This is a genomic window from Hyphomicrobium sulfonivorans (assembly GCF_013306565.1).
Lineage (GTDB): Bacteria > Pseudomonadota > Alphaproteobacteria > Rhizobiales > Hyphomicrobiaceae > Hyphomicrobium_A > Hyphomicrobium_A sulfonivorans.
In genome coordinates, this window is sequence record NZ_PZPO01000004.1 from 457,316 (window position 1) to 514,986 (window position 57,671).

Here is a 57,671-nt window from a genome sequence, read left to right on the forward strand (position 1 = left end):
ATCTACGCGGCCGCACCATTGCCTTCGGTGGCCGTGCCCTCGATCCCGACGCGCCGGCCAAATACCTCAACTCGCCGGAAACGCCGCTTTTCCATAAGGGCCACAATCTTTTCAACGCCCACCGCGCCCGCGGACCCGCCCACGATAAAAGCCGCATCATCGCGGTCGAGGGCTACATGGACGTCATCGCGCTGGCCGAAGCTGGCTTCGATGAGACCGTTGCCCCGCTGGGAACTGCCCTCACCGACGATCAGCTCAAGCTGCTGTGGCGCATGGCTGAGGAGCCGGTGCTGTGCTTCGACGGCGACGCTGCCGGCCAGAAGGCGGCCTTCCGCGCCGTCGAGACAGCTCTGCCACTGCTGAAGCCCGGTCAAAGCATCCGCTTTGCCTTCCTGCCCGGTGGGCTCGATCCCGATGACCTGATCCGTCAGAAGGGTCCGGAAGCGTTTCTTGAGGAAATCTCCCGCACCCGCGCCCTGTTCGATGTGCTGTGGGAGCGCGAGACCAAAGGCCACGATATTTCGACGCCCGAGCAGCGCGCGGCACTTGAAGCGCGGCTCAATGCGCTCGTCGGCAAAATCGAGGACACAAACGTTCGCGCCCATTACGAGCGGGAGATGCGCGAGACACTGTGGGCCATGAACCGCACGGTGGTGCGCCAGATTGCCCGTGGTGAAGGCCCGCGCCGCAGTCCGGCTGGCGGCATGCGACGGAACAACACTGCGCCCGACTGGCGCCTGCGCGAGCGGGCACGGCTGGGGCAGATGCCACCGCGTGGAGGCAGCGCACCAAGGCCGGTTACCGCCAGCCCGGAATTGGCCATGCGGGCGGAACTCGCCCCGCCCCGGGAAGCGTTAATGCTGAAAACGCTGCTCAATCACCCATGGCTAATTGATGAGCACGCGGAGGAAATCGCGCAGATAACCTTTGCTTCCGATGCGATGGGGAAGTTGCGCGACGGCATCCTTGCTGTTCAAGCTGTACAGAATGAGCTTGACACCGCGGGTCTACGCTCCCAATTGAGCGTAACTGGTCTTGATAGGGTTGTTAACCTTGTCGAGCGATCAGTTACACATAGAAGCGATCGTTTCGCGGAGCCCGATGCCCCGCAGGCTGAGGTGGAAGATGGCTGGCGCCACGCCCTCGCACTGCATGAGCGGCAGGTCGGCTTGCAGAAGTCGCTCGAAGCAGCTGTCCAGGCTTACCACCGGGACGGCTCCGAGGACGCGCTTGCGCGCATCTGCGAGATCCAGGGCCTACTTGCGCGGGCAAGTGAAGAGGCCTTATCGGCAGATTAAAGCGTAATGGTGGCGCGACCCTTGCGAGCGAGAGAGCAGACAGCGGTCTCATGCTCCGATTTGGAGCAGCGGGCCGGAATTTACTGGGGAGCCTAAGGTGCGCCAGCGGGCTTTGCGCGAGCCTTTTTGAGCACCGTCGGGCGGGGATGCGGCGCATTGCCGCGCAATGGCATGAATGCGCGCCGATAGATCGGGATAAGAGCCCTTGAAACAAGCCCTGAAGATGAAAGCACCGGCCGGCGGATCGCGGACCAAAACGGCAACCGCGAACAAGAAGACCTCAGAGCAGGACAAGCAGGCGGCGGCGGAATCAACCGAGCGCGACAGCCCGTTGCTCGATCTATCTGATCAGGCTGTCAAGAAGCTGCTGAAGACTGCCAAGGCTCGCGGCTATGTCACCTATGATGAGCTGAACTCGGTACTGCCCTCTGAAGAGGTCTCCTCCGAGCAGATCGAAGACACGATGGCGATGCTTTCGGACATGGGCATCAACGTCGTCGATTCCGACGAAGCTGAAGAGGCCCAGGAAGGCGCAGACGACGACGGCGACAACGACGACGGCGGCAGCCGCGCGATCACGACCCAGTCAGCCGTCACCACCACGACCGGTCGCGCCGAGCCGACCGAGCGCACTGACGATCCCGTCCGCATGTACTTGCGCGAAATGGGTTCGGTCGAACTGCTCTCGCGTGAAGGCGAAATCGCGATTGCCAAGCGTATCGAAGCTGGCCGCGAGGCCATGATCGCTGGCCTGTGCGAAAGCCCCCTCACCTTCCAGGCCATCATCATCTGGCGCGACGAGCTGAACGAAGGCAAAATTCTGCTCCGCGACATCATCGATCTCGAAGCCACCTACGAAGGACCGGAAGCCAAGGCTCCGCCCGCCGCTGAAGGCGAAGGCGAGGACGGCGAAGGTGACGCCGAGAACGCGCCTGAAGGCGAGATGGACGACGACGAGGATTACGAGAACTCGCTGTCGCTTGCGGCCATGGAAGCCGAGCTGAAGCCGAAGGTTCTCGAAACCTTTGACCGCGTTGCCTCCGCCTACAAGAAGCTGCGCAAGCAGCACGACAAGAAGCTGGAACAGCAGCTTGCGGGCGAAGCCGGCTCCAAGAAGGACCAGAAGGCCTACGACAAGCACCGCGATGAAATCATTGCGGACGTGAAGAGCCTGTCGCTCAACAACAATCGTATCGAAAGCCTCGTTGAGCAGCTCTACGCCATCAACAAGAAGCTTATCGGTCAGGAAGGCCAGCTGATGCGTCTGGCTGAAAGCTGTGGTGTACCCCGCCAGGCTTTCATCGACGAATACTTCGGCAACGAACTCGATCAGACCTGGCTCGACCGGGTCAGCTCGCTTGGCCGCAAGTGGCAAACCTTCATCCGCAACGAGAAAGACCGCATCGAGCGGCTGCGCGGCGAGATCCACACGCTGGCGTCTGAAACCGGCCTCGAAATTCCCGAGTTCCGCCGCATCGTCAAGGCCGTACAGAAGGGCGAGCGCGAAGCCCGCCAGGCCAAGAAGGAAATGGTCGAGGCCAACCTGCGTCTCGTGATCTCGATCGCCAAGAAGTACACCAACCGCGGCCTGCAGTTCCTCGATCTGATCCAGGAAGGCAACATCGGCCTGATGAAGGCGGTCGATAAGTTCGAATACCGCCGCGGCTACAAGTTCTCGACCTACGCCACGTGGTGGATCCGTCAGGCGATCACCCGCTCGATCGCCGATCAGGCCCGCACCATCCGTATCCCGGTGCACATGATCGAAACGATCAACAAGATCGTTCGCACCTCGCGCCAGATGCTGCACGAAATCGGCCGCGAACCGACGCCGGAAGAACTGGCCGAAAAGCTCGCCATGCCGCTTGAGAAGGTGCGCAAGGTGCTGAAGATCGCCAAGGAGCCGATCTCGCTCGAAACGCCGATCGGCGACGAGGAAGACAGCCACCTGGGCGACTTCATCGAGGATCGCAACGCGGTTCTGCCTATCGATGCCGCGATCCAGTCGAACCTGCGCGAGACGACAACGCGGGTTCTGGCCTCGCTCACCCCGCGCGAAGAGCGCGTGTTGCGTATGCGATTCGGTATCGGCATGAACACCGACCACACGCTGGAAGAAGTTGGCCAGCAGTTCTCGGTAACCCGCGAGCGCATCCGTCAGATCGAGGCCAAGGCGCTGCGCAAGCTGAAGCACCCGTCCCGGTCGCGCAAGCTGCGTTCGTTCCTGGATAACTAAAAAGCCAGATCACGCCGGATTTACTGCGCCAAAGATGTGGCCGGAGGTTACACTCCGGCCATAACTACTTCTGGGAGCGAAACAAAAAATGTCTGCACCGATCACCAAACGCGCTGTTCTATCGTGCGCCGTTGCTGTCCTGGCGCTAGCTGGCGCGGTGGCGAACGCGGCAGAACCACCCAAGATCGACGTCGAAGCCCGCCTCGCCGAAATCGCGCAGAACGCCAAGGGCCGTCTCGGTGTCACCATCATCGATACGCAAACCGGCGAGCGCTACGGCCACCACTGGAACGAGCGCTTCCCCATGTGCAGCACCTTCAAGCTGCTGGCCGGCGCCTTTGTGCTCGACCGCGGCGACCATGACGAAGACAACATCGACCGCAAGATCAAGTTCACCGCCGACGACATCATCGACCATTCGCCTATCACCAAGGATCGCGTCGGTGGCGACGGCATGACGTTGCGCGAGCTTGCGCAGGCTGCGGTGACTCATAGCGACAACACTGCCGCCAATCTCGTGCTTGATAACGTCGGCGGACCGCAGGGGCTGACGGCGTATCTGCGTTCGCTGGGCGATGCCGCAACGCGCCTTGACCGCAAAGAGCCTGATCTTAACGAGGTGCCGAAGGGCGATCCGCGCGACGGTACAGTGCCCCGCGTCATCTCATCGACCGTCCATCGCATTCTGCTTGGCAACGTGCTGTCGAACACATCGCGCGATCAGTTGACGGAATGGCTGAAGGCCGGCACCACCGGCAAGGAACGCATCCAGGCTGGCCTTAAGGACGGTTGGACTGCCGCTGGCAAGACGGGCACCTGCGCGAACGGCTCGACCAACGAGCTGGCGATCATCTATCCGCCGAACCGCGATCCAATCATCGCCGCTGTTTTCCTCACTGATTCCGACGCTTCGCTGGACGACCGCAACAAGGTTCTGGCTGAAGTGGGCCGCACCATCTCGGACATGTACTAAGCCGCTCAGAAAATCGCGCGGCGAAAATCCAATCCGCCGTATGCCGCGATGACAAACACGCGCCGTCGAAGCCCGTAAAGCTTCGGCGGCTTTTTCGTGCCCACAACCGGATAGCTACGCATTCCGATTCTGCGGCGGCATCTCCATGCAATCACACCGAACCATTCGCCGCGCAGCGATGCTATCGTGCGCCGCATGTTCCGCACCGCCAGACGTACGCTCACATAGGTGGCGGCGCCCTCGCCATCGTCTACAGCTTGAGATCGCCATGCCCACTAAAGAACAAACTCCCCTGCGCATTTACCTCGCCGGCCCGGAGGTCTTCTTTCCCAACGCTGTGGAACAGGGCGAGATTAAAAAACGCATGTGCGCGGAGTTTGGCTTCGAAGGCGTCTACCCGCTCGACAACTGCATAGATGGCGCCGCCGCCCTAAGCCCGGCTGAGCTAGCGCGCCGCATCAGTCTTGGCAACGAGGCGTTGATGCGCACGTGCGATCTGATCATCGCTAATTGCACCCCGTTCCGCAGCGTATCGATGGACAGCGGCACCGCATTTGAAATCGGCTTCATGCGCGCACTGGAGCGCCCGGTGTTGGGCTATTCTAACAATGCCGCCGATTTCGCTGCACGCGTGCGCACCGTTCATTCCAACGGCCTGCACGGATGGGATAGCGAAAGCGCGGCCGCTGACATCGAAGATTTTGGACTGGCGGAAAACCTGATGATCGCGGTCGCAATTAGCGAAAGCGGCACACCGCTCGTAATGCGAGACGTTCCCGACAGCCGCGCGCTTTCGGACCTCGACGGTTTTTGCGCCTGCCTGGAATACCTGCGCCAACGCAGGCAAAAACTGCTTTCGCCCTCACAGACCCAATAGGCCACAACCGCAATCCGCAAACGGCGTCAGCGCCGCTCCCGACGTTCGCAAGCCGCATCAAGCACACCGGCAAACTTGCGGCCGAGCAAATCGAATTCATAATTGGCTTCGATGTGATTGCGATTGGCGACGCCCATCGCCTGGACAGCATCAGGCGGCATTGCCTCCAACCGTGCAATCGCTTCCGCCAACAACCGCGGCTGCCCTGCCGGCACCGTCAGTCCACCACCAGCGGCGTCTACGGGATTGTTGCTTGATTCACACGCAAAGATCACCGGCCGCCCGCAGGCCATGAAATCAAACAGCTTGTTAGAGCTGATGCCATACTTGAAGACCGGCGCGTCGATCAGGTTGAAGACAAACGCATCCGCATCCGCCGCAAGCTGCGCGATCTGCCGCTTCGGCACCGGATCTTCAAACGCAACATTTTCGAGACCCATGTCTTTGGCCATCGCCATCAGCGACGGTTTCAACGGGCCATCGCCGATAACGCGAAGATTGACCGGCCGCGCTGTGGACAGCGCTCGAACTTCCGCCATCGCCCTCAGCACATTGTCGAGCCCGTTGGCCGTGCCGTGCGCGCCGAAGTACATCAGGGTGAACGTATCGGCCGCTGGCTTGGGTTCCGGGCGCGGAAAGATCTCAAGCTCGATGCCGTTCGGCACCCACTCAATTTTCCGCCCATCGATCCCTAACGGCTCAATGTATTTGTGCGCGTGCGGAAGCAGCACGACGATCTTCTCTGCACGCTTGTAAAGGTATCGCTCCAGCCGCTGAAGCACATAGGTGACCGGATGGCGCTGAGGCAGACGCCCCATATCGACCAGGGTCTGCGGCCATAGATCTCGCACCTCGAACACGAATGGCACGCGGTAGCGCTGCGCCAGCCGCAAACCGGCCCAGGCCGCAAACGGATGCACGCTGGAGCCGACAACGACGTCGGGCGGGGTGAGATCCTTGGTGTTATCACGGGCGAGCGCCGCGCGCGTATAGCCAACCATGTTGCGGATTCGATCCGCACCATTGCCGGCATAGGCACTCGTCTTCAGCCACAGGAACGGCACGTCGTCGAAATGATCGAGTCGCGCCGTCTCATGCGGAGCTAACCGGTCACGATTGGTGCCATGCTCCGTGCTGGCGGCGATGATGCTCGCCGTCCAGCCATAGTTGCGCATTCCGCGCGCAAGGGAAAAGTGGCGCGTTCCGCCGGGGCCGCCCGGCTCCTGCGCGTAGTGATTGAGGAACCAGACGGATTTCAAAGGGCTGTTCCAGTTTTTTTCCTGTCCAAAGCTTCTAGCCGAGTCACTGCAGCCGGGTCATCAAAAAGCTCCGCACCATCAGAACGCTGACCGCATACACCAGAACACCGGCTGCAATGGCAAACAGCGCGCTACCACCGAGCGCTGTCACGGCTGTAATGGTCGCAGCGACGAGCAAAACCAAAAGCACCACAGCCAACCAGCGCCCGGACGCGCGCGACACCGAAAAGCCGCACAGCATCATGGCAAAGAACATCCACGCGTAGGCATACGCCAAATGTAGCAGCGAGAAAAACCAGTAAAAGAGCTCGACATCCCGTAAGTAGCTGACCGTAAACAAGACACCGGCAACCATCAGTCCTGCAGAACAGAAACTGAGAATAAATGCCACCCGTTGTGCACCGATGTTGTCATAGATGCGGTCGTACCCCGCAACCAAAGCCATCATTACGCATGGCAGCACCATAACTTCCGCCATTTTCCCGGCCAACCGCCACTGTTCGCCCAAAAAGAAGACCGCCAGATCTTCGCCAAAGCACATGACGATGCTGCATGGCAGCGCAAACAGCAGACCAAATCCAAGATATACCTTGGCCAATGGCCGCTCCCACTCACGTAGCCGATCCAGGCTACGCGCCATCTTGGAAAAAACCACCTGGCCGAAAGCTGTTGGCAGCAGTGCTAGCGGCTGAAAAATCATTCGGATGGCGAACGAAAAAGAACCTGCAGCCTGGGGTGAAATGGCCGAGCCCAGAATAATCGCTGGGGCGCCGACATAGGCAGCTCCGGCGAGCGAGTTAGGCATCTGATACACCGCAAATCGATAATGGCGGCGCACAAGCGGCCAGAAGCTGCCAAACCGCGTCAACGACGCAAGCACAGACTGAAAGCTAACGTCTTTGCGAAGACCAAGCCAAAGCACCGCAATGCCAGCAATCTGCCCCACTGTATAACCGAACATCAATGTGGGCGCAGTGGGAGCCAAAAGCCCTCCCAAGACCTGTACCGCAACAGTGACAGCGGCAAGCGATGTAGCGGCGATGGCGAACTGGTTGAACATCCCAGCGCGGACACACCATTGCCCCAGCAAAACATACTGCCCAGCAAAAAAAACTGAAAACGGCAGCAGTAAAAAGCTGTCGCTGGAGAAACTGCTGGGGGAGATGCCGGAGGGGAGCGGAAGATAAACCCAAGCCGCCAGAATAAGGCTGGCAGCCGTCAGTATATATGTCGACAGACCATACAGGTCGTAGACTGCTGCTTCCGATTGCTCCACAACCATCGCAAGTTCAAATCGCAGCGTTGCCACCGAAACGGCTAAGGTTTGAAAGGCGATAAAGATCGCGTAAATGCCGTATTCTTGCAGGCCATAAATCTGCGCGACCGCCAGTGTCCCGGCTAGATTAAGCAATTGTGCAAAGGCGGCACCACCGACCAGCATGGCTGCCGATCGCAATATCTCAATTATATTGGGAACCACGCCTAAGTCCTTGCCGTCATCCTAGCATCTTGTGGAGCACGTACTTTCGCTAGGCAGCCATCAATTGACGTATGTCTCCAACGGGAGACATACTCCGTAACACCTCAGTAAAGCTGTGATTCAGATACATGCTGCACTGGCTGCCACTATAGTTCCGTGGGACACCGCGCGGTGTCAACGCGCGATTTCCGTTATCACCTAACCTCTGCACCCTGGCGGTCGTCATACGGCGTGCAGCGAAACAACCAACCGACCGAGGGCAGGCTGGCCTTTGAAAATCGCTCACCTGACTTCTGTGCACAGCCGATACGACACGCGGATTTTTTTGAAGCAGTGTCGGACCCTCGCAGCGGCTGGTCACGACGTTTCCCTGGTCGTTGCCGATGGCAAGGGCGATGAGCACCTGGAAGGCGTTCACATCATCGATGTCGGCGCACCCAGCGGACGTGTTCATCGCTGCATCATCAGCGCGCATCGCGTTGTCAGCACGGCAATCCGGATCGGCGCCGACGTATGTCATCTGCATGACCCGGAGCTATTGACCAGCGCCGCCCGATTGCGCCGACTGGGCAAGGCCGTCATCTATGATGCACACGAGGATCTGCCAGAGGATATTATCGGTAAAACCTACATCCACGCATCTCTGCGTCGACCCCTGGCAGCTGTTGCATCGCGCACCCAAAATCGCGTTTGCAGCAAGATCGAGTGCGTCGTAGCCGCCACACCTCACATCCAGGAGAAGTTTCTCCACGCCGGCATCAAGGCTATCGCCGTTCGCAACTACCCGATCCTGGATGAGCTAAATCCAGATGTGCAACGGCGCGCAAACTCCAACACCGTTTGCTACGTCGGCGGGATTGCATCCAATCGGGGCATTCAGGAAATAGTGGCGGCGCTGCCACTATCTACGACCGATGTCCGCCTCGCACTGGCCGGCTCTATCAATGAACGCGGATTGCGCGCTCATCTCGAAGCTTCGCCGGGCTGGCGGTATGTGGACGATCTGGGGTTTCTCTCGCGCGATGGCGTCAAGGGTGTTCTTGAACGATCGGTGGCGGGCTTGGTCACACTGCATCCGACAACAGCTTTTGTTGATTCGCTGCCGATCAAAATGTTCGAGTACATGTCGGCATCGCTGCCGGTCATTGCCTCTAACTTCCCGTTGTGGCGGCAGATCATTGAAGGCAACGACTGTGGGATATGCGTCGATCCAACCGATCCGGCATCCATAGCCCGCGCAATCGACCGTTTGATGACTGACCGGGATCTGGCCCAGCGCATGGGCGAGAACGGACGCAGAGCGGTGATCGCCCAGTACAGCTGGGAAGCTGAATCGAATCAGCTTATCAAATTTTATCAGGATATTTCCCAGCGACGTACATCGTCCGTGCCGCACTAACATCGACCAGACATGTATGCCCCGTACCTAAGAGTGCCTGTGGGAAGTATTGGATAACTTCACCTGCGATCTGATCCAATCCACACATTTTAGATCGCGCAGAACTATCCCCAGGAAATGCCTGCGTATGCATGACGATACGATCGTCACTTGCGTCCATTCCACTATAAGTAACCGCGTTTACAGCCTCTCTGGACTGAGTTTATTCCGCCAGCAGACAATTTAGGGGCGGCGAATGGAAGTTATAAAGAAGTCGATTTTTACGCACTCTCCGCTTGTCTTGATGCTGGTGGTGACCGCTTGGTTGACGTTGGGTGCTGCAGCGACGGGACATTTGGTTGCTGTACTCGGTCTGCTGATCTTCGGGGCAGTTCTTGCCGGCACATACGCTGCTTTAAATACATTCCCGGTACACATAGCGCGTCCCCGCTCGTTGATTGATGGCAATCTCGCGGATGCACTTGTCTGGCTGGTTGGGCTCGCTGCCATTGCCATTTCTCTGATGCACCATATCTGGTTTGATGGCTTCACTTTGTTCAGCGCTGGCCAGGCCGAGAATAACGTCGGCGCCGCTCTGGTACGTCAGAACGCGACTGCGTCACTCCCAACTTGGATGATGTATGCCAGCCAGATCACCTCACGATGCCTCTTCCCCATCGCGGCCGTAATAGCTTTGTGGCGCGGGAAACATGCTCTCGCCATATGCATTCTCGCATTCGGCCTGCTGTACTCCGCATGCCTTATGCAGAAGAGCGGCCCCATTCTGCTGCTACTGCCAACGATCCTGCTGCTGATCCATAAGCGGCGTTATATTTTTGCGGGCATCGCTACCACAACGGCTGTCGTTACGGTTCTCGCTCTGGGGTTTCTGGCCAATCCGACTTTGACCAGAACAAAACAATCTGTTGCTGTCGTGGATACCGGATCAATCGTTACCGGCTCGATCGCTACCGAGCCTGTCGATACTCGATCAGTCGTTACCGAAACCGTCGTTGCTGAAACAGCCGCTGCCGAATCTCACAGGCCGCCGCTCAACACCGCGGGTCGGCTGAGCAAGCTGGGCAACAGCTTGCTTTTTCGCGTGGCGATTGTTCCCGGAGAAGTCGCATCCGAATGGTTCAGCGTATTCCCGGAGAAGCGCAGTTTCGGATACGGCTGCGGTTATCGTTTTCTGGCGCCGTTAGTTGATTGCGAATTCCAGAATTACGCGCGACTCATCTACGACGACTTTTATAAGGTCGAGGTCTCCAAAGGCCTTCAGGGGACGGTGAATGCAGCTTCGATGATGACCGCCTATGCCAATTTCGGTTGGCCGGGTCTGGTGGGCAGTGCCGTGTTGCACGCGTTGATCGCATGGGTGCTGATGATGATGTTCGCGCGTACGCCGGAACTCCTGCTGCCTATCAATGCCACCTACATCTTCCTGCTGAGTTCAGGTGACCTGTTCACGATGTTGCTGTCGGGAGGCTGGGGGCTGGCCATACTTCTGGGCGCGTATGTGTATCCGCCCACAGCCCCACGCGAGGCCGCCATTGCCGCGCGTTAGTCACCGTGGCTCACAAGGCGCGCATGCAATGCACCGAATTGTTCTACCCGCCTCCATCTACGCCACTCCAGCCAGAGCCGACCTGCAGGGCTTACGCAGCATCACATCGCTCTGAGACGGTTCGCTGCGACACTATGGAGGCCGTTCTCGGAACTGCTGTCGCAGCTGGACAGGACTGCGGCAATCCAGGATTAGAACTGCTAGGAAGGCTGCGGCGCCAGCAGACTGGCCCAGTGCCTCCCGCACCATCCCAATTATCACCACCGCCTTGGGTGCGGCGGCCAAATAGGCTAATTCTCAGCCGGGCAACATCGCACCGAACCATTCAGGAGAACCATCACCATGGCCATGGACGCCGGAGAGATTGAGCGCCTCATCAAGGCCCGCTTCCCCGACGCACAGGTCGAGATCCGCGATCTCGCGGGCGACGGCGACCATTACGCTGCCCATGTTGTAACAGCCGAATTCAAGGGCAAATCGCGCGTGCAGCAGCACCAGCTGGTCTATGAGGCGTTGGGCGGTCGCATGGGCGGCGAGCTTCACGCCCTGGCCCTCACCACGGGCACACCCTAGCTTTTGTTTTCAGCCCGGCGACTGCCTTTAGGGCAGCCGGCCGCCGGGCTGGAACTTGGGGGCCGGTGTACTCCGGCGAGGCACTCCGGGCAGCCGCCAAGCGCTGAGCCACCCCGCCCTGTGCACTATTCATGCCCCGCTCGGATCTCATTTTCCGGCCTAGCGGCCGGCGCCCCGCTGGGGAGTCGTCAGGCCGAAACAAAAGAGCCTGGCGGCCGGCTTCCCGGAGGGAAGAGCTAAAAAACGCTCCTCCCGGCTCAAATCGCATCTACCCAGCCCGGCGGCCGGCTCTGCGCAGCAGAGTCGCCGGGCTCAATCAACATTGACTTCCCCGCGCCAATCCACACATTGCGCTTTAGAAGCGGCGCGCTGATGTTGGTCAATCGCCGCACCGAACTCGATCAAATGGAATTGTCACGATGAGCACCCCCCAGCAGGACGTTGAAGACTGGATCCGCAAGACGATCGCCGCGAACGACGTCGTGCTGTTCATGAAGGGCAACAAGAACATGCCCCAGTGCGGTTTCTCGGCTCAGGTGGACCACATCCTGCGCGCGCTGAACGTCGACTTCAAGGACGTCAACGTGATGCAGGACATGTCGATCCGCGAGGGCATCAAGACGTTCTCGAACTGGCCGACGATCCCGCAGCTCTACGTGAAGGGCGAGTTTATCGGCGGTTGCGATATCGTCCGTGAGATGCTGCAGGCGGGCGAACTGACGGCGTTGTTCGACGACAAGGGCGTCGCCTACGACGCAAGCAAGCTGACGGCTTAGAGATTTCACTTTTGCGCTTGGCGACTGCGCGCTGCACAGGCGGCCGCCATGCGCGCAACACGTCGGATCGAACAAGAAGGGCGCCCACGTGGCCCCTTCTTGTTTTCGGTCAGCAGGATGTGTGCTCCACATTTGTTCCACGACTGAATAATCACCTCGTGAGCCCGCCATTCACGCGCATTAATCCAAACAACTCCGCACACAAACGGGAACAAGTCCCGCCGCGTGACTGCGCAGTATCACTGCACACATCATCCTTCAGACGACTGCAAAACTGTCGTTGACAACGCGTTGGCCAATCATATCCATGGCCCGTTTTGCGTAGAAATCGGCGCCAGGAGACGCATATGAAGCGTACGACCGCCACGCTTGTGGCAGCTATTGCCGGAACACTAATCGCAGCAGGAATGACCAGTGCAATCCCCGCGTTCGCAGCGGACGACGACAAGCACTGGTACTTTGACGTCGAAAACGACTCTAACGGTACGGTGAACGAGTTCCGCACGCAGGAAGACGGCGAGTGGAGCGAGAACTGGCTGTCGAACCGCCTTGAGCCCGGCGACAAGATCAAGCTCGACTTCGAGACGGATGAAGGCCAGTGCGAGGTGCGCACGCAAATTCATCTCACCGATGGAACGTATTTCGATGCGCCCGTCGACTACTGCAAGGCCAAGACCCTCGTCATTCAGAACAACACGCTGCGCTGGAAATAGCGTTCTTTGCGCTTGGCGACTGCGCTCCGCACAGCCGGCCGCCAAGCGCGGGAATGGGCGAGTTCAGCGCTCTCAGACGCAAAAGCCAGAATATCGATGATCTACGGCTCCGACAGCGTAATATCTCATCTCGCAGCCTTTGAACGTACGGGAGCGATACTCGCGCAGAAGAAGGCGGCGAATGCCTTTGCGATTTTAGTGCTTGCGATGCGGAGGGACTCCGGATCGATCAAAGCCACGGCAACCGAAGACGAACTCATGACAATTCTATTCGGCACGCGCAAATTTGAAGGTTAAGCACCACACCTTCGATTTTGTAGTAGCTAGCTGCGTTGCACTCGTTTGCGGCCCCACTTTTGCCGCCTGTGAGCCTTTGAGTAAGCTACCGCCGCCTTGAAGCCGCCGCCCGGCAAAGGGCGCGCGACGAAGCGGGCGTGGCAGCGGCACGGAAAACTGACGAGGGAACGGCAAAAATGCGCATCGGTGGCCGGCGCTTCCTGTTGAGCTTGGCCATCATCGGCGCCGCCGTATGCCTCGCCCTCGGCATGACGCTGCCAATCCTGCGGCTCACCAAGTTCATCTTCTGGACCAGCGAATATTCGCTGCTTTCCACCGTCGGCGTGCTGGTGCAGCAGGGGCAGACGTTCCTTGCCACCGTGGTGTTCGTATTCTCGATCCTGTTCCCGGTGGTGAAGCTGCTTTATCTGCTGCTGATCTCCACCCTGCCCGCCGCCGAACTGCGCCGCCATTCCCGCCGTCTGAAAGCCATCGAGTGGGTCGGCAAATGGTCGATGCACGATGTGCTGGTGCTGGCGCTGACGATCTTCTTCCTGAAAAGTCAGGGCATCTACGACGCCGCCAGCCTGCCCGCCGTCTACTTTTTCACCGCCGGCGTCGCGCTGATGATCCTGTCCTATGCGTGGTTGAAAACCGACGTCAGCTATGCCGCCGGACAACCGCCGCCGCTGGAAATGCCGCGCCAGCTTTCGGCCATGCGCAACTTCCTGCTCAGCTTCCTCATCATCCTGGCGACGGTATTCTTCGCCCTCGGCATCATCCTGCCGGTGATCCGCTTCACCACCGTCTATGTGTGGACCAACGAGCACTCGATCGCGACCATCATCTGGGCGCTGTATGAGAACAGCGAATACTTCCTGTGCGCGGTGGTGTTCGCGGTGTCGATCTTCTTCCCGTTCCTGAAGCTGTTCTATCTGCTGACGTTGGTGACATCGCCGGATCTTTCGCCGGAGTTCCGCCGCCGCTCATTCTCGACCATGGAATGGCTGGGCCGCTATTCGATGACTGACGTGATGGTGCTGGCGCTGATGATCTTCTACGTCAATTCGTCCGGCTACACGGAAGCGGTGGTGATGCCGGGCGTCTACTTCTTTGCGGCCTCCGCCATCATCACCATGCTGGCCTATGGCTGGGCCAACACCGTGCCGCCGCGCGGCAGGGCAACGGATGCGGCTGCTGCGCTAGCAGCGGCCGATGCCTCACCGGGCGATCCAGTTGCCACGCCATCAAGCGGCGCGCGTCCATCCGGTTCCGCTTCGCCTGAGATTGCATCAGCGCACGCGATACAGCCCGCAACCACAGCGCCCACAAATGCTGCCGGTCAGGTCGTTACACTGCCCACCAACCCCGGACGCCGCTATCACCCAACCACCGAACCGGCGGAATAACAACGAAACTTGAACTGCGTTCAATTCGGTACCGTTCTTTGACATCGGAATTTGTAATTCGTACCAATGGGTTGCAGCGAAGAGTGTTCCCCGCATGCGCGGGGCTGAACCCGAAGAGATGCTGCCGTGATTTCGAGGGGTGATGTGTTCCCCGCACGCGCGGGGCTGAACCGTACGGTCAGCAGTTCGCCGTGCCGACCGAGCCGTGTTCCCCGCACGCGCGGGGCTGAACCCTCTTTCGCCTCGATAGCGCGCAACAGCGTCTGGTGTTCCCCGCACGCGCGGGGCTGAACCGAGCCCCACGCGGGGGCGGTGTGGGGCTACTTGGTGTTCCCCGCACGCCCGGGGCTGAACCGCACGAGGGCGGCACGCCGGTCTGGAGTTCGGCGTGTTCCTCGCATGCGCGGGGCTGAACCGCATCGAAGCGCAGGAGGCGCACGCAGCATGAAGTGTTCCCCGCACGCGCGGGGCTGAACCGTTCATCGTCACCGATTACGCAGCCGCTCTCGCGTGTTCCCCGCACGCGCGGGGCTGAACCGCTCGGCTTACCTGTCATTGCGGCGAATGAAACGTGTTCCCCGCACACGCGGGGTTGAACCGATTCCACTCAGACGTGGAGCGGTCGGGGTCACGTGTTCCCCGCACGCGCGGGGCTATCTCCCGGTGCGAGCTGACGCACCGACCACAGGCTGCCCCTCTCGCGAATCTCAGCTACATTCGCAACCGGCGTCGCCTGCGCCTCCCCCCTCCAATCGGGAAAGCACACTGCATGCAGGGCATTTTGCAAAATCGCGAACCGACCTGTCGGGCCTTGCATAAGGAGGGATTGCTCGAACTGCCCGCTACAGGAGGTTTTCGACGTGTCCCTCTCCGCTCCGATCTACGTGCTCAAGCGCAAGGCAAAGCAGCTCAGTCGCGCCAGCAACATCCCGCTTCACGACGCGCTCGATAGAATAGCCGTCCAGGAAGGCTTCACGCGCTGGAGCCTGCTTGCAGCGCATGCAGCGTCGGTCACTACGGCGGCAAAGCTGTTTGCGCGTCTGACAGCCGGAGATCTGCTGCTCATCGGCGCCCGCCCCGGCCAGGGCAAGACGTTGCTGAGCCTGCAACTCGCCGTCGAAGCCATGCAAGCGGGCAGGCGTAGCGCTTATTTCACGCTTGAGTACGGCGAGCGCGAAGTTGCCTCCCGGTTCAACGCGCTTGGCGTCACGTCCGAAGCCTATCGCAATCTTTTCACTCTCGACTGTTCCGACGCCATCAGTGCTGACCACATCATCCTACGTCTGATGGATGCGCCAGCGGGCACGCTTGTCGTCGTCGATTATCTGCAGATTCTGGATCAGGATCGCTCAAAGCCACCGCTTGCCGCACAAGTGCAGGCGTTGCGTACGTTCGCACGCGAGCGCGGATTGCTGTTTGTATTCGTCTCGCAGATCGATCGCTCTTTCGATCCCGACGTGAAGCCGTGTCCGGACGTCGGTGACGTTCGCCTTCCCAACCCGCTCGACCTGTCGCTGTTTTCCAAGACGTGCTTCCTGCACGGCGACACGGTTTGCTTCACCTAGCGCTGGCGACTCCGCTGCACCCATCCGCGTTGGCGGCCGGCTTCGCGTCGCTCTTCCGCGTTGGCGGCCGGCTCCGCGCAGGCGGAGTCGCCAATGCGCAGAAAAAAGCAAACAAAAAAGGCCCCCGAAACCGGGGGCCTTTTGAAATCTGTTTGCGCGTAGTGCGCACCGATTAACGCGAGTAGAACGCACCCGTTAGCGCGAGTAGAACTCGACCACCAGGTTCGGTTCCATGTGCACCGGATACGGCACATCCGACAGGGTCGGAACGCGCACGTACTTGGCGGTCATACGGCCGTGATCGACTTCCAGATAATCCGGCGTGTCGCGCTCGGCGCTCTTGACGGCTTCCAGAACCATCGGCAGCTGACGCGACTTCTCGCGCACTTCAACAACGTCGCCAACCTTGACGCGATAGCTCGAAACCGTCACGCGGCGGCCGTTGACCAGCACGTGGCCATGGCTGACGAACTGGCGGGCGGCGAACACGGTCGGCACGAACTTGGCGCGATAGACAACGGCATCCAGACGGCGCTCCAGCAGGCCGATGATGAGCTCGGAAGTCGAACCCTTCATGCGCGAAGCTTCAACGTAGATCTTGTGGAACTGGCGCTCGTTGAGGTTCGCGTAGTAGCCCTTCAGCTTCTGCTTCGCCTTGAGCTGCTGACCGTAGTCGGACAGCTTCTGCATGCGACGCTCGCCATGCTGGCCAGGACGCGACTCACGGCGGTTGATCGGGCTCTTCGGACGGCCCCAGATGTTCTCGCCAAGGCGGCGATCGATCTTGTACTTGGCGCGAATGCGCTTGGTCATGTAACAGCACTCCAGCGGGTTGCTTGATGTGGCTTGGAGCGCCCCCTCCTCTGCACTCACGGCCTCCGATCAGGAAGCCTTAGAGCGCCGACAGGCAGCCCCGAAAGGCCGCCACAGGTGCGCAATGAAAAACACGGGCCCGATAGTCTGGCCCGCGTCAACCGGCTTGATACAGACAGGCGACGGCCCCGTCAACCGTCTGCGCCGGAAAAGACAAAGAGAAAAGGCAAGAGAATCAGGGCCGGCAGCAGGATATCGCCGCCGTTAGCTAAGCGGCGCGCCCCCAGGACGCGCCGTATTACTAATTATTCAGCGGTGGTCTTGGGAACGACCGTGGTAGAGCCCGTCGCCGCAGCACTGCCGCCGGTGGCCGGCTTGTCGCTGGATGCCAAGGCCGGGCCAGACTTCACATAGGCCGCGATCATTTCCTTGACCTTTTCCTTCTGCTCAGCGGAGCAGGTCTGGTTGTTCTTCTGGGCTTCTTCAGCGACCACGACTTCCTTGTCGGTGCCCTCGCCTTCACCCTTCTCGACCAGCTTGATGCGGCCCGTCAGCAGCATAACAACGGTGAGGTGAAGCTGGTTGATGTAGACGATCTGCTGCGGCGACCAGCGCTTGGAATCCAGGTGGCGGCGCATCAGCGAATTGTGATTATCGCCCTGCTCCTTGGCCAGACCGCAGGCCTGCGCATGGGCCGACAGACGGCCGGCGCGGATCACTTCGCGCGCAACCTCAAGCGGAACCTGCACTTCATCGCGCTTGGACTTGTCGATCAGGATCGTCTCACCGTTCGGCTTGGTGAAGCGCTCCGGTGTGAGGGTCCAGGAATACTCCATGAACGTGCGCGTGGCCTTCTCGCTCAATTCCTGAGCGCTGGCGGGGGCCGACAACATTGCGGGAGCAACGGCTGCCATGCATACCAAACCCCTCCCCGCCCATTTCATGATCCGCATCTCAAAAACCGTCCCTGCTTATCTTGTTTACTTTTGGCCGCCGCCAATATGCGGTCGGCAGCAGTAATCCGCCCACTCTAGGCGCATCGCTCATCTCAAAACTTGGCCTAATAATGGCGGTCAGTTTGACCCCCTGCGGGCATCTCCCTTGCCTTTCGACAGAGTTGCAACAATGCCACGCAACGTGCGCACCTCCTGCTCGGTGGCCCCCATGCGGGTAAACATCGTGCGGATATTACGCTCGACCGTCGCACGTTTATGCGGCGGATTGAAGAACCCCATCCGCTCCAATTCCCGCTCTAAATGGGCAAAAAAGCCGAACAGTTCGTCCTTTGTGGCTGCACGGTCGCGACCGAGGTTGAGCCCCGTCTCCAGCGGCTTCTCATAGGTTGTAACGCGTCCCAAACTCTGGGCGCCGCTGCCCCGCATCCACTCATAGCCGAGGATCAGCACCGCCTGCGCGAGGTTGAGAGAGGCGAAACGAGAATTTACCGGAATCATAATAAGTGCGTCAGCGTTTGCTACTTCCGATGTCTCAAGCCCGGATCGCTCGCGCCCAAATAGAATTCCGCAGCGTTCTCCAGCCGCGATTCGGCGGCGCATCTCCTCGATGGCTTCCAGCGGCGTCATCACCGGCTTGCGCAGGTCGCGCTGCCGCGCCGTCGTGGCGGCCAGCCAGTTGACGTCGGCGATGGCGCTGTCGAGCCCGTCATGGCTCACCGCATCGTCGATGATGTAGTTGGCGCCCGATGCTGCCACGCGCGCCTTTTCGTTGGGCCAGCCATCGCGCGGCGCCACCAGCCGCAGATCATCGAGGCCGAAGTTCGCCATCGCGCGCGCCACCATGCCGACGTTATCGGCAAGTTGTGGCTCCATCAGAATGACCGAAGGCGTTTCACCCGCACCGGCAAAAGCACTGCCCTGCACGTTGGCACGCCGGATGCCGTGGCGCAGCTTGCGCAGCACGCGCCGGGCCCAGAACCAGTATTCCTCGCCGGCCCAGCTCCGTTCCAGCGTCTCAAGGTTTGGCGTATGCAGGACACGCTCACCTTGCCCCACCAGCTTGACCGCGCCATCACCGACCACAATCTCGGCCTGCCGCGCGATGAACGTGTCGAGGCTGTCGATGCCTTCCGATTCGGTACGCCGGCGGCAGCCGGGACAGGTTGCGCCATCCGTCTCACAGCGCAATTCGGCGCAATAGGTCAGCAGCGGCTCCAGCGTGTCGCGGTCGAGCCCCGGCATGCCGAGCTCAGCCAGCCCTACGTCGATCGTGCGTTCATGGCAGACCTGCACGACATCGCTCAACGGCCGCCCGCTATCGCCGACCATTGGCACAGGGTGGCCTTGCGGGCCGTTCGTGATAGTAACCGTGGGACTCAAAGGGACGCCTTTGTTCTCTTGTTGCGGCGCAGCACTAACGATATGGTGCCGCGCTTAATTCCCAGCCCCGCACTCTATTCGAGGCCCCTATGCAGAAGATCAAGGTAACTGGAACCGTCGTCGAACTCGACGGCGACGAGATGACCCGCATCATCTGGAAGCTTATCAAAGACAAGCTCATCCATCCCTACCTCGACCTGCCGCTCGAATACTACGACCTCTCGATCCAGAATCGCGACGCGACCAACGATCAGGTCACGGTCGACGCCGCCAACGCCATCAAGAAGCACGGCGTGGGCGTGAAGTGCGCGACCATCACGCCTGATGAGGCGCGCGTCAAAGAGTTCAACCTGAAGGAAATGTGGAAAAGCCCCAACGGCACCATCCGCAACATCCTTGGCGGCGTCATTTTCCGCGAACCGATCATCTGCGGCAACGTCCCGCGCCTCGTGCCCGGCTGGACGCAGCCCATCGTTATTGGCCGTCACGCATTCGGCGATCAGTATCGCGCCACCGATTTCCGCTTCCCCGGCAAGGGCACGCTGACGATCAAGTTTGTCGGCGAAGATGGCGAGACGATCGAGCGCGAAGTCTACAAGTCGCCGGGCTCGGGCGTCGCGATGGCGATGTTCAATCTCGACGATTCCATTCGCGAGTTCGCGCGCGCCACGTTCAACTACGCGCTGAACCGCAACTATCCGGCCTATCTCTCGACCAAGAACACGATCCTCAAATCCTACGACGGCCGCTTCAAGGATCTGTTCCAGGAGGTGTTCGACGCCGAGTTCAAGGCCGAGTTCGACAAGCGCAAGCTGTGGTACGAGCACCGCCTCATCGACGACATGGTCGCCTCGGCGCTCAAGTGGTCCGGCGGCTACGTGTGGGCATGCAAGAACTACGACGGCGACGTGCAGTCCGACATCGTCGCGCAGGGCTTCGGCTCGCTCGGCCTGATGACCAGCGTGCTGATGACTCCCGACGGCAAGACCGTCGAAGCAGAAGCCGCGCACGGCACCGTCACCCGGCATTATCGCGAGCACGAGAAGGGCAAGGAAACTTCGACCAACTCCATCGCGTCGATCTTCGCCTGGTCGCGCGCCCTCGCCCATCGCGCCAAGCTGGATGACAACGCGGAGCTGGCAAAGTTCGCCGCCTCGCTTGAGAAAGTGTGCATCCGCACCGTCGAGTCCGGTTACATGACCAAGGATCTCGCGCTGCTGGTCGGCGACCGCCAGAACTGGCTTTCAACCACCGGCTTCCTCGACAAGGTCGACGAGATTTTGAAGGTTGAGATGGGCGTTACCGCCTGATCGACGCCCGGCACATCGCGCGATCAACTAAATAAAAAAAGCGGTCCGAACCATTGGCGTTCGGACCGCTTTTTTTTATTTGCATCGGCGGCTCCCTGCGGGGAGCCAGTCGCCGGTGCCGCGCAGGGGTGTCGCCGACATCATCCTAGAATCGCCAGCGGCCGGCTCTGCGAAGCAAGATTCTGCCGCCCCTATCGGCCGGGTCTTCAGTGATCTCAACGGATCAAAGAGGTTCACCCACTCAGGGTTTATGCACTCGATGAGACGCAGACACAGATCTTGCGCACATGCCCGATCATCTCTGGACGAAGATCATTCAGCAACCGATGAACCGTCTGAACTGCCGTGGATCCCGACCTGCGTAGGAAAGACGTTGTGCGGAAGACCGTGTAGCAGTGGGTTAGCACGCACCAATCAGCACTCGGCGGCCGGCTCCGCGAAGCGGAGTCGCCGAGTGCCAAAAAAGCGTCACCACCTTACGCCGAGGCGAGCACAGCCTCGATCGCCTCCAGCGCAGCGCCGGCCTTGGCGCCATCCGGGCCACCGGCCTGCGCCATGTCCGGACGGCCGCCACCGCCCTTGCCGCCCAGCGCTTCTGCTCCGGCCTTGACCAGATCGACAGCGCTCAGCGACGCGGTGAGATCGGCCGTAACGCCAACCGCAAGTCCGGCCTTGCCGTCTTCCGTGACGCCAACGATAGCGACGACACCTGAACCGACCTGCTTCTTGCCCTCATCGATCAGCCCGCGCAGATCCTTCGGATTGAGCCCCTGCACCGTGCGCGCCAGCAGCTTCACCTTGCCGACATCGCGCACCGCATCACCAGCCCCCTGCGCGCCACCACTGCCACCGCTCAACGCAAGCTGCTTCTTGGCTTCCGCCAATTGACGCTCAAGCTGCTTGCGCTCATCGACCAGCGCCTTCACGCGCTCGGCCACATCTTCCGGCCGCACGTGCAGCGCCGACGCAATTTCGCGCACGCGCGCTTCATGCTCGGACAGATAACCGCGCGCGGCATCGGCCGTCAGCGCCTCGATGCGGCGAACGCCCGCCGCGCTGCCGCTTTCGGCAACGATCTTGACGAGGCCGATGTCGCCGGTGCGCTTCACATGCGTGCCGCCGCACAGCTCCACCGACCACGCCTTGTTGGCGTTCGGGCCGGCATCGCCCATCGCGACCACGCGGACTTCATCACCGTACTTCTCGCCGAACAGCGCCATCGCGCCGGACTGCATGGCATCTTCCAGCGCCGTCAGCCGCGTTTCAACGGGTGAGTTCTGCAGCACGATGGCGTTGGCGCGCGCTTCCACTTCAGCGAGTTCTGCTTCGGCCATCGGCTTGGTGTGCGAGAAGTCAAACCGCAGCCGACCCGGCGAAACCATCGATCCCTTCTGCGCCACATGCGATCCCAGCACCTGACGCAACGCTTCATGCAGAAGGTGCGTCGCAGAGTGATTGGCGCGTGTGGCCGAGCGCTTGTCGTGATCGACCGTCAGATCGACCGTCTCACCGGTCTTGAAGCTGCCCGCTTCCATCTTGCCGATATGCACGAACACGCCGCCGGCCTTTTTGAGCGTATCGGTGACGCGGAACAGCGCGCCCTGCGGACCGGCGATGACGCCAACGTCGCCGACCTGACCGCCGGATTCGCCATAGAACGGCGTCTGGTTGACGATGACCGCACCTTCGTCGCCTGCGCCTAGCGCAGCAGCGGCCTTGCCGTCCTTCACTAGCGCAACGATCTCGCCCGCAGCCTGCTCAGTGTCATAGCCGAGGAACTCGGTGGCGCCGGTCTTCTCGGCGATCTCGAACCAGATCGATTCCGTTGCCGCCTCGCCCGAGCCCTTCCACGCCTTGCGCGCTTCAGCCTTCTGGCGCTGCATCGCGGTTTCAAAGCCCTTCGTGTCGACGCTGATCGAGCGGGCGCGCAGAGCGTCCTCGGTCAGGTCGAGCGGGAAGCCGAAAGTGTCGTAGAGCTTGAACGCGGTTTCGCCCGAAAGCACGTCGCCCGCGTTGAGTTCGGACGTCGCGTCGCCGAGCAGCCCGAGGCCCTTCTCAAGCGTTCTCTTGAAGCGCTTTTCTTCCAGCAGCAACGTTTCGGCAATCAGCGGCTGAGCACGCTGCAGCTCATGATAGGTGTCGCCCATCTCATGCACGAGCGAGGGCACCAGACGATGCATCAACGGTTCCTGCGCGCCGAGCAGGTGCGCGTGACGCATGGCGCGGCGCATGATGCGGCGGAGCACGTAGCCGCGGCCTTCATTTGACGGCAGCACGCCATCGGCAATGAGAAAGCTCGATGCGCGCAGGTGATCGGCGATCACGCGGTGCGAAGCGCGATTCTCACCCGTCGCGGGCACACCGGTTGCCTGCACCGAAGCGGCGATCAGCGCCTTGAACAGATCGATGTCGTAGTTGTCGGTGACGCCCTGCAACACCGCAGCAACGCGCTCCAGACCCATGCCGGTATCGACCGACTGCTTCGGCAGCGGGATGCGCTCGCCGCCCGGCAGTTGCTCGAACTGCATGAAGACGAGGTTCCAGATTTCGACGAAACGGTCGCCGTCCTGATCGGGCGAGCCGGGCGGGCCGCCGAAAATGTGCTCGCCGTGGTCGTAGAAAATTTCCGAGCACGGGCCGCACGGACCGGTGTCGCCCATCTGCCAGAAGTTATCGTTGGTGGGGATGCGGATGATCTTCTCATCGGCAAAGCCCGTCACCTTCTTCCAGATGTCGAAGGCTTCGTCGTCGGTGTGATAGACGGTGATGGTCAGGCGCTTGGGATCAAGCGCGAAGTCCTTCGTCAGCAGCTCCCACGCCAGCGGGATCGCATCGGCCTTGAAGTAATCGCCGAACGAGAAGTTGCCGAGCATCTCGAAAAACGTGTGATGGCGCGCGGTATAGCCGACATTATCGAGGTCGTTGTGCTTGCCGCCCGCGCGCACGCACTTCTGCGACGACGCCGCGCGCACATAGGGGCGCGTCTCCTGGCCGGTGAACACGTTCTTGAACTGCACCATGCCCGCGTTGGTGAACATCAACGTCGGATCGTTGCGCGGCACCAGCGGCGACGAGGGCACCGCCTCATGGCCGTTGCGGGTGAAGAAGTCGAGAAACGCGCGGCGGATGTCGTTGGCGGAGGCCATGGGTCGCTTTCGAAATTGAGCTTGCAGCGTGCGCCCCCAGCGTCTGCGACGGGGCGCCGATATTCCGGCCTATCCGTCGCGGATCGGAAGGCTCAATGTCAAGCGGCTAAGCTGCGGTCCGGGATGTCGCACCCACAATCGAGGTGGCCATTCCCAACCTTCAGTACCACTGAGGGCGCTCGGCATCTGCTACGGGGCACCGATGCCCTCATGGCACGAGCAGGCGCCGACGAGGTTCGCGCACCCTCAGCGCCCGGCACCATGCCGACACGCCGAACCGAGATTGCGCCTTCCTCCCCTTCTGCACCCGACCGCTGCACCCTGTGATCCGACTGGAAGCCGCCGGCGGGCGTCGGCAATCAACGCGAAGCCCAGCACGGTGCTCCAAGGAACCGGCACAAAAACGGCCCGGATGGGAAACGGCTCTTACCCCATTTGCAGGACGGACTTACCGCTTACCCCGACCGGGCTTTGCGGGGCTGTCGTCCTCGTCCGGCAGCACGCCATCCTCATCGGGCTCTTCCCCTTCGGCGTCAGGCTCTTCCTCGGCGAGCAGTTGTTCCTCGATCAGGCCTGCATTGGCGCGAACCGCCTTTTCAATCGCGTTGGCCACCTTCGGGTTATCCTTGAGGAAGGTCTTGGCATTCTCGCGCCCCTGACCGATCCGCTCCCCGTCGAAAGAGATCCAGGCGCCGGATTTTTCAACCACCTCGGCCTTCACGCCCAGGTCGATCAGTTCGCCGACCTTGGAAATGCCCTGGCCGTACATGATGTCGAACTCGACCTGCTTGAAGGGCGGCGCCACCTTATTCTTCACCACCTTAACGCGGGTCTGGCTGCCCACCACTTCATCGCGTTCCTTGATCTGGCCGATGCGGCGGATATCGAGGCGAACCGAGGAATAGAACTTCAGCGCATTACCGCCGGTAGTCGTTTCGGGATTGCCGAACATGACGCCGATCTTCATGCGGATCTGGTTGATGAAGATCACCATGCAGCCGGTCTTGGAGATGGAGCCGGTGAGCTTACGCAGCGCCTTGCTCATCAGGCGCGCCTGCATGCCCGGCTGCATGTCGGCCATCTCGCCTTCCAGCTCGGCCTTGGGCGTCAGCGCAGCGACGGAGTCAATGACAAGCACGTCAATCGCGCTGGATCGCACCAGCGTATCGGCGATTTCCAGCGCCTGCTCGCCCGAATCGGGCTGCGAAATCAGCAGATCCTCGACCTTCACGCCCAGCTTGCGCGCATAGACCGGATCAAGTGCGTGCTCAGCATCGACAAAGGCGCACATGCCGCCGCGCTTCTGGCTTTCAGCAATCACGTGCAGCGCCAGCGTGGTCTTGCCCGACGATTCCGGCCCGTAGATCTCAACGATGCGGCCCTTGGGTAGACCGCCGATGCCGAGCGCAATATCGAGCCCCAGCGAGCCGGTTGAAATGGCTTCGACATCAATCGAATGGTCGTTTGCGCCCAGGCGCATGATCGACCCTTTGCCGTGCAGCTTCTCAATTTGTGAGAGCGCAGCTTCGAGCGCTTTCTTCTTGTCCATCCCACCCCCGTCGACGGCCCCGATCTGGCCGGCTTGTCATCCCGTGCGGACCTATATGGCAACACCGCCCCGCACTCAATTTCGACTCAAACGTACCGCTTTTGTTCTCACTTGTCGAGAGTGGTATATCCCGCCACGAGATTTCCCGTCCCAGGCTGGGCCACGCATGCGGATAGCCGGCAACACCAACCTATAGTGGCATCCAACCAACATGCCGCATGGCCACACCGTCGGCGCCGACTGACAGCTAGCCACTTGTTCTGCCTGTGCTGCGTTGCCAAATGGCCGCAAACGGGACAGCGCAGGCGCGCTAGAATGCATGCAGGCTGATATGCCGATTCGGGAGCCGCTGGCGGCGGAACCGGACACGGCAAGGGACAGGGCGTGACGAAGGACGACATCGCCGTTGACGCTACCGCGCCGCAAACGCCGGGCCATGAGCCGACGTCTGCGGCGGCGATGTCCCATGTCGAAAAGCCATCGGCAGCAGTTGGCAGCGACGATGCTGCCAAAGACGGAGCATCCCAAACGGCAAAGGTCGCCGCCGCCATCCTCGCGGAGAGCACCGCACCGAAGCTGGACGCACCCCAACCGACCGAGACGTTAGAGCCGCCGCGTCAGATGGACAGGCCCACGGATGCGGCCGATGCCAATCGGACGACAGCGGATGAGCCTGAGAAGGCAACAGCCACCGAACCACCCGCCGATACGACCCTCATCGGTGCACTCAATGCCGACGAGCGGCTGCGCGCGGATCAGGTCCGCAGCGAACGCACGCTGTGGCTCAGCGCGCTGTTCGTTACGCTCCTTTATGTGTCGCTGTTTGCGGCCCAGTTTCTGAACCTCGGCGGCCTTGCCGGCATCGAGCAGGAACTGGCCGAACAGCAGCGTCAGCGCGAACGGATGGGTCAGGGCGCTGAATCGATCAGCGTCGAGCTGGTGCCGGAACCCGATTTCAACGCCAAAACTGAAAAATGGAACGACGGCGCCAATCAGCCGCCGCTGCCGGTGCCGCCGCAACCGCAGCAACAGCCCACGCCGCCAACACCGCCCATCGAACAGGCGCAGCCGGTAGAAACGCCACCTGAACAGCAGCCGCCGACCGAGGAGCAGCCGGAGGAAAAGGCCGAGAAGGAACCTGAGCAGGAAAAGGAGCCTGAACGGGAAGAGGAGAAGGAACGCGAGGCCGAAAACAAGCAGGAAGAGCCGCGCGAGGCGCAGCGCGAAGAACCCTCGCTGTCGTCTCTTGAGGCAATGCTGGACGCGGCCGCAAACGACCTGTCGGAGCAGGTCACGGCCTATTACGATCGCAAGCCACGCCGTCCCCGCCCGCAGCCGCAACAACAGGCGATGCATTCGGGCGGCGGCATGCAGGTGCGCGGCACCGGTGCCGGCGGCAAATCCGACGCCTTCAACAAAGCCGTGATCGACGCGCTGATGAAAACGCGGCCCGGTCCGTTCGCCATGTGGGGACGTGTGCTGGTCACCTTCCAGATCACCCAGCAGGGAGATCTGCTTTACGTGCGCGTGCTCCATTCCAGCGGCAACAAGGCGCTGGACGATGCGGCGGTCAATGCAATTCACCGCGCCAAGTTCATCAAGCCGCCTGCCGGGCTTTCACCGGACGCGCGCACCTACATCATCGACTACATCTTCGGCTGACGGCGGCCCCTACGCCCGCGCACCAACGCCGCCAGAACAGCGCAGCACACCGGGCAGCACACGCATGCGCAACGCTAGGCTGATGTTGGCCCGTGTCGCCAATGCCACAACCAATTGATCGCGAATCAGACAGAGTGGGGAAACCGGTGGGTATCCTGTTGAAGGACTCTTGAAATGCGCTCAGCTGCCTTTGCGTGCGGACTGTCGATTCTGATGGCCTGCTCCGCGCATGCCGACGGCGTAAGCACAGCCATTTCATCGGCCAAACCCGGCCCATCGGGCTGGCAATTCAATTTCACACCCTACGGCTGGCTGACATGGGTGGACGGCAACGCGACGGTTCGCGGCCGCGACTTTTCCGTGCAGCAGAACCCCGGTCAGGTGTTGAGCGATCTCGAAGGCGTCTGGATGAGCTACATGGAGGCCAAGCGCGGCGCCATCACGCTCTTCTCCGACGTCATCTATGCCGATATCGGCAACAGCAGCTCGTTCGCCCGCTCGCACACATTCACGCCCCACATCAATGGCTCAGTCGGTGGCGCAGTGCGCAGCGACTACAGCTTCTGGATCGTGGAAGCAGGCTTCATGTACGAGACCAACCGTTACAAGTGGGGCAACTCCTCCGCTGAGACGGACACCACGCTCGATCTGCTCATGGGCCTGCGTTACTGGCATCAGGATCTTGACGTAAATCTCTCGCTTGCCGGCAACGCAAACATTGATGGACTGGTTGTATCGGGCGCCGGTGCGTGGGCCCGGTCCGGCAGTGTCAGCTGGGTCGACCTGTTCATGGGCGCGCGCCTGACGCACACGCCGACGCCAGGCCATGAACTGGCGCTGCGAGGTGATTTCGGCGGCTTCGGCTGGGGCAGCCAGTTCACCTGGCAACTCATCGGCACATATAGCGCCTATCTGGGAAGTCACTCCGGCATCGATTTCAACAGCTACGTTGGCTACAAGGCGCTGTCGGTTGATTACGATCAGGGCGTCGGCCATCGCCGCTATGAGTTCGACGTGATCCAGCACGGTCCCGTCATCGGTCTCACCGGCAAATTCTGAGCCTGCCCCTTGTAAGATCGCAACTCTATTTATATTTTTTATCGCCTAATGATCGAAGTCCAGTCTTAGATATTTTGCGCTTCCTGGATCGTTCAGATCCAGCAATGGATTCAGCTGACCGACTGCCATTATTCGACGCATCTTCATTAGAGTTCGCTAGCATTATATTTCGTTTAGTAGATATCATTTGAAACAAGTAATCAGTTGCTGCCACGCGTGGAATCTCAAATCGGGCCAGTTTGCCGAGCTCAGCCACTAGAGCTCGCTCGTCTTTTCTTGCCAACCGCACTCTATTGAATAGTTTATCGGCCTCACGATGATCGATGACGAATGAATGCGAAGGATAATCGTCGGAAAGAGATTTCAGCGCGTTTACTTTAAGATTTTTCCATTTTAAATCCAATCGCATACCATAATCCGTAGCGATCTTCATAGATCTAGCCCGAGCGCCAATCTCCTCTGGATCAATGTTTCCAAAGATCGGTCCATACAGCTTAGTAACGAATTCAGCAGCTGCATGCGTCGCCGAGGCGAATGACAGCAGGCCATTGTTTGCCCGCATATACTCATTGACTATTTCAAAAAACTTATCTAGCGCGCGCTTCTCCAAAGTATCGAGCGATTCTTTTATAACCAACCCCGATTGCATGCTGTCAAAGCGATCTACCTTAGTTAGCTGTATATCGAGCGGGCCCAATTCCCCATATGGCATAAAAACTACTTCATTTGCAGCAATTGCAATTAAGGTTCCCGCACTTTTACATTTCCCCGGAACCAACACAGAGAAGTCTTCGTATTTATCTTGGAAATATCGTCCAATCTTATATGCGACATCCGGGCTGCCGCCCATCGTCACAAGGACAAGCACCGCTTTCTTGTGACCGATGGAAGAGAAAATTATTTCAGCACATTCATAGTCACGATGATGTGCCATACTGCCATTATAGAAATAGACATCTGCATTTAATCGATCCGCCAACGGCTTAACTGCTTCAGCGAGGGGGTCTGGTAGAGATTTCATGAATTCGACCATTTAGAAAAAATAGCCAACTAAATATCAATATTTAATCTGGCACCGCTGCAGTATGCGCAGAGCTTGTGGAGTGAAATCAATGCACGCTACGGCTGTGGGGAAAAATTGAAGTGAGACTGTGGATTTTTAGCTACACTTAGTGGGCGCCCTTCACCGGCACCCAGCCCGGATGATCGAATTCGGTCGGATATTTCTCCAGCACCGCATCAATCTGCATCATGCCGTCCGCCGGATCGGCGCCGGGCTGCTTGCCTTCAACTTCATCGGCGCCGGCTTCAATCTCGGTCAAGCGCTCGCTCAGCCGATCCAGCGCTTCGCCGGAAAGCTTGGTTTGCTTGCGGATCTTGGCGGCCTCGGCGTGCACCTTGCCAGCGAAATCCACCCCCTGCTCCGGCGTCATGCTGCGATGAACAGCCAGCCCATGGTTGGCCTTCACCAGATCGCGGATAGCATCCATACCATCGCGTACCGGCTCATCGGTCGGCAGCGGCGCGATCGCAAAACCGGCGCGGGGTACGATCTTCTGCGTCTGCTGCTCTTGGGCAACGGCTAGCGGCGCCGTCGAAAGAAGCGCGGCGAGCGCCAGGAAAGCAATCCGTCGGGATCTCTGCATGGCATCCAACATAGCACGCCGGAGCCTGTCGTTTCCGATGGAATCGGCAGTCGGCTCCCGCTCATTGGCTGATCGTGCGTCTTATCGGAAATCCGGTCCAGCCTTTTCCCGGCAGCGCGCTGACCATGGTCAGCTTCGGACCCTACCAGTCCGAAGCGTGGCTCATGGGCCATATCATTAGGTTCGCGACAGCTCTTCCTTCACCTTCGCCGCCAACTGCGGCAGCGAGAACGGCTTGGGGAGGAAGGCAAAATCCTCATCGCCCAGCGCCGACTTGAAGGCTTCGTTGGGATATCCCGAAACAAAGATGATCTTCAGTTCGGGGTTGTCCTTGCGCAGTTCCTTCAGCAGCGTCGGGCCGTCCATCTCGGGCATCACAACGTCCGACACCACAATGTCGATCTTGCCCTTGTTGCGCGCCATCACCTCAAGCGCTTCCACACCGCTGCCAGCCTCGAGCACCTTGTAGCCCTGGCGCTTCAGCGCCCGCGCCGCGAAGTTGCGAACAACCTCTTCGTCTTCCACCAGCAGCACACGGCCGGTGCCGGTAAGATCGGTCGCCTTGGGTTCAGGCTTTGAACGCTGCAGCGTCTTCGGAGCGGTATCTTCGTCGGCGTGATAGCGGGGCAGGTAGATGCGGAACGTGGTGCCCTTGCCCGCTTCGCTGTCCGGATAGATGTAGCCACCCGACTGCTTGACCATGCCGTAGACGGAGGCGAGACCCAGGCCCGTGCCCTTGCCAACCGGCTTGGTGGTGAAGAACGGCTCGAAGATCTTCTCCATCACTTCGCGGCTCATACCCTCGCCGGTGTCCGCCACTTCAATGAGCACATACTCGCCGGGCTTGAACTCGCGCAGCTCGAATTTCTGCGTCTCACGCTCGGACACATTGCGCGCGCTGATGGTGATGGTGCCGCCGTTCGGCATCGCGTCCTTGGCGTTGCCCGCAAGGTTGTAGAGCGCCTGCTCGAACTCGTGCCGGTCGACCATCACGTTCCAAAGATCGGGAGCAGATTCGATCTTCAGATCGCACTTTTCGCTGACGATACCCTTGAGCAGGTTGACCTGATCCGTCAGCACTGCACCCAGATTGATGATCTCGTTCTGCAGCGTCTGCTGACGGGCAAGCGCCAGCAGCTTGCGCACCAGTTCGGCCGCGCGGTTCGCGCTCGCCTTGATGCTGGTGATGTCCTTGTAGGCAACATCCTTCGGCCGATGCTGCGCCAGCAGCATGTCGGAGAAGCCAAGGATGGCCGTCAGCATGTTGTTGAAGTCGTGCGCGATGCCACCGGCCAGCTTGCCGACAACTTCCATCTTCTGGCTCTGGGCGTAGCGTGCTTCCAGCGCCTTCTGCTCCGTCGCGTCGACGACGTACAGCAATGCCGCTTCACGCGCGCCGCCATCGGCAAACGGACTCATGAACACGCGGGTCACGTGATCGTTCTTCGGCCCGGCGCTGATCTCGACCGGCGTGTTGTAAATCCGCCCGGAGATAACGCGCTTCAGACCCTCATCGACCGCAGTGCGGGTTTCAGCGTTTGTGGCGCGGGTCAGTGCATCGAGCGCCAGCGTGCCGGTTGCCGCGGCGCCATCCAGCACCATGCGGCAGAACGCGGAGTTGGCGGAGACGATGCGTCCATCCGAGCCGATCATGGCGATGCCAAACGGCGCGGAGCGGAAGAAGCGCGCAAAACGGGCACCGGCCGCAGCTTCGTCCTCAAATTCCGCCGCGCCTTCACCGGCCAGATTCACCGCCGCAATCGTAAGGCATTCATTGTCCGGAGCTGCGCGCGCCACGAGGCGGACCGGCATCAGGTGGCCGTCCTCGCGCACCAGATCGATATCAAGCGGGCGTGGTTCCTCTGCCGCCGCCGAGTTTGCGGTCAGCCGGGCCACCAGCGCCGCGCCATCACCGGCGGTGATGTCAGCCAGCGTCAGGCCGTTGTCTTCAACCGCGCGCTGCGAACGGCCGATCCACCGCGCCAGCGTACCGTTTACGTGCACCAGCTTGCCATCGGCGGCCACCGACGCAAGGCCAACCGGGGCATCGTCAAAGCCAGCCAGTTCGTCTTCAACGCGGGCAACGCGCTGCGCTTCGCGCGCACGGTCGGCGCTGACATCGGTGATGCGCCAGAGAACCGCGCGCTGTCCGCCGTCACGCGCAACCGGGCTGACGGCAAGCTGCAGGGTGCGCAGCTCATGATCGGCGGACGCAATCGTTTCGGCGCTGAGATCCAGCGCGAATTCTTCGCTCAGCGCCTCACCGCGTTCAGCCGCGCGCGTCAGGCGGAACAGCGCCGCGCTTGCAATTGCGTTGCCTGCCAGCTTCTGTTGCAGAGCCAGCCGACCGTCGCGCTCGCCAGCGCCGACGAAGCGATCGAATGCAGGATTGACGTACAGCGGCTCGCCATCATCGCCCGTCACCATCAGGCCCACGGCGGAGCTGTCGGTTGCAGCCTTCACCACATCGGCAACGGCGGTCGGCTGCCCGATGCGGATATATCCGGCGCTATAGGCGAGAAGGAAGAAAAGCCCGAGGGCGGCAAGCGCGACCAGCATGCCCGCGAGCACAGGTGCACCCAGACCGCCAGCGACAACACCCACCGCGAGCAGACCGCCGGCGGCGATCGCACCAATGGTTGTCAGATTGCCGCCCAGTCCCTGCATCGTATTGATGGCGTCGAAGGGCGCGGACGGCAGCTCGATGGCGTCGTGCTCACGCATACGAAGGGAGGCTACCTGATTCTGAGTGGGGGTGGCGTGGGGCGCCTGCATGGCCGCTATACTCTGATACGCATTACACACAAAAAAGCTTCGCGCTGATCACCGAAGGGCCTTGAAAAGCCCTGATTTATTGCTTTGGCAACGTCTCGGATCACTGCGCTTGCCCGGTAAAGAGTTCGATCATTAGGGTTAAGATCGCATGAACCGGCTGCCAAAAGCGCCAGATTTGGAAACAGCACTTCAAATTCTGTCAACGATCTAACCGCGTTATGCGCATCGGATGAGAAATGACTGAACTTCTTTTGCGCGTCCTCGCGTTTGCCCTTCTCGCCGCTGGCGTTGTCGCCGCCGCATGGGTGGTGCGCAAAACCCGCAACCCGCGCTTCTCAGCGCTGTTTGCCGCCAAGCCCACACGCCGCATTGAGATCGTGGAGCAGGCCATCGTTGACCCCAAGCGTCGCCTGATACTCATCCGCCGCGACGGAATAGAACACCTGATAATGACCGGTGGGCCGGTGGACATCGTGATCGAAAGCGGTATCGATGGACCCCAGCCGGGCAGTTCCAGCCTCGCCATCGAACGGGCATCGCAGTCGACGCGCCCGCCCCACCTCCTCGGAGAAGCTGCCGAGTGACCATCCTCCCCCATGTCGTTCATTTCCCGGTCGAGAGAGCTTTGATGCCCTGCCCGCTAGCGAAGCCAGCTCGATCTCAAACGGGCTATCTGCCGTTCGTGCTGTCGTTGGGCATGCTCCTGCTGGCGCTGGCCGCCGGCGTGACCGCACCCTCCGCGCAGGCGCAGACATCCCCTGCCGCCGCAACGAATGCCAACCAGCAGCAGCCCCTCGCTGCACCGACCACACCTGCGTCACCCGCCCAGCCAGCTCAGCAGCCGGAAGCCGCTCCGCCTGCCATCGCCCCTACTCCGGGCGCCGCCCCCGCAGCACCACAGCAGGCCGCGCCAACCGCAAGCCCAGCGGCTCCCGCCGCAGCGTCTCAGGCTCCGGTTGCATCCGATCCAGCGCAGCAGCCGCCACAGGCCCCGGCGCAACCTCAGACACAACCTCAGGCTGGCCCATCTAACGGCCAGCAACAGCCTGCTCCCGGTCCTGGTGGCGAAGCCAACCCTGCCGCAGCCGGCCAGGCTGGGCCGGCACCCGCGCCTACGCAACCGGCGACGCCTGCCGCTGCGCCCGCGGCAGCGCCTGTGCCGGCTCCTGCCGCCGAAGTCGCGCCCCCCCCATCGGTCGAAGAACTTCTGAAGCCTGTTAACGCGCTTTCCGGTGCGATCGATGCCGCTGAGAAAAATCTCGAACAGTCGCCCGGCACCCAGAAAGAACTGGCGACGCTGCGCACGGGCATCGAGAAACTTGAAACCAAGGCGCGTACCTCCGCCGATGCGCTCAAGCCGCGCCTGGAGGAAGTGCGGTCGCAGATCGACAAGCTCGGCAAGGCTCCCGGCGCTGAAGATCCGCCCGAAGCGCCGGACGTTGCCGCCGAGCGCCAGCGTCTCAACGGACTGGCCGCGCAGATCGACGGCGCCATCAAGAAAGCCGCGCTGATCGAGGAGCGCGCCCGCCAGCTCATCAGCCGCGTGCAGAACGCGCGTGCCGGCATCTTCACGCGCTTCCTGTTCAGCCAGACCGACACGCCGCTGCAATGGCGTGTATGGCAACAGGCCGGCAAGCAGCTCCACCTTGCACAACGGCAGCTGGGCTACATCTTCGGCAACTGGTGGGAAGCGGCCAAACTCAGCGCGCTGCCGCTTCTCGGCATCATTGCCGCTGCGGGCGCGCTGTTCGCCGGCCTCTATTTTCTGGCTACGCACACGATCCGTCGCCGCCTCGACCGCGGCGGCAGCTCCAATCCGTCGCTGCCTGAACGCGCAGCCATGGCTTCCTGGGTAACGCTGGCCTATGCGCTGCCACCCATGGCGGCGCTGGCGCTGCTATATGCCGGCCTCGACGAACTGGGACTGCTGTACTGGCAGGTTGCGCGCATCGCGCAGGCGACCGTGCTGCCCATCGTTATCGTCATCGGCGTGCTGTCTCTCGCCCGCGCGCTGCTGCAGCCAAACCGGCCGCGCTGGCGGCTGTTCAACATTTCCGACACCAGCGCCCGCACCGTAAACCTGGCCATTCTGGGCATCGTCAGCGTGTTCGCGCTGGACCATCTGGCCAGCAGCCTGGTGCGGATTCTCTCGCTGCCGCTATCTACCAGCATCGTTTCGGCGTTTATCGCCAGCCTGCTGTACGCGGTGTTCCTGCTGGTCATTGTGCGCACGCCACTCGGCCCACCGAGCAACGCGCCCGGCGCGCCCATCGCCCGCTGGCAACCGATCTGGCTGAAGGTACTGCTGATCGCGCTGGCGGTCGTCCTTATCGGCACGGCGATGCTGGGCTTCGTTTCGCTGGGACGCTACATCACCACGCAGCTTCTCACCACCGGCGCCGGGATACTGCTGACCGGCGTGCTGTATATCGCCATACGATGGCTGGCGCCGGCGCCAAGCGGCGACACGCGCGGCATGAACGAATACATCGGCCAGCGGCTCAATCTGGACGATTTCGGGCGCGGTCAACTCGCACGCATTCAACGTGGCGTGCTCATCATTCTGCTGTTTGGCGCTGCGCTGCCGCTGTTGATGCTCTCGTGGGGCTTCACCGGCGCGGAAATCACAAGCTGGGCCCGCGCGGCCGTGTTCGGTTTCGAAGCCGGCGGATTGCGAATTTCTCTGGCGCGTATTCTGGCGGCCGTGGCCCTGTTCGCCGGCCTGCTGGCGCTAACCCGCATCGTGCAGCGCTGGCTTGCCAAGGAAGCGCTCTCTGAAGGCCGGATCGAAGCGGGGCTGGCCAATTCCATTTACACCGGCGCTGGCTACATTGGTTTTGCCGTCGCGGCGCTGGCGGCAATTTCCTATGCCGGCTTCGATATCACCAGCCTCGCCATCGTCGCCGGTGCGCTCTCTGTCGGTATCGGTTTCGGCCTCCAGTCCATCGTCAACAACTTCGTCTCGGGCCTCATCCTGCTGGTCGAGCGACCGATCAAAGTTGGCGATTGGGTGAAGCTGAAAGAAGGTCAGGGCTACGTGCGCCGCATTGCCGTGCGCGCCACCGAAATCGAAACATTCGATCGCGCCAGCCTCATCGTTCCCAACTCGCAGCTGATCTCGCAGACGGTCGACAACCTCACCCACCGCAACCTGCTTGGCCGGTTGTCGATCAACGTGCGGGTTTCGTACTTCGCCGATCCTGATCACGTTATGCGCGTGTTGCAGCATGTCGCCGAGAAGAGCACGCTTATCCTGCGCCACCCGCCGCCGTTCGTCGTGCTGGAGAACCTGGGCGATAACGGCATGGACTTCAGCCTGCGTGTCTATCTGGCTGACATCAACAAGTCGCTTAGCGCACAGACAGAGCTGCGCGCAGAAATCGTCAAGTCGCTGCGCGCAGAGGGCATCAACATTCCGTTTGCGTCCGCGCTGGCCGGTCATGCCACCATCGACACGCCTGCGGGCCGTACCTTCATCGAGATCGGCGTCGCGCACGACAGCGATCCCGATGAAGTTCTCAAGGCGCTGCGGGAAGCTGCGGTACGCGGCGATGAGGAGTGCAACGACATTCACATCGCCTTCGAAGACATCGGCGAAAACGCACTTATCTTCTCGCTGTCGGTGCCGGTGGCGGAAGGCGTACACGCGGGCGCGGTGCGCAGCGAATTGCGTACGCAGGCCGTCAAATGTCTGCGCGAGCGTGGCATCTCATTGGCCAGCCCGCAGCGTTCGATCCGCCTGCGCGATCTCGACGACCTGCGTTCCGCGATGGCACGGCGCAATGCCGAAAATGCGATGGGCTTTGGCACCGACAAGCCCGATCGCGATTAAGGGAACAGCCCTCGGCTTCGGCGCCAGGCGTGCAGACAACAGTGAAGCACTGACAATCGGGATCAAACGGACATCATGCGCATCGTTCTGGTATTCGCTTTCGCCATGATGGCCGCAATTCCGGCTGCGGGCGCCGCTGAGGTAACGATCCCCGAGCGCTATCACGGTTCATGGCAACCGACAGAGATGGGAAAGCCTGCCGGCTGCGCTGCCAACGACGCCGACATTCGTATTCGCATCAACACGAACACGGTGGACCTGCACGAAGGTCAGTGCATCCTGCACGAGGCAGCGGCGCAGGATGATGGTTCGGTGCAAGTTCGCAGCGATTGCGGGCAGGAAGATTCGGCCTGGACTGCGGACGAGCAGTGGTCGCTCGCGCCGGATGGCAGCGAAAGCTATCTCGTCATTGCAGGCCGCTCGGCATCAACGGGCGATTACCGTTACGTCTATGGTCGCTGCGCCGGATAAGCGCGCGGCCGCCGCGCCTGCACCACTTCCGCAGCTCGCGCGCAGAAGCTCACCGCCTTGTATGCGGCACCCTCAGGCCTGCTGTCCCCTAAGTCGCGCTTCGGCGCGAGCCCGGCCAATCAACGGCAACAGCGCCTTTAGTTCCGGACCATCGTTGCGCCCCGTCAACGCCATGCGCAACGGATGGAACAATCCGCGCCCCTTGCGTCCACTGGCGGCCTTCACCTTGGCGATCCAGTCATCCCAGGTTGTATCGCACCACGGTTCAGCGGGCAGCAGTCCGGCAGCGATGTCGGTCAGCTCCCGGTCTTCGATCACCGGATCGACCCTGTCGGCCACAACGCGCCACCAGATCGCGGCGTCGGCAAGCACACTGATGTTGCCGCGCACGGCCAGCCAGAACGCCGCGTCACCGCCCACACCAAGATCTGCCAGCTGGGCGGCAACCTCATCGTAGGGCGTTGCGTGCAGCAGCCGCGCGTTGAGGCTTTTCAACTCTTCCGGATCGAAGCGTGCGGGAGCAGTGGAAATCTTTGAGAATGCAAACCGCGCAGCCAGATCATCGATGTCCGCCACCGCCTCGATCGCATCGGATGTGCCGATCAACGCCGTATAGCTGGATACCGCCATCGGCTCGATGCCGTCTTCGCGCAGACTTTCGATCGACAGCGCACCAAGCCGTTTGGACAACGCAGCTCCGTCCGCGCCGACCAGCAGGCTGTGATGCCCGAACGCCGGCGGTACCGCTCCCAGCGCCTCGAACAACTGCAACTGCACACCCGTGTTGGTGACGTGATCTTCGCCACGGATGATGTGCGTAATCCCGAACTCGGCGTCATCAATAACGCTGGTGAAGGTGTAGAGGAAGCTGCCATCGGCGCGGATCACCACCGGATCGGACAATGAACCGACATCAACGGTCTGGTCGCCGCGAATAAGATCGTTCCACGATACGATTGTGGGTAGCGGCGTCAGGCTGCCATTTTCACTGTTATCCAGCCGAAAGCGCCAGTGCGGCCGCCGCCCCTCAGCCTCAAGGGTGGCTCGCTCCTCGGGTGTTATCTTCAAGCCCGCGCGATCATAAATCGGCGGCATGCCGCGCGCCCGCTGACGCTTGCGCTTGCGGTCAAGTTCGTCCTCAGTCTCGTAACAGGCGTAAAGCCTGCCCTGCGCCTTCAGCGCCTCAGCCGCCGCCGCATAGCGATCCGTGCGGTCGGACTGTCGCTTCTCCTCGTCCCAGCGCAGGCCGAGCCAGTTGAGATCGACCCTGATGCCGTCAGCAAATTCCGCTGTGGAGCGCTGCAGGTCGGTGTCGTCCATGCGCAGCATGAACGTGCCGCCGGAGTTGCGGGCGAACAGCCAGTTGAGCAAGGCGGTGCGCACATTGCCAACATGCAGGCGCCCGGTGGGGCTCGGCGCGAAGCGGACTTTGACGGACATGGCGGATTACAATCGATGAGGTTGGGGCGACGAGGTTGCCGACTACGAGGTTGCAGGGCGAAGCCGATCATAGCATTGGCGCCCCTATAGTGGTGTCGAAAGCATCCGTCAAAAGAAGGCTGTTTTTCTCCAAACAGCGCGGTCCGCCCCATGCGAAGTGTAGCCAGAACGCGGCCCAGAAAGCGGCAAGGCCGGAGCTAATGAGCCCCGGCCCACTTCAAGACGTTACGGAAGCACTGCTGGCACGCAGCTTACCGCATCGGCTCCTTAAACGCGCTTACCAGTCGACCTGCGCACGGGCACCGAAGCCCTTGATCGTTGCACCATCGTTGACGTTGGTGGCACCAACGTTGCCGCCGGTGATGTCAGACTGGTTGTAGTTGAACATCAGGCGCGCATGGTTGTTCAGATGCCAGTTCACGCCCAGCTGCCAGGTGTTCTGGTTGCCGCACATCGTGCAGGTGGCAATCAGGCTGGCATTGTCGTTGAGGTCGATGACGTCATAGCGTGCAAGCAACTGCCAAGCACCGTGGCCACCCTCAAACACCGGGTTGAGAACCTTCACGCGCTGGAACGCACCGTCCTTGTACGGACGCGTCTCACCGGTCAGGAACCAGCTACCTTCAATATACCAGCCGCGATAGGTAGAATCGACGCCGTTAAACAGCGGCGATACATCGGCGTGCAGCTGCGTGTATTCACCCTGGATCGACCACGGGCCATGCACGTAGGCCGCTTCAATGCCCCAGAAGTTATCCTGATCGAAGATCTGCGGCGTTGAAACGAAGCGGTTGGCAAGATGCAGGTCTGCACCGCGAGCGCGGTAGCGGAAGAACTGATCGTTGTTGGGGTTGATGTTCGTGCGGTTCTCAGTGGCACCTTCACGATAACGCCAGCTACCACCGAAGTGCAGCACGCGGCCTTCTTCGTTGATCGGCGCGAAGGTCAAACGGGCGGAACCCGTCTTCACGTCACGCATGAAGGTTTCTTCGGTGCCGGTGGTCGGTCCGAACAGACCGGCCGACAGCGTGTAATGCTTGTCCGTCAGCAGCAGGCCGATACCGATCTGGCGGTCAATACCGAACGCTTCGACGAACGAGGCGCGCTCCAGGAACTCGATGTAGTTCGAGCTCGTCAGATGCTCAAGCGAGTTGAAGGTCTTGAAGTTACCTACCTGGATAGCGAAGTGCTTGCCCCAGCCGGTATACTTGAAATAGGCGTCCTTCATCGAAACGGCGTCGTTGGCGAAGTCCGCTTCGAGGATGTAGTCGACGTCACCCCACACCGTGCCTTGAACGCCAAGGCGTGCACGGCGCAGTTCCATAGCGCTGACGCTGGGGCTGCCGGTGATCGCGCGATCCTGATTGATCGCGTTGTAATCGGTCTGCAAACGACCGCGCACCTTCATCTTGAAGTTGCCGTCCTTGCTGGAAAGCTCCGGAGCGCCGTTCCACTTCACCTTCAGGTCGTTGTCTTTCTTAGCGGCCTTCTTCGCCTCAGCCACCTCACGCTGCAGTTCGCGGATCTGCGCCTGCATCGTTTCAAGATCAGCTTCCACGCGGTGGATGCCATCTGCCTGTGCGCCAATGCTGGTTGACATCAGCGCTGCGAAAACGCCGCCAACAAATACATTCCGTCCGGAATTAGATTTCCAGTTCACCTTCGCTCTCCATATGTGCCCGTTGTCGGGCATTCGCCTTGAGTGCGCGGAGAGGACGTGACTCATAATACAGCTATGTGTCAGTGGACCGTGGCGGAGCGTGCTCTTTTTGCAATGCGAATCAATTGGTTGCCCTACAGCAAAACAACGCGCATTGGGTCGCACAGTGGATAGGACTGTGGAAATCCCGTGGAGCAATCCGCACGGCCAAGCAACACAAAAAAGCCCCGGAGTCGTCAGCGGTGACGGCTCCGGAGCTTTGCGAAGTACGGGAGTAGTGACGCGGTTTACCAGTCGATTTGCAGGCGTGAACCGAAGCCCTTGATCTTCGCACCGTCGTTGCGATTGGCGCCGGCAAGGAAACCGCCTTCAATCGACGACTCGCCATAGTTCAGCATCACGCGCGTGTAGTCGTTGAGCCACCAGTTGACGCCCGCCTGCCAGGTATTCTGGATGCCGCACGTAGCGCACGCCGCAATCGTCGTCGCGTTGTCCTTCAGGTTCAGCGCATCATATCGTGCCACGAGCTGCCAGGCGCCATAGCCGCCCTCGTTCACCGGGTTCAGAACCTTCTGGCGCACAAACTCGCCTTCCTTATATGGCCGCGTCTCGCTGGTCAGGAACCAGCCGGCTTCAACGTACCAACCGTTGTAAGTCGGATCCTGTCCGGCAAACAGCGGCGCGACATCGCCGTTGAGCTGCGCGTATTCACCCTGGATCGACCATGGGCCCCAAACGTAAGCGGCCTCAAGTCCCCAGAACGTATCGCGGTTAAAGATCGCCGGCGTCGCAACGAAACGATTGGCAAGGTGCAGGTTGGCGCCGCGCGCCCGATAATTGAAGAACTGATCATTATTCGGCGCTATGTTGGTGCGCAATTCCTGTGCGCCATGGCGCTGGCGCCAGCTCGCCGCCAGGTGCAATACGTGGCCCTCTTCATTGATCGGCGCCACGGTGATGCGCGCCGCGCCAGTCTTCATGTCCTGTAGCCAATCAACCTGATTGGATACCGTTGGACCATAGAGGCCGGCAGCAAGCGTGAAATGATCCCGCACGTAAAGCGCGCCGATGCCGACCTGACGATCGAGGCCGAACGCTTCGATAAACGCCGCCCGCTCCATGAACTCGATGTAATTGGCACTCATGATGTGCTCAAGCGAGTTGAAGGTCTTGAAGTTGCCGACGCGCAGCCGGAAGTCAGGCCCCCAGCCGGTATATTCAAAGAACGCATCCTTGACCGAAGTTGTATCGCTCGCGAAGTCCACTTCGAACTTGTACTTGGTGTCTTCGGCGATGACGCCTTCAACGCCCAAACGCGCGCGACGCAGTTCAGCAGCGCTGACATCGGGCGAGTTGGTGATGTTCCGATCCTGATCGATCGCGTTGTAATCGACATTCAGGCGCCCGCGCACCTTCATCTTGTATTTGCCGTCCTTGCTCGACAGCTCCGGCGCACCCTTCCACTTCACCTTGAGGTCGAGATCGTCCTTCTTTTTCGCCGCCTGTTTCTCGGCCTGCGCCCGCGCCTCAGCGCGGTTGTCTTCAATCTGCTGCTGCAGATGCCGGATCTGATCCTGCATAACGCGAAGCTGCGCTTCGAGCTGATCCGCACTACCCGCCTTTGCCGACACCGCACTCAACGCCACTCCCAAGAGCGCATATGGCAGGATTTGTCGGGGGCGCACAAAACGCACATTAATTGTCATTGCATTTCTCCGCTAAGAACATTGCAGCACAAACGCGAAAACTGGATGCCTTGAGCCGGTGCAAATTCGCCTCCGCTATATTGAAGGTCTGTTCGCTATAACATCTTGTTATATAAGCTCAATTCGCTGCTAGCCGATTCTGTGACGGCGCGTCGGCGGTCAATTTTCAATGCACGGGGAAAGCCTGAGGATAAAAGGAACCGGTGTGGCAAAAACCAATCATTCCAGTCGTTATTGCGCACATTCAGGCCAATAAAAAAACACGCACAAATGCGCAAAACGCCAATTGGCGCAAATGGATTTGCGCCAACAAGAAAACAACGAATGCTTTATTAAATCAGTCGGTGCGTATTACTCAAACTAGCGGAGCTGCGATTGCAATATTTGCTCGCGATCTTACAAATTTGCTGCGCGTGTTCTGACGAGATAAAAATGCGTCTCGCCGTTAAAAACGTTGCGCAGGCTGCGCGGACTATCCGTCTCCACAACATACGCTGCATCGCCCTCCTCCAGCAGGATAGGCGCGCTATCATCGCCAACGGTCAATTCTGCACGACCACGCACAATGACGACGCTTTCGGCAGTTGCCTCGGCACGCGATGGCAACACTTCTGCGTGGTCAACAGCGATGCTGCCCTCGAAAATGTCCGCCGACATCACATTGTGTTCCGGCAGCAAACTTCTAAGCGTGAAGGAGCCGCCAGCCGACGACAGCACAGTAGCGTTTTTGCGTGTCAGTACCACAGTGCGGCGCGGTTCCGGCGGTGCAATTAGCGCTGACAACTGCACATCGAGCGCATCCGCAACCCGCTTTAACAGCAGGATAGTCGGAACGCTCTGTCCATTTTCGATCTGACTAAGCATCGCTCTGCTGACATGCGCCCGTTGCGCGAGACGCTCGAGCGAGTAGCGGCGCCGTGTGCGAAGCCCCCGCACGCGCGCGCCTATAGCCAGAGGAAGCGCGGATTCGACCTCAGACCGCCCGTTTACGTGCGTACTGCGTCGGCGATTTACCGAGTCGTTGCCGTCCATTGCCCCCTCGACCAACCACAAGCCGACTCGCCGCCACCGGCGTAACCGGGGCGCCATGCGGCTCTCAAGCAAAGCAACGCTAGCGGCGCGATGAACGCGACCGAACCAACAATTCGTTCTGAGCTTATTCGAATTGCGAGAATGTAGCGGCTGACCAGGGGCAATGCTGGCATTCGTGCGCGGCGCCAGTGGCCCGGCCGGAAAATAGACGCCGGTGATCAAGCCGAAAACGCGCACCGGATGCGAAGCGGAAACCGATGCAGCTTGACCCGCGTCTTGCCGTGCGAGTTAGAAATGACATCCCAACACGCAATTGAACATTCCGCGCAAAGAAGCGTCGCGCGCATTTTCACCGGCCTTTTGGAGCCGGGGCCGCTCCCGCAGCACGGTCGTCGTGGAAACTCAGTGCGGCCGTCGGAGAAATCTGCAAGCGGGAAAAACCTGCAAGCTTCGGGACCGAGAAATCAAAGAACACAAAAAGCAGTGTAGAGCGGTATCGGACGACGTCCGCGCCAGTGCGGGCGCATCCCGAGCGCCGCGCGTGTGTCACGCGCCGCTTGTTCCGACCTTCAACTACATGACGTCCCTAACCTGACTACCGTGCAAATCTCTCCAGGCCGCATCGATGAGCCGCTGATCGGTACGCTCCCCGAAAAGGATCATCGGCACAGTCCGCAGCACTATTTTCACATCTGTGAGCAATGACGCATTGCGCACATACCAGATGTCCAGCGCTGCCTTGTCCTTCGCTGAAATGTCTCGACCGCCGGCGACCTGTGCCCAGCCGGTCAGGCCGGGCCTTACCAGAAGCCGCCCATCAAATTCGCGGCTTTGATCGACCGCAAGCAATGGCCGCGGTCCAATGAATGCCATGTCGCCGACGAGTATATTGTAAAGCTGCGGTATCTCATCTAGCCGTGTACGCCGCAAAAAGTGTCCGATCACCGAGGTGCGCTGGTCATCGGGAATGCGCCGGCCACGGTGATCGTGAGCGCCGCGCATCGTGCGAAACTTATAAATCCGGAATGGGCGCCCATGACGTCCGGGACGCTGCTGCCAAAACAGCACCGGATACCCGACGTCGAATGCGACCAGGAGCGCGATCACGGCGCCCAGCGGAAGCACGATCAGTGACAGCACCAACGCAGCGGTAAAATCGCATAGGCGCTTCACGAGGAAATAAGGCCGGCGCGCGCATTGCTCCAGCGCAGCCATCGTCGTCGGCAGATTTTCGACGGACCCGGCAGCCTGATTTTCATTTGCATGACCCCGCCCAACCAGCCCGAGCTGCTCCGCCAGGAAATCAACCCGGATATTGGAGGTTTTCTCAACCGCCAGTAGCGCAGAGCGCGCGTCGACAGAGAGGTCGGTAAACGGCAGCAGAACCAGAATGCGATCAACGAATATGCCGTGCACTTCCAGACGGTGCAGAACGTCCGTCACTTCTTCGGGAACACCCAAAACTGGATAGCTATGCAAATGGCGGCCACGCTGGCGATCATTACGACCGAGAATGCCGGCTATCTTGAGGTGGTTTTCGGAAAGCTGACTTGCGGCACGCAGGAACAGATCGGTAAGCGCGCTGACCCCGACAAGCAAAACAGTTTCTTCGGAATTGCTTGCGACTGGCAGCACATGCGACGCTGCGGCTGTGTTGCGAGACGCGTGACGCACACGCATCCAAACCCGTGCACCCACCAGCATAACAACAATCAGCAACGCCTGCATGATCGGCAATGAACGCGGAACACCGTCCAGCCGCTGCAGCAAAAACGTGGCAACCGTTGCAAGCACGACAATGGCGAAGCTCGCCGCCACAATCCGCAGATAGTCAACCATGGCACTAAACCGCCATATCGTCCGATGACTACCCAGCAAAACCAGTACGACGAATGCAGCTATGCCAGACGACGCGAGATAGGGCAGCAGATCCAGCAACCGCTCAGGAGATAGCTTCAGATTATCCTGCAGCAGAAGGGCAAATACAGTTGCGATAACAACAATCACAACATCGACCAGAAGCACTATCAATTTACGCGCGTGACCACTCAAAACAAAACGCTGAACCACAACGCAACCTCAAAACCACAAAATAATAGTCAACAATATATCTATTGAATAACAGGCTAAGTCCGCAAATGAATTTTTGCTGAGGCTTCGGTCTTGTCCATGCAGGGCGGTCAGCCCTGTAAGCCCACCGACGAAGCGGATCCAAATCTCGTCAAAAGCAAGCACCGACACGTTGATCCGATGTGACAATCGGGGGCGCAGGTTGAAATGCCCCCCGGCCACCAGAAGCCACCGTGCAAAGCCAAACTGCAGCCCTTAAAAATAGCGCGCGAAGCCTCAGTGCTCACCACCAAGGCTACTCGGCTACCGGCTGCTTACGGACTGGCCGGTTTGTCGCTTGAATTGTTGGAGAGGACAATTGCGGCCGTCACCGCGCCGGCGACCAAGCCTCCGCCGAGCAGCAAGGTCGTCATGTCGGTACCCTGACAGTCGCCCGGCGCTGGAACCTTCACATTCGTTCCGGCGCTGACCGTCAGCGTGCAGCCGTTCGCGTACACAATCTGCGCACTGGACTCTGCTCCCGCCCAGATCACATCGCCAGTTCGAACGGTTGTAGGAACGACGACAGCCGATCCGTTCAGCGTAACATGCCCCTGTTGAGGCTGGAGAGTTGCCGCCTCAGCGATGGAAGCAGCCGCAAGCAATACAAACGCCACTGAAAACACTTTACGCATTACAATCCCCTTGCCTCGACATGCAATATCGATCGAGGCCTGCAAAAAAACTCATCACGCGACTCATTGTGGATCGCTGCAATCTCTGATGGCAATGCTTTTTTCACCTACCGCCATCCGCGAGCCATCGCGTGTATCAAAATGAGCACTACACCGCCTCGCGGAGGCAAAACCACGACGAATGCGAAAGACGTTTTCGTCCCTGTTATCGGCCAGTTAGTCCCTTGCCTGCGTAGCGCGCCGCGCCATTAACTTTCGCTGCGATCCGCACGACCATCTTAAGCGCCGTTGTCAGTGCATTTCCGGGAATATACGCTCCCGGCAATTCTGCATGCGCGATTTTTTGATTGCTGGTTTTGCCTAGATGATTGATCTGCATAGCCATTTATTGCCGGGGATCGACGATGGCGCCCCCGATTTGGACGTCGCACTTGAAATGGCGCGCGCATTCGTTGCCGATGGCATCACCGTTGTCGCCTGCACGCCCCACATTTTGCCCGGGCTTTATCCCAATACCGGCGCCGACATTCTTCGTCGCGTGGAGTGGCTACAGAGTGTTCTGGACTATCACGCTATTCCGCTGCGCGTCGTTGCGGGTGCGGACAATCACATGGTGCCGGACTTCGTCGCCGGGCTGCTCTCTGGGCATTTGCTGTCCCTACACAACAGCCGCTATGTGCTGGTTGAACCGCCCCATCACAACGCGCCGCCGCGCATGGAGGAGTTCTTCTTCGACCTGCTGGCGCACGGATACGTACCGGTTCTCACCCACCCTGAACGTCTGAGCTGGATAAACCAGCGTTATAGCGCGATCGAAAAGCTGGCCGACGCCGGCGTGTGGATGCAGATCACCGCTGGCTCGGTTCTTGGAACATTCGGGCGCGGCGCGCGCCACTGGGCCGAACGCATGCTTGATGAAGGGCGCGCGCACATCTTTGCAACGGATGCTCACGACGTCACGAAGCGCCCTCCGCAGCTGTCGGCAGCACTGCAAATGGTGGCGGATCGCGTTGGGCGCGCAGAAGCCGAAAACCTGTTTTTTGTTCGCCCCAAAGGAATCTTGCTGAACGAACCGCCGTCGGCACTGCCAATGCCCGTGCATCGCAAGCCAACGAACTGCGCCACACGGGCTAACACCACAACTACCAGCCGGGCGCGTGGATTTTGGCGGATCTTCCAATGACCCGACGCAGGGCCAGCAGTGAAAATGCCGCCAATGAATGACGGCGACGTGGCGCTGAAGCTTGCGCTTGAGCTGATGCACATGCCGTCGCGCGTGCGCTATGTGCGTGCGGCGCCGCTACCCGATGGGCTCGATGATCTGCTGTGCATCGCGGCCGGCGACGAAACAAAGGCTCAGCACGTCGCGTCAGTTTTGGAGCGCGACTCCGATCTTATCGCCGCTGCTGCGCGCTTCTTTGTCGAACAGATTCTGTTGGCGCCGGACGCCAATTGCTATCGCATGCTCGGCGCCGAGCAGACGGCGAGCGCTGCCAGCCTGCGCCGCAACATGGCGCTGATCCTGCGCGTGCTGCATCCGGATGTGGAGCGCGACGGTCTTTCTGTTCTCGCCGGTCGGGTCATCGGCGCATGGGATCAACTGAAGACACCGGAAAAGCGCCGAACCTACGACCAACAACTGGCACTCCGCGGCAGCGCACATGCCGATCATCGCAGGCGCATGCCGGGGCGCATCAGAAAACGCCAAACAGCGAAGACTGGATGGCTTCAGAGGCTGGCTGCTGCTTTCGGTCGGAACCGCTGAACTTTCGGCCAACTTCCTGCGGCGCCTGATAGATGCGTGAACAAGGCCTTTAACATCGTATCAAGATGTTTGCGCCGGCAAATTTTGCGCGTCGCACACTTCTGACGCATGCACTGCAACGCGCAATATTAATCGTTGCTGTGCATGGTTAGCGATCTTCGCAGGCTCAAACCCTGTGACAGCATTCACGGCGGAACCGTAAAGATGTTTGAAATACTCGGCTGTGTTGCATTTCAACACAATGCCTGGCTCGTCGCGGCCGCAGCTGTGATCTGCTGCGCTGGATCATGGGTTACAGCTCATCTGTTCGAGCGGACTCTGGATACCGTCGGCACACAACGCATCGGCTGGTATTTTCTGACCGCCCTGACAGCTGGAGTCGCAATCTGGTGCACGCATTTCGTGGCGATGCTCGGCTACGAGTCCAACGCTCCGGTAGAATTCGATCCAGCGCTGACACTGGCTTCCCTGCTGATCGCCGTATTTGGCGCGACGCTCGGCTTCCTGATTGCGGGCACCAAACTGACGCGACTGGCGCCGATAGTCGGCGGCGGCATTGTCGGTCTCGCCATCGCTGTGATGCACTACACGGGCATGATGGCCTACCGCGTTCAGGGCGTGGTGACCTGGAATCAGACCTATCTCGTCGCGTCCATCATCCTGGCTGTGTCGCTGTCGGCGGCGGCGTTGCATTACGGCGTGCGCCGGAGCAAGCACTCCGGCAACATCATGGCGGCACTGCTTGCATTGGGCATCGTCGCGCTGCATTTCACCGGCATGACGGCATTTAACGTCGAGCCTTTGATGCTGCCAATCGCTGCTACGAACTCAGCCGCATTCAGCAGCCTGGCGCTCGCTATTACCTGCATGGCAGCGCTTATTGTCGGAACCGGCCTCACGAGTTTTCTCATCGACGGCAGCGCGCGCGCCGAATCCGGTGAGGCCCTGCGCAACATGTCCAACGGACTGTTGATGGTCGACAAGAACCTTCTCATTCGGCTCTACAATGATCGCCTGATGGAACTACTGGACATCTCGCCGGAAGATGTCGCTGTTGGCATGCCGTTAGGCCAATTTCTGCAGTTGGTGGGCACGCGCACCGGCATGGATGCCGCGCGCACGCAGCGGATCATCGACAATCACAATCAATGGATCGCGCAGCACGGCATCACGCGCGTTGAACATCACTTTGATGACGGAACAATCGTCAGCATCGCATGCCGCCCGATGGCCGGTGGCGGCGCAATCCTGACCTACGACGACGTAACTGAAGCGCGCGAAGGCCAGAAAAAAATCGAACACATGGCCTTCCACGATATGCTGACCGGGCTGCCGAACCGCGTCTGCTTCAACAAACGGTTGGAAGGCGACCTGCGGACAGCCGGTGAAAAAGGCGGTCAATTTGCGCTGATCGCCATCGATCTGAATGGCTTCAAGGAAATCAACGATATTCGCGGCCACAGCGCTGGCGATCGCGTGCTGGTCGCCTTGGGCCAACGGATGGAGGCCGTACTTGGCGATAGCGATTTTGTCGGCCGCATCGGCGGTGACGAATTCGCAGTGCTGCATCGCATAGCAAGCGAAGTGAGCCTCGTCGACCTGCTTGGACGCCTTGAAAAAGCACTGTTCGAGCCGATCGCGGTCGAGGGCAACGAAATCTTGCCCGGCGCCAGCATCGGCGTCGCGATCTATCCCGATCACGCCAACAACGTGGCCGATCTCGTCAGCAACGCCGACCTCGCGATGTATCGCGCCAAGCATGACGTGGTCAGATCGGTTTGCTTCTACGACGCTTCAATGGATGAGATGGTGCGCGCACGCCGCAACCTTGCATCCGATTTGCGTCTTGCGATCGAACGCAATGAACTGACGATCTACTATCAGGTGCAGACCTCGGTGCATTCCGGCGAGATTACCGGCTATGAAGCGCTGCTGCGATGGAAGCATCCCGAGCGCGGCTTCATCCCACCCAGCGAATTCATTCCGCTGGCGGAGGAAAATGGCCTGATCCTGCAGATCGGCGAATGGGTTTTGCACGAAGCCTGCCGAACCGCAGCCGGTTGGGAGCCGCCGTATAAGGTGGCGGTGAACCTGTCAGCTGTTCAGCTCGCGCACGGCGGATTGCCCGGCTACATCATGCAGGTGTTGCTGGCAACGGGCTTGCAGCCCGAGCGCCTTGAGCTTGAGCTGACGGAGTCGGCAATCCTGAGCGACAAGGAGCGCTCGTTGCATGTGCTGCGCCAGATAAAAAACCTCGGCATCAATATCGCGCTGGACGATTTCGGTACGGGTTATTCGTCGCTGGATACGCTGCGGACATTCCCGTTCGACAAAATCAAGCTCGACCGCTCCTTCATGCTGGATGTGGAAGACAACCCGCAGGCGAAGGCAATCATCCGTGCCGTGCTCGCTCTCGGCAAAAGTCTCAACATTCCTGTCCTGGCCGAGGGCATCGAAACCAGCGACCAGATGACCATTCTTACCGTTGAGGGATGCGATGAGGCGCAGGGTTATCTGCTCGGCCGCCCGGCGCCGCTCGATCATCTGCTGGAGAGCGGTCAGATCACACTGCTGGATTTGAAGAACTTTGAGGCGCTTGCTGCTGCTGGTCGTCAGATGCGCTCTCAGATCACACCCGCGTCCGACACAAATGAAACGCCCGAGAGTGCGATCAGGGCCGCCGCGAGCGGGTAAGCGCCGCCTGCTCCGTCAGAGCTTTGGCAGCAGCGCTGCCAGCAGAACAATCAAGCCCGGCATGATTTGATGATTGCCGGGCTTCAGCCGTCCCGACCGGACAACATCCCGGCCGGAGCGCTTGCCTGCAACGGCGCGCTCCGGAAATAACGACAGACAAAGCCCTCAGGCTTTGCGCACAAATTCCGACTTCAGACTCATCGGCCCGATCCCGTCGATCTTGCAATCGATGTCATGATCGCTGTCGACCAGACGAATGTTCTTCACCTTCGTTCCCATCTTGACGACCTTGGATGAGCCTTTCAGCTTCAGATCCTTGATAACGGTCACCGTATCACCGTCCTGAAGAACGTTGCCTGAGGCATCGCGATAAACTTTTTCGCCCGCGGCACCACCCTCCTCGGCGCCTACCGCATCCGGCTGCCATTCGTGAGCACACTCCGGACAAACGTAATTCCCGCCGTCTTCGTAAGTGTATTCAAAATTGCATTTCGGGCATGGCGGCAGCGTGCTCATTGCTTTTCCCAGTCTGAATCTGAACGTTGTTTTGCTATAGCAACGGGCGGCGGCGCTTGTCCAATCGCGGGGTTTTCGTGGCGATGCTGCATCGGTCGCCATCGCGCGCCAGACGCTACACGGGCGCATCGCTGCCGACGCGTATTTGCGCATAGCTGCGCCGCGAACACCCGATCATCGAAGAATGGAAGGACCGGCTTTAAAAAGCCGCTCGCACGATCCGCGATGCGATAGCGGTCCTGCCGCCCAATGACTGCGTCGGCGGCCCGCCGGGGATGATCTACTGATCCTGCCATCGGCGGGCATGAAAAGTATGCCCGCAGTGTGCCGCTCGCTGTGCCTGTCATCGCCGCGCCCTAAGCAAACTGCGCGGAATGGACATGGTTTTTATATAATATCGCTAGGTAGAAAAATGCTCAGTCGCGTCCCTGGGACGCTGCCATGCACTCAGCAATGAGATTCTTCTCAAGCAGGGTCAATTCCTCTGGAACCCGCATTCCAGCCTGACGATAGCCGAGAATCTTGGCCCGCACCCTGGCATAGCCCTCTCGCAGATCGTCCAGTTGCTCCAGCTCCGAACTGAGCTGAGCGATTTCGCCTTGCATTTGTTCAGACATTACGCGGCCTTTTGCCCTCGTTGTTCCTGCCTTCTTCCAGCCTGAAAAATTCAGGCTGTAGCTTTACGGATATAGTAGATCCATATGCCAATCTAAGTAACGTTTGGTTTCATAAAGCTACCATTTGGAGTAGTTCCGCTTTATGGGAAGCCCGCGTGACAAACTGTCCTCACTCACAGCTTAGTGAGCGCAGTGCAGGGCACAATTAATTGTGGCGAATTCTAGTCTAGACCAAGTATTCGACGGATAATGTGAGATCATTTTTGTGTGCGTTGCAGCAGCGGCACGCATATGTGTGTTTTATATCCCGATCGTTTTCACTAAACTGACAAGCAGAAGTATTTCAACCTCGCCAAAACATAGCGCATCGATTGAAATTGATGCCTCGCGTCTGCTAGGGCTGCATTCATCCACCGCGCAACAACACGCTCATGGCTCGGCATCACCGCTTCTGCTAGGGCTGCGCAATTCCTATACGCAGAGGCCTCGAAATGATTCCGCGCTACAGCCGCCCCGACATGGTCACCATCTGGGACGCCCAGAGCCGATTTCGCATCTGGTTTGAGATCGAAGCCCATGCTGCATCGGCCATGGCCCAGCTCGGTGTGATTCCCCAGGAAGCCGCCGACCGGATCTGGGAAAAGGGCCGCGACGCCACCTTCGACATTGCACGCATCGATGAGATCGAGCGCGAGACCAAGCACGATGTCATCGCCTTCCTCACCCATCTGGCCGAGATCGTCGGCCCGGAAGCGCGCTTTGTGCATCAGGGCATGACATCGTCCGACGTGCTCGACACCTGCCTCAATGTGCAGCTTGTGCGCGCCGCGGATCTGCTGATTGCCGACACCGAAAAGCTGCTTGCCGCCATCAAGCGCCGCGCATTCGAGCACCGCACCACGCCCACCATCGGCCGCAGCCATGGCATCCATGCCGAGCCGGTAACGTTCGGGCTGAAGCTGGCGTATGCCTATGCCGAGTTTGACCGTGCCCGTGAGCGCTTGATCGCTGCGCGCAAGGAAGTGGCGACCTGCGCGCTTTCCGGCGCCGTTGGCACGTTCGCCAACATCGATCCGCGCATCGAGGAATACGTCGCCGCACAGATGGGCCTGACGCCGGAACCGATCTCCACCCAGGTGATCCCGCGCGACCGCCACGCCATGTATTTCGCCACGCTGGCTGTGGTCGCGTCTTCGGTTGAGCGTCTTGCAACGGAGATCCGGCATCTGCAGCGCACCGAGGTGCTGGAAGCCGAAGAGTATTTCTCGCCGGGCCAGAAGGGCTCGTCGGCCATGCCTCACAAGCGCAATCCGGTACTGAGCGAAAACCTCACCGGCCTCGCCCGCATGGTGCGCGCCTACGCGTTGCCGGCAATGGAGAATGTCGCCCTGTGGCATGAACGGGACATCTCGCACTCGTCGGTTGAGCGCATGATCAGCCCCGACGCCACGGTCACGCTCGACTTCGCGCTGGCGCGCCTCACCGGCGTGATGGAAAATCTGGTGGTCTATCCGCAGAACATGCAGAAGAACCTCGACCGCCTGGGCGGGCTGCACAATTCCCAGCGCGTGCTGCTGGCACTGACGCAGGCCGGCGCTTCGCGCGAGGATTCCTATGCGCTGGTACAGCGCAACGCGATGAAGACCTGGAACGAGGGCAAGGACTTCCTGGCCGAACTCAAGGCCGACGCTGACGTGACAGCGCGCGTTTCGCCAGCGGAGCTCGAAGCCATGTTCGACCTCGGCTATCACTTCAAGCACGTTGACACGATCTTCAACCGGGTGTTCGGGGCGGCCTGATCGGGCGCTCTCCCCTTCACCCGGCAAGCAGGGAGCCGGCCCGAGAGGCGTTCCCAGCACGACACCTCCGATGCAACAAAGGCCAGCCGGGCATTGCCGGGCTGGCCTTTCATGTTTCTGAACTCAGACGCCGGCCGTCAGGCTCCAGCGCTCACCGGTTGCCGAGAGCTGCAATCAATAATCGATAGCCGGCGGATCGACCCGCGCATCGGCGCAACGGGCTCCATCCCAATAGTGGTACATGCCGCAACTGCCGCTGCCGCGACGGCCGCTCCAGCCGTAGACACGCGTGCCGGGCGAAACGGCGATCGGCGCATCATCGACAATGACCGCACCATCGACGACTGGCGGCTGCTCGTCCTTCAGAAGGGCTTCTCCGTCGATCACCTCGCTATCCTGAGCGAAAGCGGAGAATGACAACGCCACGGCGCTGACGACGGCAAGCGTTGTAACAGCGATCGATTTTCCGAAAATCATGTGCGCTCCTCCTATGGCCCCGTCAGCCGAGGAGGTGAACCGTCACGCAGCGCTTTGGTTCCGAGCTAACATTTTGAATATGCTTACTGAACACGGAACGCAGCGCGCACAATTTAAAACGGCAGGCGTTGGCGCATGCACCGCCTCCGCGAAGGTCGCACGATGCCCAGCCGGCGATGACAGCTCTCACCGCTGGCCGGCTTGATCATTCGGTGATTTCAATCAGTGCTCTTTCCCGAGCGCAAGCCAAACGCACGTTCGCGCTACTCAGCGCTCGCCCACCGATGCGCTGGCGTCTTCAACGGAGATGCCTTCTCCGGCATAGACCGTCCGCAGCGAGCTGACATCGTCAAGCGCCATCGCCCAGATGTTGCACGGGCTCGCCATCCGAATCTCGCCCCGCCGCGATACCGGCGTCGGCCCGAAGCCGATGGCGATTGCCTCGCCGTCCGGCCAGAAAGCTATTTCACCCGCGTTCACAACCTCACGGGCTTCCGGCTCACGATCGGAACTGACGGGCGAGTTGAAGTAAATTTCGCGGCCCCACATCCTGGCCTCGGCATGGATAGGCAGCGCGGCCCAGATCCGCTCAGCGGTCGGGGTTTCCAACAAACGGGCCCTGATGGCCACCTTACCTGCACGGATAATAACCACGCGCATGCTGCAATCCCCTGCCGGCCAGCCTTCCCGCTGCCTCGGAAGCGTACTCTATGCACCTCAGCGCGGCGGCTTCAATACCCACCAACGCCATCCACATGCGGCGTTTCTACGACCCTGCCCGCCGCCCGCCAGCATCGAGTTCGACGCGGACGTACTATCCTCTTTAGCGCACGGACAAAAAAACAGCGACACGACTAAATGACAGGCATCGCGGCGCGCTCAGGCGCCAGTGACAATAAAGCCACGTCCACTGAAGAGTGGACGTGGCTTTTGATCTTCGCGCCGTACGGGCGTTATTTTCAGTTCGGTGCCGGTCCGAAGATGAGCACGGCATTGAGGCCGCCGAAGGCAAACGAGTTCGACATGGCGTAGGTCACGTCGAGGTTGCGGCCAACATTCGGGATGTAATCGAGATCGCAATCGGGATCGGGATCGTCCAGACCGATTGTCGGCGGCACCCAGTTCTCGTTCACGACCTTGACGCACGTCGCAGCCTCGATGCCGCCGCCAGCACCCAGCGGGTGACCGGTCATCGACTTCGTCGAGGAAATGGCGAGGTTCTTGGCGTGGTTGCCGAACACCGCCTTGATGGCGTTGGTCTCGTTGGCATCGTTGATGGTCGTCGCCGTGCCATGCGCGTTCAGATACTGAATATCCGACGGCGCAAGCTTGGCGTCGTCCAGCGCGCGCCGCATGGCCTCGTTCGGACCTTCGATATCCGGGTTCACCATGTCCTTGGCGTCCGACGACATGCCATACCCGACGATCTCGGCCAGGATGTTCGCGCCGCGCGCCTGGGCGTGCTCCAGCGATTCGATCACCAGCGTGCCGGCGCCCTCGCCCAGAACCGTACCGTTACGCTTCTTGGCAAACGGGAAGCAGCCTTCCGGCGACAGCACGTGCAGCGCCTGCCAGGCCTTCATCGTGCCGTAGTTGATGACGGATTCCGAGGCGCCGACAATGGCCACATCGACCACGTTGTTGCGGATGTAATCAACGCCAAGCGCGATTGCATGCGTTGCCGTCGAGCAGGCGCTGCAGGTCGCGAAGGTCGGGCCCTTGATACCAAACTCGATGCCGACGTGCGCACTGGCCGAAGAGCCGATGATACGCAGCAGCGTGAGCGGATGGGTCGCACGCTTGTTCTCGATGAACAGTGAGCGGTATGAATTCTCGAAGGTGACGAGACCGCCAGCGCCCGAACCGATGATGCAGGCCGAGCGATAGGGGTTTGCGATCGGAAATTCGAGGCCGGATTGCTTCACAGCTTCGTCAGCCGAAGCGGCCGCGAACCAGGAATAGCGGTCAGCGTGCATGACCAGCTTATCGCGCTGGAAATGCCGCAACCGCTGCTTTGGATCGAAATCCTTGATCTGCGCTGCAATGCGGATCTTGAGATCTTCGAGCGGGAAGCCTTCAAGCGCGGTCACACCGCACTTGCCTTCCTGCATCGATGCCCAGAAATCGGGTACGTTGAGGCCGATCGGCGTAACGACGCCCATTCCGGTCACCACGACGCGGCGTGCGCCGTTCGCGTTTGCCATAGGATACCTGCCGGTTGTAGCGGCGCTACTGGCGCCGCAACAGAACGAGAAACGCGAGCCGTGACCCCGCCATTGCGGCGGCAGCTCGCATGAAACCAGGGCTAGAGCCCGGTGTGCTGATAATGCACCCCGAGCTATCTAGGCTTTCTTAATCAAGCCTTGGCGCCTGCAGCCTCAGGGCCCTTTGCCATGAGATCCTTCACGCGGTCGACCACCGAGCCGACGGTCTTGAAGTCTTCGACGTCTTCGTTCGCGTTGTAAGGAATTTCGATGCCGAAAGTATCTTCGATATCAAAAACGATCATGGCAAGATCAAGCGACTCAATCTTGAGATCCGTCAGCGGCGTCGACAGCGAGATGTCGTCGCGCGGTTCCTTCATGTGCTTCTTCAGGATCTCGACGATCTTGGTACCAACTTCGTCCATTTCAGTCTCCCACCCCCGCTCTAATTGAAGCCTGGGGCCCGAATTACTTGGTTCCTAGCTAGTGCAAGGCCCGTAGCACAACAAGCTGGCGCGTCACATATACTTAAACGCCCAGCAAGTCTAGCGTAAGCCTGCCGCCAGCCGAGCCCGGCCGGCACGACACCCGAAGCCCGTTCACCGGACCCCGTGCTGCGTTTGACGGTACAGCAAAATATCTTCGCAACCGTTGCTTCCGTTGGGTTTTTTGAAAAACCCGCACTTGGCCGCAGAGCCCCGAAGGTGTTCTATAACAGGGCGTGCTTGAACGGCCTGTTACAGCTTTCCGTCCGGGTGCGCAACAGTCCGGCAACGGCTCGACATTATACTACGAGCACCTAAAGGGAGACGCTCGAGGATGATGACGACAGTCCGCCCTCCGGCTCCGGCCGCCGCTGCAGAGCCGACCTTGCCTTGGCAGGTCCACTACCCTAGCGGCATCGATTGGCACATGCCTCTTAAGGTCGCGCCGCTTTATGCCCTGCTGGACGACGCAGTGCGCGATTATGGGCACCTGCCTTGCACCAATTTCTTGGGTCGAACCCTGTCCTATGGTGAAATCGGCGACCTGGTCGGGCAGACGGCCGCCGCGCTACAGCGCCAGGGGGTGCGGAAGGGCACCAAAGTCGGGCTTTTCCTCCCCAATTCGCCCACCTTCATCATCTACTTTTTCGCCGTGCTCAAGGCCGGTGGAACGGTGGTCAATTTCAATCCGCTTTATACCGTAGCCGAGCTTACTCATCAGGTTGAGGACAGCGACACCGAGCTGATGATCACGCTCGACCTGAAGGTGCTGTTCGACAAGGTCGAAGCCCTGCTGCAATCGGGGTGTCTGGCCCGCGCGCTGGTGGCGCCCTTCCCGTCCCTGCTGCCCGCAACCAAGGCCGCCCTGTTTCGGCTGTTCCGCTCCCGCGAACTGGCACGGCCGCTGTCGTCACCCGTTGCCAATCGGGTCATGCTGGAGGGCGAGGCACTGGCCGGCGCCGCAACGATGCAGCCGGTTGCCATCGACCCCGAGAATGATGTCGCGGTGCTGCAATATACCGGCGGCACCACCGGCACGCCCAAGGGCGCAATGCTGACCCACGCCAACGTCTATATCAATGTGCAGCAGGTTGCGGCCACGGCGCCGGACCTTGAGCCTGGTGTCGAGCGTGTTCTGGGCGTGCTGCCGTTCTTCCATGTGTTCGCACTGACGGTTGTCATGAACCTCGGCATCGCCAAGGCGGCCGAGATCATCATCATGCCGCGTTTTGCGCTCGACGATGCCCTGAAGCTGATCGACCGCACCAAGCCAACCATCATGCCGGGCGTACCCACGCTGTTTAATGCGATCATGAACCACCCCAAGATCGCGAGCTTTGATCTTTCATCGCTCAAGTTCTGCCTGTCCGGCGGCGCCGCCCTGCCGATTGAGGTCAAGCAGCGCTTCGAGGCCATCACCGGCTGCAAGGTGGTGGAGGGCTATGGCCTGTCGGAAGCCTCCCCGGTGGTTGCCTGCAACCCGATTGACGGCCCGGCGCGCGCCGGATCCATCGGCATCCCGCTGGTGGGCACGACGATCTCACTGCGCGACC

At 60.3% G+C, this 57,671-nt stretch carries 47 protein-coding genes (2 of these 47 running past the window's edge); 24 read left to right on the forward strand and 23 right to left on the reverse strand.

The window, feature by feature from the left end:
* From dnaG to C6Y62_RS10440, 4 genes are all read left to right on the forward strand, one after another.
* On the forward strand, window positions 1-1,298 hold the 3' portion of the coding sequence (gene dnaG, locus C6Y62_RS10425; RefSeq protein WP_246274563.1) for a DNA primase. It extends 658 nt beyond the left edge of the window; the window shows 1,298 of its 1,956 coding nt (coding positions 659-1,956); its start codon lies off the left edge, out of view; its stop codon occupies window positions 1,296-1,298.
* A gap of 223 nt (window positions 1,299-1,521) precedes the next feature.
* Window positions 1,522-3,534, forward strand: coding sequence for an RNA polymerase sigma factor RpoD (rpoD, locus tag C6Y62_RS10430; RefSeq protein WP_173954021.1), 2,013 nt, complete (start codon window positions 1,522-1,524; stop codon window positions 3,532-3,534).
* A gap of 88 nt (window positions 3,535-3,622) precedes the next feature.
* On the forward strand, window positions 3,623-4,507 hold the full coding sequence (gene bla, locus C6Y62_RS10435) for a class A beta-lactamase (RefSeq protein ID WP_173953852.1): 885 nt from the start codon (window positions 3,623-3,625) through the stop codon (window positions 4,505-4,507).
* Between the two features lie 268 nt (window positions 4,508-4,775).
* Window positions 4,776-5,384, forward strand: coding sequence for a nucleoside 2-deoxyribosyltransferase (locus C6Y62_RS10440; protein ID WP_173953853.1), 609 nt, complete (start codon window positions 4,776-4,778; stop codon window positions 5,382-5,384).
* Window positions 5,385-5,410: 26 nt separating this feature from the next.
* Here C6Y62_RS10440 and C6Y62_RS10445 read toward each other — a convergent pair whose 3' ends face one another.
* Both C6Y62_RS10445 and C6Y62_RS10450 read right to left on the reverse strand, forming a co-directional pair.
* Window positions 5,411-6,643, reverse strand: a complete 1,233-nt coding sequence (locus tag C6Y62_RS10445; protein WP_173953854.1) for a glycosyltransferase family 4 protein — start codon at window positions 6,641-6,643, stop codon at window positions 5,411-5,413.
* A gap of 43 nt (window positions 6,644-6,686) precedes the next feature.
* The gene (locus C6Y62_RS10450) at window positions 6,687-8,084 is read right to left on the reverse strand and encodes a lipopolysaccharide biosynthesis protein (protein ID WP_173953855.1); all 1,398 of its coding nucleotides are present in this window, start codon (window positions 8,082-8,084) and stop codon (window positions 6,687-6,689) included.
* A 364-nt stretch (window positions 8,085-8,448) separates the two neighbouring features.
* On the opposite strand from C6Y62_RS10450, the gene C6Y62_RS10455 reads away from it, so the two are divergent.
* From C6Y62_RS10455 to C6Y62_RS10490, 8 genes are all read left to right on the forward strand, one after another.
* Entirely contained in the window at window positions 8,449-9,522 is a 1,074-nt protein-coding gene (locus tag C6Y62_RS10455; protein ID WP_173953856.1) for a glycosyltransferase, read from the forward strand.
* Between the two features lie 235 nt (window positions 9,523-9,757).
* Complete coding sequence (locus C6Y62_RS10460) at window positions 9,758-11,068, forward strand: hypothetical protein (RefSeq protein WP_173953857.1); 1,311 nt, start codon at window positions 9,758-9,760, stop codon at window positions 11,066-11,068.
* A 342-nt stretch (window positions 11,069-11,410) separates the two neighbouring features.
* A complete protein-coding gene (locus tag C6Y62_RS10465; protein ID WP_173953858.1) occupies window positions 11,411-11,641 on the forward strand; it encodes a BolA family protein in 231 nt (76 codons plus the stop codon).
* Between the two features lie 419 nt (window positions 11,642-12,060).
* Window positions 12,061-12,417 (forward strand): Grx4 family monothiol glutaredoxin, encoded by a 357-nt coding sequence (gene grxD, locus C6Y62_RS10470; RefSeq protein ID WP_068464569.1) that lies wholly within the window; start codon window positions 12,061-12,063, stop codon window positions 12,415-12,417.
* Between the two features lie 347 nt (window positions 12,418-12,764).
* Window positions 12,765-13,130 (forward strand): hypothetical protein, encoded by a 366-nt coding sequence (locus C6Y62_RS10475; RefSeq protein WP_068464571.1) that lies wholly within the window; start codon window positions 12,765-12,767, stop codon window positions 13,128-13,130.
* A 96-nt stretch (window positions 13,131-13,226) separates the two neighbouring features.
* Complete coding sequence (locus tag C6Y62_RS10480; protein WP_173953859.1) at window positions 13,227-13,427, forward strand: hypothetical protein; 201 nt, start codon at window positions 13,227-13,229, stop codon at window positions 13,425-13,427.
* 176 nt (window positions 13,428-13,603) lie between these two features.
* Window positions 13,604-14,815: a paraquat-inducible protein A gene (locus tag C6Y62_RS10485; RefSeq protein WP_173953860.1), complete on the forward strand. Its 1,212-nt coding sequence runs from the start codon at window positions 13,604-13,606 to the stop codon at window positions 14,813-14,815.
* An 860-nt stretch (window positions 14,816-15,675) separates the two neighbouring features.
* Window positions 15,676-16,380, forward strand: coding sequence for a DNA helicase (locus C6Y62_RS10490; RefSeq protein ID WP_173953861.1), 705 nt, complete (start codon window positions 15,676-15,678; stop codon window positions 16,378-16,380).
* Window positions 16,381-16,575: 195 nt separating this feature from the next.
* Here C6Y62_RS10490 and rpsD read toward each other — a convergent pair whose 3' ends face one another.
* The 3 genes from rpsD to C6Y62_RS10505 form a co-directional block, all read right to left on the reverse strand.
* Window positions 16,576-17,193, reverse strand: a complete 618-nt coding sequence (gene rpsD, locus C6Y62_RS10495) for a 30S ribosomal protein S4 (protein WP_068464582.1) — start codon at window positions 17,191-17,193, stop codon at window positions 16,576-16,578.
* Window positions 17,194-17,498: 305 nt separating this feature from the next.
* Window positions 17,499-18,107, reverse strand: coding sequence for a hypothetical protein (locus C6Y62_RS10500; protein WP_173953862.1), 609 nt, complete (start codon window positions 18,105-18,107; stop codon window positions 17,499-17,501).
* 159 nt (window positions 18,108-18,266) lie between these two features.
* Entirely contained in the window at window positions 18,267-19,478 is a 1,212-nt protein-coding gene (locus tag C6Y62_RS10505; protein ID WP_173953863.1) for an RNA methyltransferase, read from the reverse strand.
* A gap of 140 nt (window positions 19,479-19,618) precedes the next feature.
* Between C6Y62_RS10505 and C6Y62_RS10510 the strand changes: the two genes are divergently transcribed.
* Window positions 19,619-20,839: an NADP-dependent isocitrate dehydrogenase gene (locus tag C6Y62_RS10510; protein WP_173953864.1), complete on the forward strand. Its 1,221-nt coding sequence runs from the start codon at window positions 19,619-19,621 to the stop codon at window positions 20,837-20,839.
* Between the two features lie 476 nt (window positions 20,840-21,315).
* Here the strand turns inward: C6Y62_RS10510 and alaS are convergent, their stop codons facing one another.
* Together alaS and recA are read right to left on the reverse strand one after the other, a co-directional pair.
* Entirely contained in the window at window positions 21,316-23,985 is a 2,670-nt protein-coding gene (gene alaS / locus C6Y62_RS10515) for an alanine--tRNA ligase (protein ID WP_173953865.1), read from the reverse strand.
* 448 nt (window positions 23,986-24,433) lie between these two features.
* Window positions 24,434-25,534, reverse strand: a complete 1,101-nt coding sequence (recA, locus tag C6Y62_RS10520) for a recombinase RecA (RefSeq protein ID WP_068464594.1) — start codon at window positions 25,532-25,534, stop codon at window positions 24,434-24,436.
* 384 nt (window positions 25,535-25,918) lie between these two features.
* Between recA and C6Y62_RS16745 the strand changes: the two genes are divergently transcribed.
* Entirely contained in the window at window positions 25,919-27,196 is a 1,278-nt protein-coding gene (locus C6Y62_RS16745; RefSeq protein WP_173953866.1) for a TonB family protein, read from the forward strand.
* Between the two features lie 174 nt (window positions 27,197-27,370).
* Window positions 27,371-28,255: a hypothetical protein gene (locus C6Y62_RS10530; RefSeq protein ID WP_068464600.1), complete on the forward strand. Its 885-nt coding sequence runs from the start codon at window positions 27,371-27,373 to the stop codon at window positions 28,253-28,255.
* 25 nt (window positions 28,256-28,280) lie between these two features.
* Here the strand turns inward: C6Y62_RS10530 and C6Y62_RS10535 are convergent, their stop codons facing one another.
* The 3 genes from C6Y62_RS10535 to C6Y62_RS10545 form a co-directional block, all read right to left on the reverse strand.
* On the reverse strand, window positions 28,281-29,288 hold the full coding sequence (locus C6Y62_RS10535; protein ID WP_173953867.1) for an SDH family Clp fold serine proteinase: 1,008 nt from the start codon (window positions 29,286-29,288) through the stop codon (window positions 28,281-28,283).
* Window positions 29,289-29,424: 136 nt separating this feature from the next.
* Window positions 29,425-29,901: a hypothetical protein gene (locus C6Y62_RS10540; RefSeq protein WP_173953868.1), complete on the reverse strand. Its 477-nt coding sequence runs from the start codon at window positions 29,899-29,901 to the stop codon at window positions 29,425-29,427.
* A gap of 177 nt (window positions 29,902-30,078) precedes the next feature.
* Complete coding sequence (locus tag C6Y62_RS10545; RefSeq protein WP_246274565.1) at window positions 30,079-32,625, reverse strand: hybrid sensor histidine kinase/response regulator; 2,547 nt, start codon at window positions 32,623-32,625, stop codon at window positions 30,079-30,081.
* A gap of 287 nt (window positions 32,626-32,912) precedes the next feature.
* Between C6Y62_RS10545 and C6Y62_RS10550 the strand changes: the two genes are divergently transcribed.
* The 3 genes from C6Y62_RS10550 (at window position 32,913) to C6Y62_RS10560 (ending at window position 36,979) form a co-directional block, all read left to right on the forward strand.
* Window positions 32,913-33,260 carry a flagellar biosynthetic protein FliO gene (locus tag C6Y62_RS10550; protein WP_173953870.1) on the forward strand — a complete coding sequence of 116 codons (348 nt, stop codon included), beginning with the start codon at window positions 32,913-32,915 and terminating at the stop codon, window positions 33,258-33,260.
* Window positions 33,261-33,304: 44 nt separating this feature from the next.
* Window positions 33,305-36,508 carry a DUF3772 domain-containing protein gene (locus tag C6Y62_RS10555; RefSeq protein WP_173953871.1) on the forward strand — a complete coding sequence of 1,068 codons (3,204 nt, stop codon included), beginning with the start codon at window positions 33,305-33,307 and terminating at the stop codon, window positions 36,506-36,508.
* 75 nt (window positions 36,509-36,583) lie between these two features.
* On the forward strand, window positions 36,584-36,979 hold the full coding sequence (locus C6Y62_RS10560) for a hypothetical protein (protein ID WP_173953872.1): 396 nt from the start codon (window positions 36,584-36,586) through the stop codon (window positions 36,977-36,979).
* A 72-nt stretch (window positions 36,980-37,051) separates the two neighbouring features.
* Here C6Y62_RS10560 and gltX read toward each other — a convergent pair whose 3' ends face one another.
* The 3 genes from gltX to C6Y62_RS10575 form a co-directional block, all read right to left on the reverse strand.
* Window positions 37,052-38,419 (reverse strand): glutamate--tRNA ligase, encoded by a 1,368-nt coding sequence (gene gltX / locus C6Y62_RS10565; RefSeq protein ID WP_173953873.1) that lies wholly within the window; start codon window positions 38,417-38,419, stop codon window positions 37,052-37,054.
* 277 nt (window positions 38,420-38,696) lie between these two features.
* Window positions 38,697-40,079 (reverse strand): porin, encoded by a 1,383-nt coding sequence (locus C6Y62_RS10570; protein ID WP_173953874.1) that lies wholly within the window; start codon window positions 40,077-40,079, stop codon window positions 38,697-38,699.
* A 287-nt stretch (window positions 40,080-40,366) separates the two neighbouring features.
* The gene (locus C6Y62_RS10575; protein ID WP_173953875.1) at window positions 40,367-41,785 is read right to left on the reverse strand and encodes a porin; all 1,419 of its coding nucleotides are present in this window, start codon (window positions 41,783-41,785) and stop codon (window positions 40,367-40,369) included.
* Window positions 41,786-41,988: 203 nt separating this feature from the next.
* Here C6Y62_RS10575 and C6Y62_RS10580 point away from each other — a divergent pair, with 203 nt between their 5' ends.
* Window positions 41,989-42,207: a hypothetical protein gene (locus tag C6Y62_RS10580; RefSeq protein ID WP_173953876.1), complete on the forward strand. Its 219-nt coding sequence runs from the start codon at window positions 41,989-41,991 to the stop codon at window positions 42,205-42,207.
* On the opposite strand, the gene C6Y62_RS10585 is transcribed toward C6Y62_RS10580, so the two are convergent.
* From C6Y62_RS10585 to C6Y62_RS10600, 4 genes are all read right to left on the reverse strand, one after another.
* Window positions 42,182-43,039, reverse strand: a complete 858-nt coding sequence (locus C6Y62_RS10585; protein WP_173953877.1) for a helix-turn-helix domain-containing protein — start codon at window positions 43,037-43,039, stop codon at window positions 42,182-42,184. The two genes, C6Y62_RS10580 and C6Y62_RS10585, sit on opposite strands and share 26 nt — an antisense overlap.
* A gap of 351 nt (window positions 43,040-43,390) precedes the next feature.
* Window positions 43,391-44,842 (reverse strand): sugar transferase, encoded by a 1,452-nt coding sequence (locus C6Y62_RS10590; protein WP_173953878.1) that lies wholly within the window; start codon window positions 44,840-44,842, stop codon window positions 43,391-43,393.
* 359 nt (window positions 44,843-45,201) lie between these two features.
* The gene (locus C6Y62_RS10595; protein WP_173953879.1) at window positions 45,202-45,561 is read right to left on the reverse strand and encodes a hypothetical protein; all 360 of its coding nucleotides are present in this window, start codon (window positions 45,559-45,561) and stop codon (window positions 45,202-45,204) included.
* Window positions 45,562-45,766: 205 nt separating this feature from the next.
* Window positions 45,767-45,940, reverse strand: a complete 174-nt coding sequence (locus tag C6Y62_RS10600; protein WP_198491378.1) for a hypothetical protein — start codon at window positions 45,938-45,940, stop codon at window positions 45,767-45,769.
* Between C6Y62_RS10600 and C6Y62_RS10605 the strand changes: the two genes are divergently transcribed.
* The 3 genes from C6Y62_RS10605 to C6Y62_RS10615 all read left to right on the forward strand — a co-directional run bounded on the left by C6Y62_RS10605 (window position 45,926) and on the right by C6Y62_RS10615 (window position 50,020).
* A complete protein-coding gene (locus C6Y62_RS10605; RefSeq protein WP_173953880.1) occupies window positions 45,926-46,744 on the forward strand; it encodes a tyrosine-protein phosphatase in 819 nt (272 codons plus the stop codon). The genes C6Y62_RS10600 and C6Y62_RS10605 overlap by 15 nt on opposite strands.
* A gap of 33 nt (window positions 46,745-46,777) precedes the next feature.
* Window positions 46,778-47,326, forward strand: coding sequence for a J domain-containing protein (locus tag C6Y62_RS10610; RefSeq protein WP_173953881.1), 549 nt, complete (start codon window positions 46,778-46,780; stop codon window positions 47,324-47,326).
* 204 nt (window positions 47,327-47,530) lie between these two features.
* The gene (locus C6Y62_RS10615; protein ID WP_173953882.1) at window positions 47,531-50,020 is read left to right on the forward strand and encodes a bifunctional diguanylate cyclase/phosphodiesterase; all 2,490 of its coding nucleotides are present in this window, start codon (window positions 47,531-47,533) and stop codon (window positions 50,018-50,020) included.
* Between the two features lie 165 nt (window positions 50,021-50,185).
* Here C6Y62_RS10615 and C6Y62_RS10620 read toward each other — a convergent pair whose 3' ends face one another.
* Window positions 50,186-50,536, reverse strand: coding sequence for a zinc ribbon domain-containing protein YjdM (locus tag C6Y62_RS10620; RefSeq protein ID WP_173953883.1), 351 nt, complete (start codon window positions 50,534-50,536; stop codon window positions 50,186-50,188).
* 416 nt (window positions 50,537-50,952) lie between these two features.
* Entirely contained in the window at window positions 50,953-51,153 is a 201-nt protein-coding gene (locus C6Y62_RS10625; protein WP_173953884.1) for a hypothetical protein, read from the reverse strand.
* 491 nt (window positions 51,154-51,644) lie between these two features.
* Here C6Y62_RS10625 and purB point away from each other — a divergent pair, with 491 nt between their 5' ends.
* On the forward strand, window positions 51,645-52,952 hold the full coding sequence (gene purB / locus C6Y62_RS10630) for an adenylosuccinate lyase (RefSeq protein ID WP_173953885.1): 1,308 nt from the start codon (window positions 51,645-51,647) through the stop codon (window positions 52,950-52,952).
* 174 nt (window positions 52,953-53,126) lie between these two features.
* On the opposite strand, the gene C6Y62_RS10635 is transcribed toward purB, so the two are convergent.
* The 4 genes from C6Y62_RS10635 to C6Y62_RS10650 form a co-directional block, all read right to left on the reverse strand.
* Window positions 53,127-53,429, reverse strand: a complete 303-nt coding sequence (locus tag C6Y62_RS10635) for a hypothetical protein (protein ID WP_173953886.1) — start codon at window positions 53,427-53,429, stop codon at window positions 53,127-53,129.
* Window positions 53,430-53,696: 267 nt separating this feature from the next.
* The gene (locus tag C6Y62_RS10640; RefSeq protein ID WP_173953887.1) at window positions 53,697-54,089 is read right to left on the reverse strand and encodes a cyclophilin-like fold protein; all 393 of its coding nucleotides are present in this window, start codon (window positions 54,087-54,089) and stop codon (window positions 53,697-53,699) included.
* Between the two features lie 299 nt (window positions 54,090-54,388).
* Window positions 54,389-55,633, reverse strand: a complete 1,245-nt coding sequence (locus C6Y62_RS10645; protein WP_068458928.1) for a beta-ketoacyl-[acyl-carrier-protein] synthase family protein — start codon at window positions 55,631-55,633, stop codon at window positions 54,389-54,391.
* Between the two features lie 152 nt (window positions 55,634-55,785).
* Window positions 55,786-56,058 carry an acyl carrier protein gene (locus C6Y62_RS10650; protein WP_068458929.1) on the reverse strand — a complete coding sequence of 91 codons (273 nt, stop codon included), beginning with the start codon at window positions 56,056-56,058 and terminating at the stop codon, window positions 55,786-55,788.
* Window positions 56,059-56,452: 394 nt separating this feature from the next.
* On the opposite strand from C6Y62_RS10650, the gene C6Y62_RS10655 reads away from it, so the two are divergent.
* On the forward strand, window positions 56,453-57,671 hold the 5' portion of the coding sequence (locus tag C6Y62_RS10655) for a long-chain-fatty-acid--CoA ligase (protein WP_246274567.1). It continues 509 nt past the right edge of the window; 1,219 of the gene's 1,728 nt are visible here — the first part of the coding sequence; it begins with the start codon at window positions 56,453-56,455; the stop codon falls past the right edge of the window.

Bases quoted from the DNA above. Each gene is read 5' to 3' on its own strand.
- C6Y62_RS10650 (WP_068458929.1), bottom strand. From the start codon at position 56,058: ATGGACGAAGTTGGTACCAAGATCGTCGAGATCCTGAAGAAGCACATG.
- recA (WP_068464594.1), bottom strand. From the start codon at position 25,534: ATGGACAAGAAGAAAGCGCTCGAAGCTGCGCTCTCACAAATTGAGAAG.
- C6Y62_RS10625 (WP_173953884.1), bottom strand. From the start codon at position 51,153: ATGTCTGAACAAATGCAAGGCGAAATCGCTCAGCTCAGTTCGGAGCTG.
- alaS (WP_173953865.1), bottom strand. From the start codon at position 23,985: ATGGCCTCCGCCAACGACATCCGCCGCGCGTTTCTCGACTTCTTCACC.
- C6Y62_RS10540 (WP_173953868.1), bottom strand. From the start codon at position 29,901: ATGCAGAGATCCCGACGGATTGCTTTCCTGGCGCTCGCCGCGCTTCTT.
- C6Y62_RS10460 (WP_173953857.1), top strand. From the start codon at position 9,758: ATGGAAGTTATAAAGAAGTCGATTTTTACGCACTCTCCGCTTGTCTTG.
- C6Y62_RS10610 (WP_173953881.1), top strand. From the start codon at position 46,778: ATGAATGACGGCGACGTGGCGCTGAAGCTTGCGCTTGAGCTGATGCAC.
- C6Y62_RS10450 (WP_173953855.1), bottom strand. From the start codon at position 8,084: ATGCTGGTCGGTGGTGCCGCCTTTGCACAATTGCTTAATCTAGCCGGG.
- rpsD (WP_068464582.1), bottom strand. From the start codon at position 17,193: ATGACCAAGCGCATTCGCGCCAAGTACAAGATCGATCGCCGCCTTGGC.
- C6Y62_RS10595 (WP_173953879.1), bottom strand. From the start codon at position 45,561: ATGCGTAAAGTGTTTTCAGTGGCGTTTGTATTGCTTGCGGCTGCTTCC.
- C6Y62_RS10615 (WP_173953882.1), top strand. From the start codon at position 47,531: ATGTTTGAAATACTCGGCTGTGTTGCATTTCAACACAATGCCTGGCTC.
- C6Y62_RS10440 (WP_173953853.1), top strand. From the start codon at position 4,776: ATGCCCACTAAAGAACAAACTCCCCTGCGCATTTACCTCGCCGGCCCG.
- C6Y62_RS10645 (WP_068458928.1), bottom strand. From the start codon at position 55,633: ATGGCAAACGCGAACGGCGCACGCCGCGTCGTGGTGACCGGAATGGGC.
- C6Y62_RS10465 (WP_173953858.1), top strand. From the start codon at position 11,411: ATGGCCATGGACGCCGGAGAGATTGAGCGCCTCATCAAGGCCCGCTTC.
- C6Y62_RS10560 (WP_173953872.1), top strand. From the start codon at position 36,584: ATGCGCATCGTTCTGGTATTCGCTTTCGCCATGATGGCCGCAATTCCG.
- C6Y62_RS10475 (WP_068464571.1), top strand. From the start codon at position 12,765: ATGAAGCGTACGACCGCCACGCTTGTGGCAGCTATTGCCGGAACACTA.
- C6Y62_RS10480 (WP_173953859.1), top strand. From the start codon at position 13,227: ATGATCTACGGCTCCGACAGCGTAATATCTCATCTCGCAGCCTTTGAA.
- C6Y62_RS10500 (WP_173953862.1), bottom strand. From the start codon at position 18,107: ATGGCAGCCGTTGCTCCCGCAATGTTGTCGGCCCCCGCCAGCGCTCAG.
- C6Y62_RS10635 (WP_173953886.1), bottom strand. From the start codon at position 53,429: ATGATTTTCGGAAAATCGATCGCTGTTACAACGCTTGCCGTCGTCAGC.
- C6Y62_RS10600 (WP_198491378.1), bottom strand. From the start codon at position 45,940: ATGCAGATCAATCATCTAGGCAAAACCAGCAATCAAAAAATCGCGCAT.
- C6Y62_RS10505 (WP_173953863.1), bottom strand. From the start codon at position 19,478: ATGGTCGGCGATAGCGGGCGGCCGTTGAGCGATGTCGTGCAGGTCTGC.
- C6Y62_RS10485 (WP_173953860.1), top strand. From the start codon at position 13,604: ATGCGCATCGGTGGCCGGCGCTTCCTGTTGAGCTTGGCCATCATCGGC.
- gltX (WP_173953873.1), bottom strand. From the start codon at position 38,419: ATGTCCGTCAAAGTCCGCTTCGCGCCGAGCCCCACCGGGCGCCTGCAT.
- C6Y62_RS10605 (WP_173953880.1), top strand. From the start codon at position 45,926: ATGATTGATCTGCATAGCCATTTATTGCCGGGGATCGACGATGGCGCC.
- C6Y62_RS10640 (WP_173953887.1), bottom strand. From the start codon at position 54,089: ATGCGCGTGGTTATTATCCGTGCAGGTAAGGTGGCCATCAGGGCCCGT.
- bla (WP_173953852.1), top strand. From the start codon at position 3,623: ATGTCTGCACCGATCACCAAACGCGCTGTTCTATCGTGCGCCGTTGCT.
- C6Y62_RS10545 (WP_246274565.1), bottom strand. From the start codon at position 32,625: ATGCGTGAGCACGACGCCATCGAGCTGCCGTCCGCGCCCTTCGACGCC.
- grxD (WP_068464569.1), top strand. From the start codon at position 12,061: ATGAGCACCCCCCAGCAGGACGTTGAAGACTGGATCCGCAAGACGATC.
- C6Y62_RS10555 (WP_173953871.1), top strand. From the start codon at position 33,305: ATGCCCTGCCCGCTAGCGAAGCCAGCTCGATCTCAAACGGGCTATCTG.
- C6Y62_RS10535 (WP_173953867.1), bottom strand. From the start codon at position 29,288: ATGGTCGAATTCATGAAATCTCTACCAGACCCCCTCGCTGAAGCAGTT.
- C6Y62_RS10575 (WP_173953875.1), bottom strand. From the start codon at position 41,785: ATGACAATTAATGTGCGTTTTGTGCGCCCCCGACAAATCCTGCCATAT.
- C6Y62_RS10550 (WP_173953870.1), top strand. From the start codon at position 32,913: ATGACTGAACTTCTTTTGCGCGTCCTCGCGTTTGCCCTTCTCGCCGCT.
- C6Y62_RS10530 (WP_068464600.1), top strand. From the start codon at position 27,371: ATGCGCTCAGCTGCCTTTGCGTGCGGACTGTCGATTCTGATGGCCTGC.
- C6Y62_RS10510 (WP_173953864.1), top strand. From the start codon at position 19,619: ATGCAGAAGATCAAGGTAACTGGAACCGTCGTCGAACTCGACGGCGAC.
- purB (WP_173953885.1), top strand. From the start codon at position 51,645: ATGATTCCGCGCTACAGCCGCCCCGACATGGTCACCATCTGGGACGCC.
- rpoD (WP_173954021.1), top strand. From the start codon at position 1,522: ATGAAAGCACCGGCCGGCGGATCGCGGACCAAAACGGCAACCGCGAAC.
- C6Y62_RS10620 (WP_173953883.1), bottom strand. From the start codon at position 50,536: ATGAGCACGCTGCCGCCATGCCCGAAATGCAATTTTGAATACACTTAC.